The following is a 57671-nucleotide window of genomic DNA, read 5'->3' on the forward strand; positions in this document are numbered from 1 at the left end:
CTATCTGGAACGCCACCCGGAAGCGGTGCTTTCAGGCAAACAAGACTAGAGGATATCCGCCATGCCCGCGAACCGGCCCGTTTTTCTTCCCCTGCTGCCCGTTTTACTGCTGTCCCTGGCAGCCTGCAGTTCGTCCCCGTCGCAATTTTTTATGCTTGAGCCGCTCAGTGAAGCCGAAAGCATCGGACCGGCCATCGCCGCCCCAAAGCCCGCTGTCATTCTGGCATCTGTCCGCATTCCCTATTATGTGGACAGGCCCCAGATTGTAACCGCGGCCGGCAAAAATACTTATCGATTGAGCGAACTCAACCGTTGGGCCGAATCACTGGACCACAATATCCGCCGTGTGTTGACCCAGAACCTCACGCTGCTGGTGCCGGCGGAAGTAAGGAGTTCCGATACTTCAAACAGGTCGGAACGGGCGACTTTCCGGGTCTCGGTCACTATTCTCGAATTTCATGCGGACGCACAGGGACAGGCCGGCCTGACCGCGCAATGGCGCATCGCGCGCGGCGATGGAGTGACAATGAGCCGGCAGGTATCCTACACGGAACCGGCTTCGACTTCCGACTATCCCATTATCGTGGCGGCGCTCAACGAATGCCTCAACCGTTTGAGTCGCGATTTGGCCGCTGAATTACGGAGACTGGCGGGTTAGTTAAAATCCGCCGGCGGCATCATAGATTGGCAAGGTACGCACTGCTTACCCTACGCCCTCTTTGGCAATGCGCGGTAAGGGGGAGAAAAACGGTCCACGCCTAACATCGGATAATAATGATCAAGAGAGGCAAAGCAATAGCTTGCCCAGCCTCTGCGGTTTTAAAACCAGGCACCCGACGGCTCCGGGCAGGCCGCTGACCTCAAGGCCTGGAACAAACCGGATTGAATCCGCGTCTGAGTAAAGTGTTTGTGGCTATCGCTCCGAAGCCTGCATGAAATACAACGCTAAGGAACGGGAATGAAACAAGACCCGCGATCGAGGCAGGATTTCTGTTCATTTGCAAGACGCGCAAACAGGCGCATGGCAAGCTGTGCAACTGTTGCGCAAAGCTTCCGCCCCTTACCTACACCCTGTAGGCAACGCCGGGGATGGACGGAAAGACAAGTCAGTTGCGGGAGCCATAACATTCACGCTCCTGCAATTTAAGTCAAAGCGACGGATACGATATCGGCAACGGATGATGCAAAAAGCTTCCTATTCAGTATGAATGAGTTGCGGCACCCTGATGCTCGATCATGGCCAATACTCACTGACTATAAACATCTGGAACCCGGCAACTGACACGGCCATAAGGCGGTTTTATCCCGGTTTCAGACAACTCAGACAGGTTCGTTCACTATTAATGAAAAAAAGAGTGTTGATTATGTCGGCGGGTATAGGAACAGGCCACATCAAAGCGGCTGAAGCTTTGGAGAAATCCTTTGCCGCTGACGGCCGGGTTGCGGAGATTATCAACCTTGATGCACTGCAATACTCTAACAGGCTGTTCCAGGATATTCATTCCGGTATTTACACATCGCTGGTGAGATCCGCGCCGGATTTCCTCGGCTGGTGGTATAAAACCAGCGACGACCCCTGGCGCACAAACCGAATACGGCAGACGCTAGACCGGCTGAATACCAGGCCACTCGTGCGCTTTATCCGGGACTTCTCCCCTCACATCGCCGTCTGCACCCATTTCATGCCTGCCAACATTATTTCGCACCTGATGGCGACCCAACAGCTGCAGGCCCATCTCTCGACGGTGATAACGGATTTCGATCTTCATGCCAAATGGTTATCGGGCTCATCCCATCGCTATTTTGTCGCTATCGATGAAACCAGGGCCCACCTTGAAATGCTCGGGATACCCGGCGAGCGAATCACGGTATCGGGCATCCCCATAGACCCTGTGTTTCAGCATCCAATCAACCGCAAGGAAGAGCGGCTGCGAGCCGGGCTGAACCCTGAACAGCCGGTTCTGCTGCTGTCGGCAGGAGCTTTTGGCATAGGTCCCATGGAATTGGTGGTAGAACGCATGCTCGGCATGAACAGCAACGTGCAGACGGTGGTTGTCTGCGGGCGCAACGATGGACTGAAGCAGCGCATCCTGCGGATAGTCGGGCATCAAAGCACCCGATTCAAAGTGCTGGGCTATACCGACGAGATGCACAAACTGATGAAAATGGCGGATATTTTCATAGGCAAACCCGGCGGAATGACCACCGCCGAAGCCATCGCCTGCGGCTTGCCCATGTGTGTGGTTTCCCCCATCCCCGGGCAAGAAGAAAGAAATAGCGATCACCTATTGGAAGAAGGCATTGCCATTAAGTGCAATGACTTGACCACGCTGCCTTTCAAACTGGCGCGGCTACTGGAGGATTCAAACAGATTGAAGCGCATGAAAATCAATGCCCTGCGTCTTGCCCAGCCTGCCGCATCGAGCACCATCGTCGAGACCTTGCTTAAAGACTGCCAGCCGCTGTTATCGTTTACCCAAAGCCAGCGGACGGCGATTGCTCTGGCGGCGCAACCGGAAAACAGGGGCCGATCGTATAGCGCAGGACTGGCTTCTTCCCATCATTCCAAATTCCGCAATTGAATAGTCAAGGGGATGAGGATGTCCGCCAATCACGGCCGGTGCCGGCTTTCCCCCAAGGCGATGCCGCCGGCTATGAGATGAGCCGTCCGCAACGGTTCCGGGATATGGCTGTTGACCGCAAGCCGCCGCAACGTCCGGTCGGCATCGGCCAGGGTCAGGCCCTGCCGTTGCACAAAAACCCGTCGCACCGGCTCCACCGGCCCTGCCCGTTCGATCAGCCGCCATTTGCGCTGGCCGCCTGGCACATGATTCAGCAGGGTTTGTCTGATCGTCTGCATATCGGGGCGCCTGCGCATGACCACCAGCACCGGCAGGCCGAGCGTCTCGTGCAACAGCGGCAGATCGACCACGTTAAAACCGGCAAAGGCGATGCCCTGCAGCATCACCAGCTGCAAGTGACCGGCAAATCGCGAGCCGCTGATCAGCTTGATGAGGGTCCGCGTGGCGTTGACCCCATCGCGCCTGACCTTGCCGCTCAACACCGCTTCCAGCCGCAGACCGGCGTATACCGCACCCACCAGCAGCACATCGCCTTTATGTGCGCGCGGGAACGGAGCGTCGTCGAAGCCTATGACATGCGAGAGGGAGTTGGGCATATTAATGATTTGGCTCTTATAGGATTGCCGGGAGATCCAAACGTGATTGAAACCTTAAGTTTAAGGTTCGGAATTTCTGCATAGGATGGATGATACCCTACATCAGCTGCTGGCCAATAATTACCGGGACGAGATCCCAGCCGCTAGAATTTGCGACATTGCCCAGCCGCAGCCAGAACTTGACCCCATTGATGACCCCACGCCGCCAGGCTTGATGCTGCGCGGGAAACCCATCAAAATCAATCGAGTCTGACCCCTTTGATCAAATATCAATAGAGCCTAAGGCCCACTTTAGGAAATGACTTGTAAGCTTCTACTATACATTTCCTATGTGTTATTTTTCTAATTTCCCAAGGTTCAGTAGTTAAAGACCAAACACAGGCTGCTGAATTAGTTTTGAACCCTTGGGTTTCACATCCAGCTATTGAAGGAATGTCACAAATTCCATTGTATTCGCAGATACTTTGATTCCAATAATTTATCCATCCTAATTCTGGCACAATGCGCAAATCATGAACCCTATAAGCATGACCTGACAAATCTAAATTCGGTAATTTGCTAAGTTCGTTATATTTGCCGAGAAGTTCTCGAATTCGTTCGGCACTCTCTTTATCCGTAATAAAGTTGTTCTCTTCTTTAAAAAACCTATCTCTTTGAAGCACTTCACACAATTGATAATAATCGTCACCCATTGCAGAAATCCCCCAATAGGCATCAAATTTTTCGCAAATATCCGAAATCATTTTGAGCCAAATAAGATTAGAAATAGAAATGGCTCCCCTTTTAATTCCTAGAGTTATTCGACAATAATTAACGCCAGTAGTACCTAAAGGATATGAAATATTACTGCAGGTAAAATACAAATTTAAGTGTTTATCACCAAGAGAGATCCCTTTTTTATCTAAATTATTCTTAATATAAATTGACCTATCACTAACACTTAAGGTGTTTTCACCTATAGGATATGCAATTCCTCCTTGGGAAATTTCAGGAAATAACTCTTCCAATTTCCTATACACTTCTTCAATTTGTCCCGCACTCTTTAATGGCGGAGCAATAATACGCACTAAATCATGACGTACCCCGAATACTTGCGACATTTTTCACCTCTTGGGATATTTTCCTGTCCAGGGTTGCAAGCAAAGCGGAGTATCTACTTTAAACTGATCAACAAGAGCCGATAAGCTAGTATCAGCTCTTGCAGCCGTCGCTAAATCCGCATCACCAACAACAAAGTAATAACCAAATCTACAGTTTCTTGCAATGGGCGACTCATTTTCTGCTGTGGCTTTCCATTTCCCAAGAACTGACAAGATAGCAAAAAAATCTCTTTTGCTAGGCTCCCAATTATCAAGACTATCAGTTTTGGCTTCCCATAGTATACTTCCAGTAATCGCATCAAATTTCCTTGAACCTGTCCCATCTGATACGCAAATATCGCTACCAGGAAATTGATTTGGTGGAGATAAGTCTGCACAACTATCATTATGAAAATCATCTCCTCCAGCATGATAACCAATCGCTATTGGAGTGCAAAACTCTCCGGCAGTTGCAGGAAAGGTTAATGCCGTTAAACCCAAAGCTGCCATTAACTCAGGAATTACAGGTGCCGCGACTCCTCCTGATTCCACAAAGATGAAGACAAGGATAGCAAGTAACACTGCTGTTAATACAATGTCATGTACTGCATTAACCAGAGGCTCGGGCTGAGGTTCAGCACAAGGCGCCTCGCCCTCGCCTCCATCCAGCCCTCCCGAAATACGGTATGACCCTGCTCCTGTTTCCGGATCTGAAATAATATATCCCATACCTGAAGCTCCAACTGCCTTACTGGGCTGCTGCTTGGGAATAATGACTTCTAGCCCTGCATTCAGCGCTGCCCGCACATCAGCCAATACAGCGGAATCCAAGTTAATTAGCTGCGGTAATAATTGCGCGGAGTTTACGTTTGTTAAGTGATATATCGGAATCTTTTGTTGGTTGGCATCAATTAATACTTGTGCTGATGACAATCCCGTACTCTGCCAGTTTCGAATCACTTGTTCAAGAATTGAACCTTCCAAATAGGAATGCATGAGGCCGGTCTGTAACAGAAATTTTTTGCTGTCTTCATTACTAGGAGAACCTACAGTGTGTATGCTTCGTTTTATATCAATTATTCGTTTGCTGTAATAGCCTTTATGAGGAAGGCCAAAATTATAAACAACTGTTAAAGGGGAACTGAACAATCCAACAGAAGGCAGACGGGCTGCCTGTACGCCTAATACTGATGCAATTGCCTGAGTAAAATAGTCGGCTTCCGCCCAATAACTGAGCGCGATCTGGTAGAGATTTTCCGCTGCTGTGGCTTCTGTATTTATCAGTGTGCGTTCCTTAATTTGATCTAGGTTTAGCCCGGCCCCATTCACACCCACTACCATTTCATCGCCAGCGGCTTGACTATGATAGGACATACGAAAACTTTGTGTAGGTGACGTTACTATGATATCGAGCAATTGATCGCTACCCATTCCAACAGCACTCCCCGTGACTAATTCCTGTTTATCCAATTTAATCACTGGTTTTAACGCCAATAAATATAAAGGGAGGGAGCTTGCACCGCTTTCAATATATGTTTGCATGGCTGCTTCGTCTGACGGAGTGGCTGGAACATAAGTAATCCCTAGCCGCTTCTGACTAATTTGTGATAAAGGTAGTGAGTGACTCAGAAATGGCGAGTCAAGCGCTTTGTCGATGTTTGAATTAAATAATTCCAAAGTCAGCCGATATTGCAGGGCCTTGGGCAGCTTGTCGTAGCGGCTGCCGGTCACGACGATCTTGTTGGGCAGGCTGGACGGCAGCATTGGGTATTCCTGGATGATCGTCTGGCGCCCGCCGATGACGTCGCCGACCGTGGGATCGGTCAGGTTGTTCTGGATGTAGGCTTCCAGCTTTTGTTGCGCCTCGGTTTGGGCATTTTGCAGAATGCTGGCGTCAAAGCCCGTGACCCAACCTTCGCTTTCGTTAGTGGTGCCGCTATTCATGAAGCTTTGCGCCAGTTGCTCGGGATCGATGCCGCTGATGGCGACCGCATCCAGGCCTTTCTTGTAGTCGTATTGCTTGTAGCTGGGATCCATGAAGACCCAACTGTCGGCATCGAGATTTCTGGCGCCGCGCGAGGGCAGAAAATCAATCGCGGCTTCCACCCATATATGCTCCAGACGGATCTTGCTGATCTGGCCGCCGCTGATCAGGGCCGTGATCGGGATGCCGCCGGAGGAGGCATAATCGGCCGCGGCCATAATGTCGGTAAAGCCGCCGGCCCAGTTCTTGAAGTCGACGGCCGGCACGTCGATCGTGCCGTGCACATAGCGGGCCGGGATTTTCGAGGCGCGCAGCAGGGCGATGGTCAGGCTGGCGATGTCCATGGCGTTGCCTCGTTGCGCGGACAGGGTCAGCTCGGCGTTCTGGATCGCGCCCCAAGTCGGCTGCCATTCGATATGATTTCTGACCCAGTGGTAAATCTTGACCGGATCGTGATTGAGTTCGGCCGCTTTGTCCTTGATGGCCTGAGTCAGGACGATTTCGGTCGTTTCGGCCAGATAGGCCGGGTTGCCGGCTTCGGCCAGTTTGTCGAAGGTGAAGTCGCCCAGCGCGGCCAGCTGAATGGCCGGGGTTTCGGTCAGTCCGGCCTGGATAAAGTCGGCCTTGTTTTCTTTGGGTTTATGGTCGGGTTGCGGTTTCAGGCTGGCATTAGGCAGTTGATTGGGGTCGAACGGCTGCTGGCTGCGTTTGTTTCGTTGGGCTTTTAGCCGACCCTTCGCGTTTTTGGCATGGGTCAGCCGGCTGTAGTCGTCTCCGCTGGTTTCGATGCCATCCAGTTCATCGGTCAGGCTTTGCAGCTCCAACTGGTAGTGATCGACCATGGCTTGATGGCGATCCAGGATGACCGGATCCAGATGATGGTCCTGGATATGTTGCTCGACCTGCGTAAAGCCTTCCCTGACCGTGGCATCGAGCTGGATCAAGGTCTGCCGCAGTTGCTTGAGCTCAAAGCGTTCCGCGCTGGCATCTTGCTGATTTTGCAGTTTTTCTTCCGCTCTGGCCAGTTGTGTTTCTATCCGTTGCAGGGTCTTGGACAGCTGGGTTTCGGCGCTGGTATCCGGCGCGACCGTGGCCGTGCCGGCGGCCTGGGCGGCAGCCACGGTCGGCTGCAGAATCATCAGGCTGAACGCCATCAGCACAGTGGCAGCCGTGCCGCGCATGAACGAGTTGCGGGTGCGCATAAGGGTGATCAGTGAGGTTGACATTTTGAGTTCCTGTTCCTGTTCTTGTTTCCGTTGCGATGTAGACATCATAGTTGTTGCGCCAAGTTACGCAGCGCTTCGGCGATCCGCAGCCGTACCGCAGCGTCGGCGCCCGGACCGATAGCGATCAGCGCGTCGCTGGCCCGGAGCAAGGCGGCCAGAGCGCTGCCGGTGTCGCCATTGGCCTGGTCCTGGATCGCCCAGTGCAGATACTTGATCACTTGCTTGTAGATAGCCGGATCCAGGGCCTGTACATCGCTGAGTATTTCCTCCAGCATGAGCGCCGCCAGCGGATCAAGGGCCAGCGTCAGCGTCGTATAGTCTTTAAAGTCGGGGCTGATGCCGGTCTGGATCAAGGCGGTGATTTGCACGGGGTCTGCCGGCAGGCTGATCCAGCTGTCGAAGACCAGGGTCTGGTCGGGGAGCAGCTCAAATGGCCAGATCAAGGTGTGATTGCTCACGGTTGCCGTGCCTTTATCGACTATGCCGACGCCAGCCGGCAGGGTCAGGACGGCCTGGCCGGCGATCGAGATGCCCTGGTTGGTGAGCTGCAGGTGCAGTGGATAGACGCCTCCCGCGAGTGGCTGAAAGCTGTCCGGATGCACGTGCGCCAGGGCATCCAGCAGCAGGTCGGCATACAGCGGGTCGGCCCCGGGCAGGGCCGCTTCGGCGAGCAGATCGAAGCCAAAATAGTCGGCCCGGCCGTCGCCGTAGCGCCGCGTGGTCATGGCCACGGCCTCGGTGCCGCTGAACGTGCCCAGGATATCGGCACTGAGGCTGTCGGCCTTCAGGGCTCTGTCGGTCAGACTGAACCAGAGCTCGCCCGGCACATGGGCCTCGGAGGCCAGGACCGTGACGCCGCTTGTGCCGGGGTGCTTGCCCAGGAATTTGAGGCCCAGGACTTCGTCGAGGCGGCCTTGGCGCTGGTCATGGCCGCCGGCTTCGACCAAGCCTTCGCAGCGGTAGACAGCCTCGCGCAGTTCCTTTTGTACCGTTTCGTCGAGTTTGACGTGCTCCGACAGCAGCAGATAGGTCGCATAGCCGCCGCTGCGCAGTTCACGTGTGAAATCGTCGGCATTGGTCGTGATCGTGTACGACCAGCCGGCTTCGCTGAGCAGAGTTTCAAGCATGGTCCGCTGGCTGGCCAGGTCCGGTACGTGATTGGGGCCGAGCGGGTCGTTGGCGGCCGGCAGTTTCTGCACATCGGTGAGTCTGAGGTCGCCTTGGACAGTGCCGACCATCAGGGTGTCGTGACAGTCGGTGGCGATCAGATCGCTATCTAAGGTTACCATCCCATTTTCGGCCGAAACCGTCAGCCGGTAACCTTGGCCGAGCGCCGTGACAGCGCTGACCGAGGCGGCGATATGGTCCGGGGCTATATCGTCCAGAATCAGGTTTATGCCGCCACTGCCCAGGTTTTGGTCAATCAAACGCTCATCCAGCAGGCCGGTTTCCTGATCGATCAGGGCGCCATTTGGATCATATAACGTGGCAGTCACCGGTGTTCCAGTCGTCAATGGCGTTTCAAGCACCGCTTCCAGGCCTATCAGGCTGAAGCCGTCACAATGCTTGGGCGCTTCGTCGAGCAATACCAGGACCCGCCCACGGTCGCCGGTGCCCAGCTGACCTTCGATTTTGATCGGCGGCTCCAATACGGCGAACAGTGCGGCGCCTATTTGTTGCCTCTTGCCATCAATATCCGCACTCAATATACAGGCGTACTCGCCGATTGCCAGGCTATCGGTGCTGATGTCGCGTTGCTCATTGAAAGTCTGTCCTCCGATTAAGTCCTGAATACGCGAGAACTCCCGGATCACCTGGTTGGATTCGACCGAGACCACTTGACTGGTCAGCGTCAAGCCGGCGACGGCACCCGCCGCTAAGTTAGTCACCTGCTCCAGACATTGCAGCGAATCGCCCTGATAGACCTGCACCGGATTGGCTTGCACTTGGCCGGTAATGCCTTGCAGGATATGCCGTTCCACCGTGAATGCCGTCATCCGTGTGGCCAGCAGTTCCCGGCTGAAACCGTCTTGAATCAACCAGGTTACGCTGTATTGGCCTTGCAGCGCATCCACCAGCGCCAGTTCGAACTGCCGGTCTTGCAGAGCGCCAGCCACCAGTTCATTGATCTGGCCGCTTTGAGTCAAGATAACCTGTCCGGTTGGATCGCTCACGATCAATTCATAACGGGTCGGCGGCTGGATCGCATTGGCGCTGATATTTTCAATACGCCCGTCGATGCGTACTTGATCCCAGGCCTGATAGAGCGGTTTATCGGTCGTCACGCGGCCATCGATGACCGGACTGTCACCGTGGACAATCTCGAACGGTGCTGTTTGCTGGTCGAGCAGGCGATCCTGGGTATCGAACAAGCGGGCGAAAACTTCATAATTATCCGCCAAGGTCGTCCCGGTCATCCAGTTGCTGATCAACGCCATCTGCTCACCGGCTGGAATTGTAGTCACTGTCAAGGGCGCCAAATTAGCCAGCGCATCGGTCGAACCAACGGCTCGTATCATCAGTTCGATATACCCTTCTGCCGCTGTCGGTCCGGTGTTATCCACCCCTAGATCGATGACCACGGGTTCATTGGCCTGATAGGTCGTCTTATCCGTGGCCACTTGCAGCCTGAGTTCACTGCCCCCCCGTACGGCCGGGATGGCTAAATCGACCCGGACCAGCTCACTATTAAACGAGTTTTTGAACTGAATATAGGCTTCACTGGCCACGGGCCGTTCTTCGCCAAGTACCATGTCGAGCAGATCCAGATTAAACGCTAGCTCACGGCTGCTGGAGGTGACGCCCAATAATTGCCACAAATAATGCGACTGATTATTATCGCCCGGCGTTTGCGAAGTCGGCGCAATCGACGGCTGTAACAAATTAATGTTGGTGGGCGTTGCCAGATGTAAATCGACATCGATACCGCCTAATCTTTCCAAAGCGACCGGCAGATAGGCGACAACCAAACTGGTCGCCGCCAGGCGGGTGGAGAGAATGCCGTTATTGCTTTTCCAGGAATGATCGCCTTGCTGTTGCGACAATAGATATTGAATAGTCTTGCGCACCATCGGGTCGTCGGAGGACGGATTGGTGTAATCCAATGCCAAACCAACCAGCGCGGTGACCATCGCATCGCTGCTGGAGTTGGTATAGCGTCCCCAACCGCCATCCGTTCGCTGCCTGGCCCGCAACACCTGTTCGATATAAGCGACGGCGGAATCGACTTGTGCCGATAACGTGCTGTCCGTAATGACTTTGCGGGCTTCGGCCAGCCCCGTTAAGCGCATGGCCTGGACGATGTTGTCGCTGCTGTTGTCCTTATGGCGAGCCAGAAAATAGTTTGCCGAACGGGTGACTTCATTGGCGTAATTCGCCAACAGAGCGGCGTTGATCGGTGCCTCGACGATTTCGTAGAGCTGGTTGCCGTTGTAACTGGCTACATACGCTTGTTGATTCAATACCACGGCGCCGCGTAAGGTATTACCGCCCTTTAATCGTTCTATCACACCGTTTTGGCTGAGATAATTGATGCCTGAAGGAGTTGACTGTCCGGAATTGGAATATTCCAGCGAACTGTAATAAAAACCGCCTTGCTGATCGGCCGCAATCCATACCGGCCGGTATTGCAGACCGTCGGCAAATACCGAAGCGGCGCCGTTCGGCGCGACCTTAATGATATTCCAGCCACCGTAGTTGGCGATGATGGCGTTGCCTTCGGCGTCAAACGCCAGGCTATAAGGGTTGCTGAGCAAGCCGCCTTGGGCGACGACCTGGACCTGGCCGCTGTCGGGGTCGGCCAGCCGCAGCAGCCGATGGTTGCTGTAGTCGATGATATACAGCAATCCGTCCGGACCTATTTCGACATCGGTAAAAGTGCCGCCTCCGGACAATAAGGAATTGAACCCCCCATCCGGATTGCGCCGCGTCAATCTGCCGTTGTCGCCGACTATGAACTGAGTACCGTCTTCATCGATCGCCAGACCGTAACTGTTATGGCCCGAGCTGCCGATGACTTGAGTAACGCCGTTTGCCGGATCGATTTGCACGATCTGACCGTTGCGTTTTATGTTATAGATCAAACCATCAGGGCCGGCTTCGAGATCAAGCGGAAAGTTATTCGATCCCGATCCGCCTAAATTTCCTAAACTTTGCAGGCTGTAATCTGAAACAGTCGTTAAGTCTAGCCTTTTCGATGCTTCCAGCAGTTTCACAAAACCCTTTACCGTCAGGGCGGTATGGGCTTCATTTGAAGTCCACCAGCCTCCGGCATAATCCCGTGTCCACCAGGTTTGGTTACCGGATTGCGACCTTCGAGCGTATAAATGCTTGGCTGCCTGATACAGGGTTCTGAAGGATTCTTTCAAATCATCCCACTGGGTTAGCGACCATAAACCCAATGCCGTTTGCGTTTTGGTGTAATAAGGATGATTAGCGCGTAAGCCGCCATCTTCCTGCTGGCTGCTGGCTATCGTGTTGTACAACTTATTGGCCGAGGCTTTATCGCCCAAGCCTTTCTGATACGCCGCGGCGACACCGACCAGACTTTGCGTTTGGATATGGCAGCCCAGGCAGCGATTGGTCTTTTGCCATTGTAACGCTCCTTTTGCGGTGTATTCGCCGCCGGTTATAACGGCCTGCTTAACGGCAAAGTATAATGGATCGATCAATGTGCCTAGCGCAGTATCGACGCCTTCTAGCGTAATTTTGGCCTGAACGTTTTGAGTACCTTCGGGGACTACGGTTTTATCGACTGTAAAAGCACCGGAGGCTTTGTCGCCAACATAAAGTGTACCGGTTATTTCACCACTGACTTGACCGTCTGTCGCTCGAATTTTTAAAGGGAGATTGCCTTCGGCGGTCGGCATCCACTCGCCAAACGACAGGTAGCGATAGTCATTGACGGCCAGCGTGTCGAGCGTGGTCGTCGCCTGATGGAGAACGGTGCCGGTCCCCGGTTGTTCAATGGTGAGTGTCAAAGGCACATCGCTCAAGCCGGTGTTGCCGATGTTGCCGATGAACACATCGAGTTTGACCGGGGTTTGCGAACCCGCCTGAAGCAATGGCGGATTCAGATCCAAGGCGCCGCCAAAGGCGCTGATCGCGACTATTTCGCCGAACGCCTGATTTTCGGCCAGGATTTGGCCAAACGGCAATGACCGGTCGATCGTGCCCGGCTTGATCACGCGCAAAATTAACCGGTAAGCGCCGGGCGCCGCTTGAGCCGTGAGCCACGGCACGGTCAGCGTCTTGCTTTCATTCGCGGCAAAATGGAATTGGCTGACAGGCTCGGTGGTGCCCGGCGCATAAGGCGAGACGGTGGCGATCGGCATGCCTTCGGCATTGACGATCTCGCCCAGCACGGTCGCTTCCTGGTCCGTGTCCAGCAAATTGGCGATATCGGTGCTGAACAGCAGCGTCTCATTAGCACCCGCGGCCTGCGGCGGTGGTGTTAACGAGACGATTTGGAAACTTTCCACCGCGGCTGTTTGCGGTTCCAACACGATTTCCGTCTCATAATTGCCATACGCGGCCAAATTCAGCTGCCGCGTGGCGGCAAAATAGCCTTCTGCCGTCACGTTCAGGGAAAAGTTCAAGTCAGTGATGCCGGTGAACTCGAATTGGCCGGTGCTGCCGGTCGTGATTGTTCCGCCCTGCCCGGACTGCAAAGTCACTTTGGCCCCGGCAATGGGCAAGCCGCTGACATTGTCCGTGATAAGACCGCTCAAGGCACTGGTTGTGGCATTGCTGTCACTGTTGTCCGGCGGCAAGGAAAATTCTTGGAAAACTTCGCCAAAGCCTGTCACGTTGATGCCGAAGGTCTTTTGAGCAAACGATGGTGCGTTAATGACAAGCGTAAAACTTAATGTATCGATGCCCGCTATCGCGAAGGTACCGTCGGTGCCGGTCGACACTTTTTCGCCGGTTTCAAGCCATTCAACCGTGGCGTTGGCGATGGCCGTTCCGTTCAAACCATCGATCACGCGACCGGATAAGGCTAACGTGGATGGGACAACCGTGCCGCCGAAACGATACAGCCGCAATTTCCCCAAGTCGCCCGCCGCTCCCGGGCTGAAGACAAACGCTAAGGCCTGGCTTTGATAGCCATCGGCCGTCAATAACGCTTGATAACTGCCGCGCGGCAGGGCTTTAAAGACAAAGGCGCCGTCGCTGCCGGTCGCTGCCGTAGCGCCGCCGGCAATCTCGATGTGAGCGCCGCTCAATGGCTGGCCGCCTTCGGCGTCGACCAGCTTGCCGAAGACATCAGCCGGCGTATCGTCCAGATAGGAGCCGACCTTAACTAAGGATTGGTTCAGCGCCACGCTGGCGCCGCCAGCCACGGTCAAGACGCCCGTCACCGGATAATAGCCCGACTTGTCGATCTGGACGGCATAGTCGCCGGGCGACAACGCCGTCCATTCGAAATGGCCGCTGGCATCGCTGAGTCTAATGCTCGCGCCTTGCGGCCCGGTCAAGGTAACCGAGGCGCCTTCTATCGCTGCCTGGTCTAGGCTGGCCTCAATGCGGCCAGTTACTGAGCCTATTGCCGGATCAGAGGCCAAGGCCAAGGTCCCTGCCTCGGCAATCTGGTCGTACGCAACAGTCACGACACGGCTGAGATCGTAATAGCCGCTTTTATGCGCGACAATCGTTTGCGTGCCGACCGGCACGCCGGTCATCTTAAAGTAACCGGTGCTGTCGCTCAGAACGGCATAGCCGGCTACCGAGGCCAGCGAGAGTTCGACGTTAGCCATCGGCTCATGACCGTTTTCCTTAACGACATAGCCGACAAGGGTGCCGGCTTGCGTTCCGGAAGCGCCCGAATTAGCGGCGTTATAGAGCGCCAAAGCCCTTAGCGCCAGCGCCGTGCTGAACACGTCATCGGACCAACTGCCGTTCGACGCTTGTCTGTTCGCTAATGCTTCAGCGCCCGCCCGCAGCAACGAGGCATCGGCACCATCGGACAACAGCGCTATCAGAACGCTGGCACTGGCATAATCTTCGCCCCAAAGTCCAATGCCATCACGCTTTGCCAGCAAGAAATTGTGGGCGGCATTCAATCGAGACGGAACCTCTGAGAACATCGCTTTGTAAGGGCTCAGCGCGATCACAGCCATGGCCGTCACATAGGCGCCGGACTCGTTTGCGCTTATCGCCCAGCCGCCATCGGCTTGCTGGGCGTTCAGTAAATACTGGAGACCGCTCATCGCAGCCGGCGTATTGTCATAGCCGGCCGCATGTAACGCCTGCAAGGCGAAGGCCGTATCCAACGCAGTGGACTGAAAGCCGGCCCAGGCGCCGAAGCCGCCATCGGCCTGGGCCAAGGTCTTTAATTCATCGACTAAAGTCGAAACGCCACTGCCGGCTTCGGCGGCGGCGATGATTTTTCGGGATAAGGTTTCGGTGCCTGACAGCGTCTCGGCAGTGATGAAAGCCTGCGCAGCGGCCGCATTGATCTGCGGAGCTTGATTATAGCGTTTAGCCGCACGCAATACCTCGGACGTTGCCTGATAAGGCGTGGCGATATCGCTGGTTTGCGCATAACTGCCGTCGAGGTTGCTTTTGCTGGCGAGCCATTCGAACGCGACGGCGGATGCGGCCATCGACGGGAGAGAAGAAAACAGCAGGCACAGCCCGATGACGAAAATGCCGCACAGTGAGTGGTTTCTTTGGTGTTGAGGTAATGTCACCGTCATTCTTCCTTGCTCCCTAAAGGATGGCCGGCTTAACTTGTAAGCCCAGGCGCACAAACAAAAAGCTATCCCTAAAACTCAGCTGCTTTTAACTACGCGTACGTCAAACCGGTCTTGTTTGCTCAATTCAAAAGTTCGGATTGCATCGTTTTTATCAATTGATGAAATCGAGCATGAGTTTAGTCTGGTTTCACCCACTGTCAACTAATTCTTAGCGTTATTGGCAATAATCGATTTCAATCTGCCAGGCATAGACACCAAAGCCACCCAGCATCAGCAAACAGTGAACCGGGCGGTATCGTTCAACCTGGTCAAAAACCACGCATTGGATTTATTGCGGCGGTTGGACTCGAACCCGACCTGCTGCTGGGGCGGCTGACAGCGTTGTTACTGACCAATCCTTGCCTGGAACGGCGCGACCGCAACCCAACCCCGTAAAATGACATCGGCAAGGGTGCTGAACTTTCATAAAGGACAGAAAAAACATTCCCGCGCGGTAACTGTTTGGAGATTAATGACAAACCTAATCTAGCGCTTAAAGCCTCAAACTCTTCATCGGTTATCCGATATTGATAAAGAGGCCTTTTATAAAGCAATGGAAACATCCCTGCGGGATGAAGCCAATGATTGGGAAGAGGTCTGCATCCCCTTCCCAATCCGCGCCCAAGAAAGCAACTTCGCTTCGCTTGTTGCGAGCGCTCCTTTCGGCCTGAAGGCCGAAGTCTAAAACCAGCAAGAAATATTGATTAAAGCGCAAAGTAATAATGCCTGATTTTCTCCGCCATTAACTTGCGCCGTTCAGTTAAGAATCTCTGATAATCACACTCCCCTGCTTCAATAAGACTCTCAGGTATGGCATTAGCGGCGAGATCGGCCCGCAATTCAGCCATTGACTGAATGCCGCCTAATACCGGTTTTCCGGACTGGCATTGCGCAATAACCGTTGCCATATAGTCACCGGGTGGTTTGTCGGCAATGGCGATATTGATTTCCGACTGGGTGTAAACATAATTGGCAACCTGATTGTATTGCCCGCGCGCCAGGTTAAATTTCTTCTTGAGATAGTTTTTAGGAAAAATATGGTGAATGTCGCCTTTATGTTCCAACAAGCTTCTTACGGTAATCTGCTTGGATAGAAAGCCTTTGTCATTATTGACGGCTTGAGCCGCCAAAAAGGCATTAAATGCCGGATGAGCGCTATTTGACGTGGACAGCAATTGCACCAGGCCGATATTCCAGAAAGCATCCGATAATTCCGCCTCTTCAATGGATGCCAGATAGCTGCCAAAATCCTGCGTATCGATTTGCTTGATGTCATAATCGAAGCGCGTTTCCGGCGACCCCGAATAACGCCCTGTTAAAGCGGTCAGCACGAACCAGCGTCTGACGTAGTACTCGATCGTATTTTGATCGTAGTTTTCAGCACGCAATTTCAAATACAGAATATAAGCAAAATTCAGTGGCGCTTGTGCACGAATCAGCTTATTGACGACATAACCCGCCGATTTGATAATCATCAGGAAACGTTTAAAGTGCGTTTCATTCATAAACTGCATGACGCCCTGTTTCAGCCTGGTATAGGAAGCTTCCTCAATATCGGCCTCATAAGTGCGGGTTTCAAAATTGCGCCCGGACAGCAGGCCGACCAAATCCGCCAGCTTTCCCCTGGAAAACTGCGAAGTAAACGCAACCCGCAGCATATCCGTGTATGAAGGATCATATAAATCGTCATTCTCGTTGCGTAGCCAGCGCATGGCCTGAAAATATTCGGTTTTGGCAAATTCCAGATCATTGCCTTCAATATGACTGTAAAACTCCGGCGCCACTGCCAGATGGCAGAAATAATCAATGGCCTTGCGTAAATAATTGCCGCCATAGCTTTCATTGGCGGCAATTTTCGACATCGCGAAATCGGCCTGGCTTAAGGTCACGCCTTCCCGGTTAATGCGGATAAAAATCTCGGTTACGGTTTCGATGTCCAGATCCGCATCCAACTCGATCATGCCAATCTGCTTCTTAGTAATGCCCATCAACCGGCTCAGCACGCATTCCAGCTGGTCTTCATCCATCCCAGGATTCGCATCGGTATAATGGCGGATCAATTTCAGCAAACTGATCTCGCCCTGCATGACTGGCACGATATCCGGTATCCATGCCCTGTCTTTTTCGATAATTGGCGTGGTTACTTCAAAGCGTTCATCCCGGGGATTAAACGCAATACGGATGCGTACTTGCTTGTATTCCTTATTGACTACCGTCCGCCCGATCAGAGCCGCACTCAGCGCCGTGACGCGCTGTTGTCCGTCGATCAATACTTTCTTGCCTTGCGAAAATGAACCATCCTTCAGTTTTACATTGGGATTTTTCCAGACGATGATGTAGCCGACCGGATAACCCTTGTAAAGACTGTCGAGCAGGTCGCGCACTTGCGCGGCCTCCCAGACAAACGGGCGCTGTATTTCCGGAATGGCTATTTCGCCGGATTTAACCCAGTTCAGCAGCGATTCAATCAGATGTTGGTTGACGGAATATTTTTGGATGCTCACGAAGCATTTTTCCTTTTCGTTAAAAAAAATCAAAGATAAACCGGACAAAGCCTGTCCATTTTGGAAAGCGCATCGATACAGGCATCCTGTCTCAGCGTCGCAAAGCGGTCTGCGTGATGCGTTGTAACCGGCAGACGGGGATGGCGATATAACGATGCGCCGTGAATCCGGCTTAACACCAGAACCTGATGAGCAAGAACCGATAAGGCCGTCTCTCCGTAGCGTTTCCTTAACCGCAACGGCCTGACGCTGACCTTATTGCCCCAGGATTTACCCAGTTCTTCACCGCTGTAAGTGGACAGGATCACTTCCCGATCCGAGAGGAACACCGCATCGCCCACGCCTGGGTTGCTGAACACTTTCTTCCCATCTGCTGACCGCTCCCGGCGATAAAGCACCGGCGCACCGGATTTCAATACCTCCAGCACATCAAGCTTCACGCCGTGCTTTTGCTCGAACTGTTCAATCACGTTAATCGATTCGTAAAACCTGCCATCCCTGTGCAAGGTGATGCGTCTTGGCAATAGGCCATCGGTTGAGCGCAGATAGGTTTTCAGACTTTTCTCCAGCAGATTGCTTAGTGCATCATCCTGCATCTTCTCACCCTGCTGCTTATCGGCCAATTGCCAACCCAGCTGGGCGCCGGAGTTCAGAAACAGGAATGCAAAACCGGGTGCACGGACGTTCACGCCCCCCATATCCAGGCCAATAAAAAGTTCAGTCTCGCCCGGCATATCGTTGACTGCGCACAATTGCCCGCCGCCTTTGCTGAACAGGCCGGCGGCGACATTATTGAAATAGAAAGAATCGTATACCTTCGGTTTGTGGTCGAGTCGCATAAACTGGGTCACCAGACCGTAATTGAACGCCGTATCGCGTATTGCGGCTTTGTCGGATTTTTCCGTTAAACCGATCAGCAAAATAGCATTATCCGGACATTTTTTATGTAGCCTTGCATCCAGTTCGTCAGCGTTTCCAATAGAAGGCGGAAAGCTTGTAAACGGCGGCAATTCCGCTTTAGTCAACTGTCTCAGAGCATTATAGGCGTTACGCAGCAATTGCCGATTGGATTCAGTATTGTTCCGTTCGCCGACGACCAACGGAATAACCCTAGCTCGGGTCATGTCTGCAAACGCTTTGTATTTTAAAACATCCTGCTCATGGCCTGATCTGGCGCCATCAGCAAACTGCAGCATCAGATTATGGTTAAAACGCTTTCTGCTCAGATTTTGGTAATCCACCTGTACCAGTTTGCGGTTAAAACCAGGCAGATAAAGCCTTTTAACCATTTCGGCACTGGTTTTTATCCGGTCATCCAACGACCATTTCAAATCTTTGGCCAGCCTGTTCAAAAAAGGCGAATCAATCTTGCTCAGGGTATCAAAATCAAACATAGGCTCCACCAGGCTGGCGACATGGTCCGCTTCTTTCTGGCCGTATCTGACTTTAATCAGCGAGGATGTTGCAGCCTCTGCCAGCTGCCCGGCTGAGAGCAAACCTTTTTCCTGATGGTAAGCAACCAGCGACTTACCCAAGTGGGGTAACAAGCTGCTGCCATTGATCGAATCATCAACCTTCACAAATTCGGCAACCAAAGGCGCTTTGCCCGGTTCGTAATAACGGTGGCGCACTTTTTCAATGGATATCAGCCAGTCTGGCCTATGATCAATAACCCATTGCAGGGAAATATCGGCTTTAGCCGTAAGGCTGTGTTTGAGATGCAAGCCAATCAAAACCGTACCGTCGGACAGGACTTCCGGAATGAGCCGCACCGTACAAAATGCGTCCAGATAAGTGCTGTGCGCTTTGATTCGGCTAGAGTGGGACGGCTCAAAGATTTCAGCATGGCCGCCGGGAGATTTTCTGCAATCCAGTTTGCCTTCGCTGGCCTGTTTCAGGTTCCAGGCGGCTTTATTAATGTCCTGATTGACCAATCTTTGCAAGGCTTCCTGGTGCTGCTCATTGCCGCAATCGAGTTCCAGCTGTCCGTCCGCTTTCAAGCTCGCCTGCAACAGGGGAGAATCGATTGAGAGCTGTGATAATGATTTTAAGGAGAGAATGCTGCTAGCGCCCAGATTGGTCAGCAATCCAAAATTGTTAACCTTCCATAATTCATAAGCTGCTTTCCGGGCCAGCTTTTCACCTGCCTCAGTTTCATCAAACTTGTGATAAACAATCCGATACTGATAAACCATACAGTGATCGAGTCTGGAATCCAACTGCAGAGCGCTCAAAGCTAAATTGTCCATTAATCGGTCCTTTTGTCCTGAATTTAACTAAACTTCATCAATAAACAGCCGGCGAAATACCTTTTGTATTTTCAACCGGTTATAAAACCAATGTTTCAAGCCTCTTTTTCCAGTTCACGCTCGATCTGTTCGATGCTGGGCAGCTGATTTTCCAGATCGGCGGGCAGCGCCTGGGCCAGCTGGTATTCCGCGACGCCGATCGGCTTGTTGTTGTCGCGCAGGGCGTATTCCGCGACCAGCTTGTTGCGGGTCTTGCATCACAGCAAACCGATGCTTGGGGCGTCCTGTTCGCTTTTGATCCGGGCGTCTACCGCACTTAAATAAAAACTCAATTGTCCTGCATGCTCCGGCTTGAAATCACCGGTTTTGAGCTCCACGACGACATAGCAGCGCAATTTCAGATGGTAGAACAATAAATCCAGATAAAAATCATCGCCGCCCACGTTCAGCTCGACCTGCCGCCCGACATAGGCAAAGCCGGCGCCCAGTTCCAGCAGGAACTGAGTGATGTGCTGCGTCAGTGCCTGTTCTATGTCGCGCTCGCGCGCTTCTGCGCCTATGCTCAAAAAATCGAAGATATACGGGTCTTTCAGCGTTGCCTGAGCCAGTTCGGATTGCGCATCGGGCAGGTTCCGGCTGAAATTGCTGACCGCCTGGCCCTCGCGCTGCATCAGGCCGCTTTCAATCTGATGCACCAGCACATTGCGCGACCAGCCATGCGTTATCGTTTTACGGGCATACCACAGGCGCTGCTCCGGCGTTTTCAGCTTGGCCAGCAACACCAGATTATGGCCCCAGGGAATTTGTGCAACAGGCTGTTGCACAATTGAGGGTGATGCCGCGGTTATCGGCCAGGCTTCGGCGAAAGCGCGCATGTACTTGATATTACGCGCCGAAAATCCTTTCAAATCCGGGAAAGCTTGCTGCAAGTCCTCAGCCAGCCGTTCGATCACCTTGCTGCCCCAGCCCTGCTCGGCCTGGCGCTGCAAAATGTCGGCACCGAGCTGCCAGTACAGCCGGATCAGCTCCTGGTTGACGGCCAAAGCGGCGCGCTGCTGGGCCGAGACGATTTGCCTCTTCAGCCCTACCAGCCATTGGGGGTAATTATCGGGAAGTTCGGTTTTATTCATGGTGGCTGTTTTTGTTGTTCGGTACTTACAACCTTTCAGGACAACAATTTAAAAAGACCGTGCTGGCAGGCTTTCTTATCGAACGAATACGTAAACGGACAACCTCTTTGTTTGTTTAGCTGAGCGATAAAGCAATCCGAAAAATCGGCATTGCCGTTTTCATAATCATGAAATGCCGCCCATGCTTCAGAATGCGATGAAATAGTGATTTCCCGACTGACCAGCAATTGTCTTAAAATGTTTATAATCACTGTTTTTTCGTAACCATAAGCGCGCTTTAGCGCCCATACGATTTCGCATAGCGTAATTTCGTTGATAAATACCGGATTTTCGCTGGAACATTGACTTTCGATCAAATCCGTTGCCAATTTGGCTTGTTGTTCGTCATCCTGAACGATATAACGGATGATGACATTGGTATCCAGCCCGATCAACGTTTTGCCCCTTCATCTTGAATGGCTTTATCCATATCTTCCAAGCTGACTGCATGCGCGGGTTTAGGAGCGATGCCTTTTAATCGTTTAATTGATTGATCATGCGCAGCTTCAAATTCCTCTTCTTCGACCACGACGATCACTTTGGCTTTTTTAATATGCGGTGGAATACCCAGCCATTTCAATTTACCGTTGTCATAGAATGCTTCGTAACTTTTTAACATTTTTCTTGCCTCGAATTTAATGGTTACAAACTGTCGAATTACAATAATCTCTTGAGCCGGCAATTCATGTTTGATTAACCACAGAGGGCACAGAGAAACACAGAGAATTCATTTCTCTCAACCTCTGTGAACTCTGTGCTCTCTGTGGTTTTATTCCTTATTCAGATGCTCGACTAAAGTTCAAATATTAATGATCATTTTTACCTGTAGCTCAGCTATCGCATGTTACGTGTTGCGCTTCATTGAGCGCCACCTTACTAATGATCAATTCGGCACATCAGTTTTGCAGACTTCGCGCAGCCATCGCGATGTTTTTGGGTCAAATTGGACTTGATGTACAAGGATCTCTTGTCCGGGACGTTTAAGCAAACAGAAGTCCGCAGTGTACCCATGCACCTCATACGGATATCTTTCCATCGGCGCATAGATTGCTACCCCATACACCTGTCCGGGTACTAATGGTTCTGCTGGCACCTTGGTTGTATACACATCGGTCGTTTGACCATAAGGAATGCACTGATCTGGAGTGAACGGAGAGGATTTTTTCAACTCGACAAACCAGATTTTACTGCCCTGCTCCCCTATAACCTCTATAGCTTTAAGATTTGCTTCGCCGGCTCGGGTTTTTTCAGTGTTTTCAATGGAAAAGCATGGGAGATTGCCGCTTTGTTGAACAATAGCCGGCCCAATTTCCTTTCTTATCGGAGTACAACCGCTGATTTGCGTAAGAGGTAGCGCGACGGCTATTGATAAACAAAAGAATATTTTCATATGTCAGGGTAGATTTTTATTGCTTGCTGGATTGATCAGGAAGTCTTTCAATGTTCTTTCATAATCATCAATTGAGTAGGTTACAGTTGAATCGGTACTGAGTTGATTTTTGACAGCACTTGGATTATTAAGAAACTTTAACGCAAAGTAATCTGCCAAAATATCACCTTGAGCTTCCATATTGTAATCGCAGAGCTTTCTCTGGGCATCAAGCGTATATTTATAGTCCAATCCTGGACGGAACGCGCCCCTAAACATAACCCAATAACCCAGTTGATGCTGCCATACATGAGTCATCTCATGCATAAACCAGCATTTTTTCAAATCATTAGAAGTTGAGAAGTCCTCTAGAAATTTTAAAGGAGGAAAATACATCTCCCCATTAGGTGTCACAGCAGTCCTGGCATTCTGCAGTCCAAAAGGGAAATAGCCTTCCTTATGGACCCTAACCTTGGCGTAGTTGATCTAATTCTTAAAGATTTTTTTCGCCATTTTAATCTCTCCGGACGTTAATCCTCTGGATTCATTTTCCGGGGTAACGTGCAAACTATTGGCGATACCAATCGGTCCAGGTGACGGCGATTGGAGCCGGATGCGAGTGCCTTCGTCTATCACTGACCTATTGACTGGTTGGGCTGTGATACCAATCGGCCCAGGTAACGGTGATCGGTGCCGGATGAGAGTACCCTCATCTATCACTGGCCTATTGGTTGGACCACCCAGGGGGCCGCTATTGCCTGTCATATTGTCTCCTTATAATTTCGAGAAAATTAAATGTGTCTATCCTTTGGCTTATGTTGGTTTCCCGTTTCCAAGTGTTCCTGGATCGAATGCGGATCAACGCGTAGGGCGCTTTCGAGCAGCAAACCACCATTTCAAGCAGGCCGGTAACATTGCGGAATATGACGGTTTCAAGGCGCCGTTTGTTGGTGGATTGCCAAGGCAAATCCACCCTACGGTTCTATATTTCTAAGGTTCATCCGCCATACGGCCATGGATGCGCAGATAATTGAGGTTAGTGATCAGCGGTTTGCTGGCGACTTCCTGAAAGGCCGCATCGTTGATCAGGTCGATCAACTGCGGACGGTGCAGTTTCGGCAGGCGTTCCAGTTGATGAATGGTTTTGACGACCTGCTCAGCCAGCGTGCGCAGTTTCACCAGGCTGCTGCCGGGATCGACGTACAGATGGTATTCGGCCAGGCCGCCCAGATCAGCCAGTTCGGGCCGGTGCGGCCTGATGAATTCGAAGTTCAGTGATTGCATGATGAGTCTGTCCATGAGCTGTAATTAGCGAGAAGCGTGCCAATTACAGTCTGATATTGTATTTTTTTATCCAGTTGTTGAGCGTCTGGTAATTGCTGAACTTGAGCAGTTCCGCGGCCCTGGTTTTGTTGTTGCCGGTCAGCTTGAGCGCCCGGTGCAGATAGTGCTCGGCAACTTCGGAGATAACGGCCTGTAAATCAAAGCCTCTTTCGATGGGCTGATGCAGGATGGTTTCCGCCGCTGCGTCGGTCTGCCGTCTTTTCAGCAGCGCGTCCTCAATGTCCTGTTGGCCGATGAACTCCGCCTCGGACCAGAGCACGGCCCGGGTCAGGGTATTGGCCAGTTCGCGTATATTACCAGGCCAGTCGTGATTGAGCAGAACGTTTCTTGCGGAAACAGAAAGTTTCTTATTGACCCAGGCCGGCTCCGCGACGCTCTCCTTGTTGATCCTGTCCAGCAAGGAATCGATCAGTAGATTCAGATCCCCGGCCCGGTCTTTCAGAGCGGGCAATTTGATGATGGCGACGGCCAGTCGGTAAAACAGGTCTTCCCGGAAGCGCCCCGCCGCCACGTCATCGATCAGTACGCGGTGAGTTGCCGCGATGATGCGCACGTTGAGTTTTACCGGTCTGCTGGCGCCGACCCTGACCACCTCGCCTTCCTGCAATACCCGCAGCAGCTTGACCTGCATGGCCAGCGGCAATTCGCCGATTTCATCGAGAAACAGCGTGCCGTTGTCGGCGGTTTCAAAATGGCCGTGTCTGCTGCCGGCCGCGCCGGTGAAAGCGCCTTTCTCGTGGCCGAAAAATTCGGACTCGACCAGTTCCGGCGAGATGGCGCCGCAATTGACGGCGATGAAAGGCTTGTCCCGCCTGGGGCTGGTGTTGTGAATGGCGCGCGCCAGCAGTTCCTTGCCGGTGCCGCTGTCGCCTTCGATCAGGACCGGCACGGATCGGGGCGCTACACGGTGGGCTTTGGCGACGACCCGCTTCATCACGTCGCTTTGATGGACGATCGCCGAGAACGCCGGCGCCTCATCCGGCAAACCGGCGCTCAGCCGGGCGATATCGGCATCGGCACGCTTGTAAAGATCGGGGATATACTCGGCCGAGAGCTCAAAGGGTACCGTGGCGGTTTTGACGCCGTTCTCTTTCGAGGATTCGATCAGTTCCGCGGCAAAGCGGGTTTTTGCCAGAATGATCCAGACGGCCGCCATTGCCGGCGTGCCGGGACTCAGATGAAATGTCAGTTTCGCATCCTGATACGCCGGAATGTTTTCAATGCAGTGCGATACCGCCTGGTAGATCTCGCCAAAATGCGTGGGGCTCGACAGTACAACGGGGTGGTACTGAATCGCGCTGCCGGTATGTTGCCCGAGCCAATCGATAAAGCCACGGGCTTCATTGTCGGGATAGCTGCTGAAAAGATAAATCTGATCGAAGGATCGCTGTAAGACAGCCTGCGCAATAGGCCCAATGCCCGCCGCCTCGATATTTTCGGCGGCATTGAGGTCGGTTTTCCCTATCCAGCTTAGCAATATGCGTTGAGATTCAGCCACCCCGTCCCTTGTATAAATATTTTTATGTTTTTATAAAGAATAGACTGTTTTTCAGGAAAGCAGGAAAAAATCTTACTTATTATTTAAACTTATAATTTTTAATATTATTATCAACAAGCTCCATATACCATTTAAACCCCATTTCCTTAACCCCTATGCACGCGGAATTTTGCCAACTGGCACACAATTAGCTATATACGCTAATGAAAAGGCAATATTTGGAAGAGCCTGGTGACCTATCCAGCAAAATGCAAAGGTCATTTGCCAGGAAGAAACTTTTGGTAATTTTTACTCGGAATATCAAATGCAAAATTCAAGGTACTGTGGGACGGACGCTAATTTCGATATCGACACAAAAATTGAGCGTATTTTAATCATTGACGATAGTTCAGTCAGCATCGATCTATTGCGGGCCTCATTGGAACCTGAGTTTAAGATCTTCACTGCGCTTAATGGACAATCAGGGTATGAGATTGCCAAATTTGAGCAACCGGATCTGATATTGCTTGATATCAATATCCCGGAATTCAACGGTTATCAAACCTGCAACCTTTTAAAAAGCGATCCTGATACGCAAGCCATCCCGATTATATTCATGACGGCCTTGATGACCGAGGAAAGCGAAGCCAGGTCTCTGATGCTGGGCGGCGCCGATACGATCAGCAAGAACACCAATGTCGAAATCATTAAGCTGAGAATAAAGAATCAGATTGAGCTTAAACGTTGCAAGGATCTGCTTGAACGTCTGTCAACAACGGATGAATTAACGGGCCTGGCCAACCGGCGCCGGCTTAATGAGTTTCTGTATCAGGAATGGCGGAACATGATGCGCGCGAAGAATTTTCTCAGCGTCGTATTAATCGATATCGATTATTTCAAGGACTATAACGACCATTATGGTCACATCCTTGGCGACTGCTGCTTAAAGCAAGTTGCCCAAGTGTTCCAGGAAACACTGTCCCGTCCGGTGGATTTTGTTGCGCGATACGGCGGCGAGGAATTCATTTGCGTGCTCCCCATGACTGCCCCGGCGGGGGCTGAAATCGTCGGTGAAAGATTGCGCAATGCGGTCATGCGGCAAAGGATACCGCATCAACGGTCCAGTATTGCCGATGTTGTGACGGTGAGTCTTGGCACCGCGACGGCAATTCCTGACCCTGGCATCGATGCCGGCGGATTGATCGATTGTGCCGACAAGGCGCTATATCAATCAAAAAACAACGGTAGAAACCGGGTGACTTGCATCAGGATTTGAATGGTGGCGATGGGTGGGATCGAACCACCGACCTTGGGGTTATGAATCCCACGCTCTAACCGGCTGAGCTACATCGCCTTCGGACAGGTCTTTAGTTGCATAAGTCGATGACATCCCAAGGATGTTACGACAATAAAATTATCACCGAGGATAATGGTGGCGATGGGTGGGATCGAACCACCGACCTTGGGGTTATGAATCCCACGCTCTAACCGGCTGAGCTACATCGCCTTCGGACAGGTCTTTACAAAGAGCGGGCATTTTAAATACCCGCTCAGGTTTTGTCAAACGTTGAATCTGAAATGGATCACATCGCCATCCTTAACGATGTAGTCCTTGCCTTCAAGACGCCATTTTCCGGCATCCTTGGCGCCCTGTTCGCCTTTATGGGCGATGAAGTCCTCGTAGGCAATCACTTCGGCGCGAATAAAGCCTCTTTCGAAATCCGAATGGATGACGCCGGCGGCCTGAGGCGCGGTCGCGCCCGTCGGAATGGTCCAGGCCCGGACTTCCTTTACGCCGGCGGTAAAATAGGTGGACAGATTCAGCAATGCGTAGCCGGCCCTGACGACACGGTTCAACCCCGGCTCTTCCAGACCCAGATCATCGAGGAATTCTTTCTTTTCGTCATCATCCAGCTGGGCGATTTCCGCCTCTATCGCGGCGCAAATTGGTACGACCACAGCTCCTTCCTTATCGGCAAACTCCCTGACCCTGTCCAGCAGGGGATTGTCCTCGAAGCCGTCATCCTGGACATTGGCGATGTACATGGTGGGCTTGATCGTCAGCAAGCACAAGTCTTTTATCAGCGCTTTTTCATCATCGCTTAATCCCATGGCCCGCACGGGCTCACCGGTGTCCAGATGCGTCGCGACTTTTTCCAGCACCTGTTTTTTCGCCTGTTCTTCCTTGTTGCCTGATTTGGCGGCTTTCGATACGCGCTGTAACGCCCGTTCTATCGTGGCCATATCAGCCAGCGCCAATTCCGTGTTAATGACTTCTATGTCTGAAACGGGATCGATCTTGCCGGCCACGTGGACGACGTTTTCATCATGAAAACAGCGTACAACATGAGCTATCGCGTCGGTTTCACGTATATTGCCCAGGAACTGGTTGCCCAAGCCCTCGCCTTTCGATGCGCCCGCAACCAAGCCCGCGATATCCACAAATTCGATGGTCGTAGGCAGCGTGCGCTCGGGTTTTACAATTTCCGCCAGCTTTTCCATTCTATTGTCGGGTACGGGAACAACGCCCACGTTAGGATCGATCGTACAGAATGGATAATTTTCGGCGGCGATCTTCGCCCGGGTTAATGCGTTAAACAGGGTTGATTTTCCAACATTGGGCAAACCAACGATTCCGCAATACAATGCCATAGGGTTCTCTTAAATAGAATTTGATACAAGAAGGAGTACAGCGAGAGGTTCAAGCTGAAACAAACGGACAATTATACAATTTATCGCTTTAATCCAAAAAACTATTTATTGCCCTGTCCTGCTTCGGTAAACAGCACTATTCTGTTTCTACCGGCCGCTTTCGCGGCATAAAGGGCTTTGTCCGCGTAATGGATTAACAGGTCGATATTCAGGTCGTCTTGGTTCAGGTGCTCTTCGGTCAGGCAATAGAGCCCGATGCTGGCGGTTATCCGCACTGGCTGCTGCTTGCACAGACAACGCAGCGATTCGATTTTTTTCCTGATCCGCTCGGCGAACAATTGACCTTTGCTGTCATTCATATTGGTAAATACCATGACAAATTCCTCACCACCGAAACGCGCCAGAATATCCGACTCACGAATTTCCTCCTTGATGGCCCGCGAAACATCTTTCAGAACAGTATCGCCAAACCCATGGCCGTAAACATCATTAATTTCCTTGAAATGATCGAGATCCAAAACCATCAGGCAAAGCGCCTGACGCTGGCTCCTTGAGCGGGCCAGCGCCGTTTCGATTTGCGCGTAAAAATAGCGGCGGTTGTATAGCCCGGTCAATTCATCGCGCATGGACATGTTTTCATGGTGTTCCTTTAGCAACCTGACATCTTCCAGAGCCCTTTCCAGATGCCGGGTCCGGACAGCAATCTGTTCCTCCATGCGTTGCAGTAACCGATAGTTGGCAATCAGTTCACCCATCATGTTCTTATAAATATGCAGAAGCCGGATATGCCATTCAGAGAAATAATTGACTTCGGGATGGGAGATGTTCAGGACCCCTACCAATTCACCGGCGGCAAAAATAGGCCCGCTGATGACGGATCCCGGCGACACGTCTTCGGCCTGCTGAAAAAATCGCTTATCTTCCTTGCAATTCATGCATTGTTGCAATTCGCCGGTTTTCGCCGCCTGGCCGATGATACCCTGGCCCATTTTGAATTTTAACGGCGCTCGTGCCGTTCTTTCCGCGCCGGAATATTCCTTGCTGCTGATGCCGGTCAGGTTCACCAGGCATTGTTCTTCATCGAGAATGAAAAACGAGCAACGCTCCATGTCCTGGTTACAGATCAGGATGGATAACGCTTTGAAAATGAGTTCTTTTTCGCTAGCGGCCTGACTGTTTAATTCTGAAAGCCCCCTGATGGCGGATAACGAGTTCAATAAATCAATAATCACATCCGATACACTGAATTGCCCCTGGGCTTGTCTCATTTATTATTTTCCTGCGATTGCTAGCGCTGCTGTATAAATATTGTTTTTTGCCGCGAGAAGATCATCAATAACCGATTGCGCCCGGGCCGCGGAAACCCCGAACGCTTCGAGCCGCTTGACGAATAAAGGCAATTCGTCCTGTTGGCCGGCCAGCATTTTCTTGGCTGTCGCGAAACATACCGCCAATAAGTCGATCATTCGCCTTTCACTCCCGGTGTAGTCGGTGTTTTTAAACTCCCTTAAAGTAACCGAATAGATGCGCGGCAGATGCCAATGGGCCAGCAGCACGCTTCCTAGCTCATACTGATGCTCCCCCATGGCGGCCAGCATTTCCCGGGAGACCGAACTGCCGTTCGTATTGGCACTCAGTAAAACCTGGTTTAACGCTTCAGGCCACATATAAACCGCGGTAATCAGCCCGATATTAAGCAATAAGCCGGCGGTATAGGCCGTGGAGGGCGCCAGATCCTCATCGGAACTCAGCTGACTGAATTGCTGAGCCAATATTGCGGTCAACAAGGCATCCATCCAGAAACGCTCACTGTCAAACTGATTGCATTTCTGGGTGTTCAATTCCAGATTCAAAACCACACCAACCGTAAGGCATTTAACCAGATTAAACCCGAGGACGCGTATAATTGCAAATTTGAGATCATTGACCTTGCCCGCATGGCCGAAATAAGCTGAATTGGCCAACCCTATCAGCCGGCCGACAAGCACCGGCGAAGTCGAAAGCACGGTTGCAAGCTCATCAATACTGATATCGGGATCGTTGACCGCCTGCAGGATTTTAATGCCGTCAACCGAAAGTGTGGGAAGATTTTTTATTCTTGAAACCTTCAGATTAATTTCATCCGCAACTGTCATATTTTCACCTTGTTATGACGGTGGTTCTCAACTTCACGATAAGACGCCGATAATCATCTTCTAATAAAGCATCACTTAAAACAATAATAGTCTTTTTGCCTTGATCCTGCCTTGTGACATGCAGAAATATCGCGTACAGGGTAATCACCGTTGAATTTAAAATCCGGACCGGTTCGAAGTCCTGGCCCTCCGAGATTTCCCAGCCCGCTGCCTCAGTGAATTTGATTGTCGGCCGCGTGTCAGTCAAACGCTTGACGGCAACCCACAGATGCAGGCAAATACCGGTCAACAAACTGACCTTGATGACTGGCGGCAAGGCATTGGCCAGACAGGCGCCCATCGCAAGCACGTGCATGGATATCAGCACTCGTTTTAAACGCCCGGAATGCTTAAGCGTCAGTAGCAGAGAGGGCTCGTATTTTTTTGACAAGCGTGGCCATTCCTTTTGCCTCAGGCAATTGTTCGTCCACCAGAAACGTTAACAGCTCCGCATCGCTGTAGTTCAGCAATGCCTGAAACAGCGTTTGTTCATCCTGTCCCGCCGTTAAATAGACGCGGTCCAGATAGCGCCCGAGCATGATATCCAGCTCTAGTGTTCCGCGCCGGCAGAGCCATTTCAGTTTTTCCCGATGAATCATCAGCCTTGTTGACGGATTAACAGCATTTTTTTAATTTCAGCGATCGCTTTGGCAGGATTCAGGTTTTTAGGACAGGTATCGGTACAATTCATAATGGTATGACAGCGATACAGCTTAAAGGGATCTTCCAGATCATCCAGTCGTTCCCCCGCGTTTTCATCGCGACTATCCGCCAGCCAGCGGTAGGCCTGCAGTAAAACCGCCGGCCCGAGAAAGCGGTCGCTGTTCCACCAGTAACTCGGGCAACTGGTTGAGCAGCAGGCACACAGAATGCATTCATAATAGCCATCGAGTTTTTGGCGGTCCTCTTTGCTCTGCAACCGCTCCCTGTCGGCCGGCGCGGGCGTTTGCGTTTCGATCCATGGTTTGATCGAGGCATATTGAGCAAAAAAATGACTCATATCGCCGACCAGATCCTTTATCACCTCCAGATGGGGCAGCGGGAAAATTTTTATCGTGCCCGGATAATCTTCAATGGCATTAATGCAGGCCAGCGTATTCTTGCCGTTGATGTTCATCGCGCACGAGCCGCAGATGCCTTCCCGGCACGAACGCCTGAAGGTCAAGGTGCTGTCGATGTCGTTTTTGATCTTGATAATCGCATCGAGCACCATGGGGCCGCAATCATCGAGATCGATTTCATAGGTATCGATCCTGGGGTTTTCCCCCGATTCGGGATCCCATCGGTAAACCTGAAATTGTTTGATGTGCCTGGCGTGCTCGGGCGCTGAAAAAAAGTTGCCTTTCTTAAGCACTGAATTTTTAGGCAAGGCAAATTCGACCATTAGTAAACCCTCTTTTTAGGTGGAATGGCTTCAACTTCATCCGTCAAGGTATACAGATGCACGGGCCGGTAATCGATTTTAATCCGGCCTTTATCCAGCCAGAGCAGCGAATGCTTCAACCAGTTTTGGTCATCGCGCTCGGGATAATCTTCCCGGGCGTGCCCGCCTCGGCTTTCCGTTCTGTTCGCCGCGCCGATTATCGTCACCATCGCCAGACTTAGCAGATTGTCCAGTTCCAGTGTTTCCACCAGATCCGTATTCCAGATCAAGGATTGATCCTTGACCATGATATCGCCAAACGAATCGCTGACTTGCTTTAGTTTTTCAATGCCTTCATTAAGCACGGGACCGGTTCTGAAAACCGAGGCATGCGCCTGCATGGTTTTCTGCATATTTAAACGCACATCGGCCGTTTTTAACGTGCCTTTGCCGTGCCGGATTCGGTCGAAGCGCGCGATCGCCTGATCGCAGGCGCCCTGTTTCAAGGGGACGTGCGGCGTTCCCGGCTCGATCAATTCGGCGCAGCGGATGGCTGCCGAGCGACCGAAAACGATCAGATCGAGCAATGAATTCGAACCCAGCCTGTTAGCACCGTGCACCGACACGCAGGCCGCCTCGCCGACCGCCATCAATCCCGGCACCACGGCTTCGGCATCATCGCCGTTCTTGGTGATCACCTCGGCCTTGTAATTAGTCGGAATGCCGCCCATGTTGTAATGTACGGTCGGCAAAATCGGAATCGGTTCTTTGGTGACGTCGACACCGGCAAAAATCCGGGCCGTTTCGGATATGCCGGGCAGGCGTTCCTTGATAATGGCCGGATCCAGATGTTCGAGATGCAGATAAGCATGGTCTCGGTCCTTGCCTACGCCCCGTCCTTCCCTGATTTCCAGGGTAATGGCACGGCTGACGACATCGCGGGAAGCCAGATCCTTGGCATTGGGCGCATAACGCTCCATAAACCGCTCGCCTTCCGAATTGGTCAGATAGCCGCCCTCGCCTCTAACGCCTTCGGTGATCAGACAGCCCGCGCCGTAAATGCCGGTCGGGTGAAACTGCACGAACTCCATGTCCTGCAGCGGCAGACCGGCCCGCAGCACCATCGCGCTGCCGTCGCCGGTCACGGTATGGGCAGAGGTGCAGGAGAAGAAGCAGCGCCCATAGCCGCCCGTGGCCAGTACGGTCATATGCGCCCGGAACAGATGCAGGTTGCCGTCTTCCAGGTTCCAGGCCAGCACGCCTTTGCAGACGCCGTCTTCCATGATCAGATCGAGAGCGATATATTCGACAAAAAACTCGGCCTGATGCTTGAGCGATTGCTGATACAGGGTATGCAGGATGGCGTGTCCGGTCAGATCGGCGGCGGCGCAGGTGCGCTGGGCAGTGCCTTCGCCGAAATGCGTGGTCATGCCGCCGAAGGCGCGCTGGTAGATTCTGCCGTCCGGCGTTCTTGAAAACGGCACGCCGTAATGCTCCAGCTCCAGGATGGCCGGAATGGCCTCGCGGCACATGTATTCGATGGCATCCTGATCGCCAAGCCAGTCGGAGCCTTTGACGGTATCGTACATATGCCAGCGCCAGTCGTCTTCGCCCATATTGCCCAGGGCCGCGCTGATGCCGCCCTGCGCGGCGACGGTGTGGCTGCGGGTCGGGAAAACCTTGCTGATGCAGGCCGTCTTCAAGCCCTTCTCAGCCATGCCCAGCGTGGCGCGCAAACCGGCACCCCCGGCGCCGACGACCAGGGTGTCGTAGCGATGCTCAATCATTTTATAATTATTCGACATGCTTTATACCATTCCCCTTATTGCAAAGATTGCCAAGACAGCGGCCAGCGCCAGAAGAAAAAATGCCAGTTTGACGACCCATACGGAAACAATCTTCAGCCATTCGGTATGCACGTAATCTTCTATGACTACTTGCAATCCCAGGCCGGCATGATAAAAAACGGCGATAATCCAGGCGACCATGAGCACGCCGTTTAAAGGCTCGGACAGCCACTCCACCGTCTGTGCATGAGGTGATCTCAGTAACTGGCCGATAAACGCCAGCCACCATAGCGACAAAGGAATAAGAGCGACAGCCGTGACTCTCTGCATCCACCAATGAACGGTTCCCGTTTTTGCGGACCCGAGGCCGCGGGCCTTGGCAATCGGTGTGCGGTACTCCATAACACCTCCAGGTTAAATTAAGAAAAAACTGATAACAGTCAGTATGATCGCCGCGATCAACTCGATATAGATATTCCTGTCCATGTGCTCCCGCTCGAACCCGCTGCCCGCATCCCAGATCAGATGGCGGACGCCGTGGCATAAATGAAAGAACAAGGCAAAAATGAAAAGCCATAGCACTAAAGTGCCCAGGGCATGTTGAAGGATATTCTGCATCACGGCATAGGCCTCAGCCCCTGAAGCGAGGGCCAGCAGACTGCCGGCAAACAGCAGTAGCCCTATCGACAATATGACCCCGGTAATGCGGTGAGCGATGGAGGCAACTGCATTTAAAGGCAACTTGTAAACTTGCAGATGAGGTGAAAGAGGTCTGTTACTTTTCTGTTGGTCCATAACACGTCACAATTAAGCCATAGTGAGGGTTGATAATACCTTGTCATCGCTCGCTAAGCCAATACAAAATAATACCTACTTTCAATCGTGGCAGTCTGTTGAATCGGCTGATTTATTGTCTTTGTCTAAACCGCGTTATAATCGGCGCCCGCCCTCAAACCCTTAATTGATCGTATTTATGAACCCGAACTGGAAAACCTTTTTAAGCACCGAACAGGCGGCATTCAACAATGATGGCGACATTGTTTTTCCCTCTATATCGTCCGACAGCGAGAAACAAATTTTTGCTGTCTCCGACCTGGCGGTGCTGACCGTTACCGGAAAGGATGCGGCCAAATTCCTGCAGGGACAGATCACCTGCAATATCAGCGATATCAGCGAAACCCAAAGCAGTCTAGGCGCCTTTTGCAATCCGAAAGGCCGGATCATTACGACTTTTTTGCTGGTTAAAAAAGCCGACACGTTCCTGTTGATTTTACCGGTGGCTTTACTGGAACCGGTTAAAAAACGGTTGCAGATGTATATTTTGCGATCCGACGTACAGTTGACCGACAGCTCGAATGAATTATGTCTGATCGGCCTCGGCTATCCTGCCGGACAGACAAGCGGACCCGCCTTGCCGGAACCGTTATTCGCCACCGTCCAGCAAGATGCGGTCTTTATCAATCTTTCAACCAAACAAAACCGCTGCCTGGTGATTTCGGCACCGGAAACGGCCCAGGCGCTTTGGCGGACTTCGGTCGGCACTCAAGGTTTTCAGCCTCAGGATTCGGCTCAATGGCGTTATCTCGACATCCTGTCAGGCTTGCCATGGCTGACTCCCGAAACCTCGGAAGAATTCATTCCGCAAATGCTCAATCTTGATAAATTGGGCGGCATCAGTTTTAACAAGGGCTGCTATACCGGCCAGGAAATCGTGGCCCGAACGCATTATCTGGGTAAAACCAAGCGGGAAATGTTTCTGGCCGAATGCGCCTCATCAGCCGCGCCCGAAGCCAATACCGCCATCATCGATAACAGTACCGGTACGGAGCAAAGCATCGGCACGGTTCTCATGGCGCAATCTTGGCAAAATGTTTGTAAAATGCTCATCGTGCTGCAGGTGTCTGACACGAATGATTATCGCCTTGCGTTAAAAAACCGCGATCAGGACAAAGTTACATTATTAACGCTATAATTCATCCCTTTAATAAAGGTTCACCACGCATGCAATTTTCTACTGTTCAAGGTTTCCTCGATTATGTTCAGGAGGAACTTGATGCCAACCGTCTGGTTTTGCCTACATTGCCCGAGATTGCTTTAAAAGTCAGAGATGCGGTTTCCCAAGGAGACGCATCAGCTCGGGAGCTGGCCGATATGATAGTCACCGACGCGGCACTTTCCGCACGCCTGATCCGCGTCGCCAACAGCCCTCTCTATCGCGGCGCCGTTGAAATCAACAATATCCAGATGGCTGTCGCCCGGCTGGGTAATTTAACCATACGGACATTGGTGACCAGCCTGGTCATGCAGCAGATGTTTTGCCCGACGACCCAGGTTCTGGAACATCATTTCCGCAAGACCTGGGAGGAAAGTGTCAACGTCTCGTCCATCAGTCGGGCGCTGACGATATTCGCGCCGCATCTCAATGCCGATGAGGCGATGCTGGCGGGCTTGATACATCAAATCGGCAAACTGCCTATCCTGATGCTGGTCGAGAACATCCCCCAATTTAGGGAAAGCCCGACACTGCTGGAAAAACTGCTGGAAAAGGCCCATCCTGCCGTCGGCAAAATGATCATGGAAAGCTGGAATTTTCCGCACGATTTAAAACCTGTAGCCTCGGAGTATGTCAACTTTCAATACGATTCAGGCCCTAAAGCGGATTATGTCGATATCGTGCAGGTCGCTTTCCTACAGAGCATCACGGGAACCGATCATCCGGCATGCCGGATTGATTACTCTACGGTTCCCGCTTTCGGCAAGCTCGGTCTTGCAACCGATGCTGAAATGCTGGAAATTGAAAGCATTTCAGATGAAATTGAATTAGCAAAGAGCATGCTTTCATAAACAGCTGTACCCTGATAGAACCATGATGAATACACAAGCCGCCTTACGTTTCCGCCGCCTGGGCACCTTAACCATTTTCGCCGTCTACTTTGTCATTCTCGTGGGCGGCATCGTAAGAGCCTCCGGCGCGGGCATGGGGTGCCCCGACTGGCCGACCTGCTTCGGGCAATGGGTGCCGCCTACCGACGAATCCCAGCTGCCGGCCAATTACCATGAAATCTATGCCGAACGCGGCTATGAAAACACGCAATTCAACCCGGTAAAAACCTGGACCGAATACACCAACCGGCTGGTCGGTGTGACGATTGGATTCCTGATCTTCCTGACCGCCTGGTCATCGCGCATTTACCTGAAAACCGACAAGACCGTCTTTTATTTATCGTTAAGCGCTTTTTTCCTGGTCGGCTTCCAGGGCTGGCTGGGTTCGACCGTGGTCGCCAGCAATCTGAAGCCCATCATGATCACGCTGCATATGCTGCTGGCTTTGTTTATAGTGGCCTTGCTTATTTATACGATTGCCCGGTCGCAACGCGATTTTATCGGCCGGATTGACACGCACGGACTGCCCGACAAATTCAAGACAGTCTTGATCGCGGCCATGGCCATGACTTTGATACAAGTCGCCATGGGCACCCAGGTGCGCGAAACGGTGGACTTCATCATGCATGAACACGCCTATATCGACCGCCAATACTGGCGCGAGGACTTTCCGATCATTTTCTATGTTCATCGGTCATTTTCATCGATCATTTTATTTACCAACCTCTGGCTGGTCTGGAAAATTTACCGGTCAGTCGACAGAAACAGCATCCTGATGCGCACCGGTTTCGCGCTGATCGGACTGATTGCGACCGCCATCATCGCCGGCATCACCCTGGACAGACTGGGCATGCCGCCGGTGGCTCAACCCATTCATTTACTTATGGCCAACCTGATTTTCGGCGTCCAGTTCTTCCTGTATATCTGCCTGAGTTATGCGTCCAACAAACCGGTGGTTTTACAACCTAATGTGTAGAAGTTATGCAGGGGCGAATTCATTCGCCCCTGGCGACTAAAGTCGCCCCCACAGTTTTTACTTGTCAAACTTCAGGAAAGTCATTTTTCGACTTATCCTTAATGAATAATAAAGCTTGAACATTCGCCAAGGATGAAGCCATGCCCTGCCCCGCTGGCATGGACAAAACCGGACAAGCTGTTGCCAATCCACCCTGAGTGGCCTGGTTCACGCCCACCCGGCCATCAATTCCAATACCATGGCCCCCAAGTGGTGAATGTCGGTTTTTGAGAGAGGCGAAAAGGAGCTGTCGGCCCAAATCGCTCTTCTATCCCATTTGCCTGACCAACTGCTTATTGCTGGATAACTGAACAGGCCATCATAAAGATAAAAGGAAACCGTATATCATCCGACACAGGAAGATATACGGTTAAGGTTTTGACGTACCTATTGAGTTTTATTGCCCAGGTTGAGTTAATCAGGGATGATATACAAAAAACTATTTAAATTACTTGTTCGGTTTCGCGGATGGGTCCTTTCATAGATGGCTGGGAAATTGAAGATGTTGAGGCCGTGATAGCGCATGGCATTCCGGAAGAGTTGCTGTACGTCCCTATCGTGGTATCTCTGGCCCCTCCTGATTGTGAGTGGGCGCAAGAGGTCTGCATTGGCCTCTCGAATCATCCGCATTTCAATGTACGCGGTAACGCCATTCTCGGTTTTGGACATCTCGCTCGTACATGCCGTAGGCTCGACTTGGAGCGAGTCCTTCCAATCGTATCGGCAGCGTTGAAGCACGAGCATGAGTATGTCCGAGGGCAAGCCGAGGATGCGGCGGCCGATATCAACCATTACCTGAAAACAATGGTGCCAAGCCCATGAAACCGAACAATCGCGTCAACAAGCACGGGCGCCGGAAAACCACCCTAAGCCCCGCGTTCTGCCGCCGGTTACGCAAATCGTTAAGCACTTTGGAGACCTCATGAAACATCTATTGCTCCCCTTGTTGATCCTGATGGTTGTAACCGGGTGTGCCGAGAATGAAGAATCAACAGCGATGGCACTGGCCCCATCCATTACGCAGGCACCAGCGGGAAAAGCATCCTCGTTTTTGGCTTATGAACACTCACTGTCGGTAGACACGGAGGAACAGAAGGTTGCCGAGGCCTTCGAAGCGGCGCAGGCCGCCTGTCGTGGAGCTGCCGACGAGCTTTGCACCATTTTGGAGTCTCGCGTCAGCTCAGGACGGGCAGCGTCGGCTTCACTGAAATTCCGCGCCAAGCCAAACGGAATCAGGAAGATTGTTGCTACGCTAAGCAAACAGGCCGAAGTTACGAATCAATCGACCACCGCTGAAGACCTGGAAGCTCCAATTGCGGATGCCGAAAAGAAACTGGCTATGCTCAAGGACTACCGATCAATGCTTGAAGCGCTTCGTGGCCGCGCCGGCAATGATATCGATGCTCTCATCAAGGTCAATCGAGAGCTGGCGCAAGTCCAGAGCGAACTTGAGGCCAGTGGGGGTACGCATGCCCATCTTGTTCAGCGTGTGGAGACAGAAATCCTCAATGTGTATATCCACTCGGTTGAACATCGAGGCTTCTGGAGGCCGATCGGTTTCGCAATTTCAGACTTTGGCCGCAATTTGTCAAAAGGGATTTCTATTGCAATTACTAGCCTTGCCTTTTTGATTCCCTGGGTCATCGTGCTTGCCCTTGTTGTCTGGGGCGGCCGTAAGCTGTGGAGTCGCCGGAAAAGGGCAGAAACAAGTGCCTAAATCATATAATCAGGGAATGAACGGTTTAAAGCGCAAATCTAGAAACTGACCGGCCAACCAAAAAAGCGGACTGCCTTGTCGATTGGTGGAAAGAGAGGATTTAAATTTACTCTGACCCCAACTATTATTGATTAAGAATAAACAACTGGAGTTATACGACAAATGCATTATTGGGTTATTGGACGCCTGATGTCATATATTACGTTATGCATAAGATGGAGAAACCTTTGAAATTTAGTCGGTTCGGCTCCGACAATGGACACATAGTAGTCTATTTTCATGGCGCGCCTGGAGCGCCGGAAGAATGTAGCATTTTCGATCTGGAAGGAAAAAATCACGGCCTGACGTTTATTTGTTTAGACCGGTTTTCGGCCGATCCGTCCATCAATGGGGAAGCGTATTTCAAACTTCTGGCTGCGGAAATTTCAAGAATAGCCTCCGGAAAACAAGTGGATGTTGTTGGATTTTCAATCGGTGCATTTATTGCGCTACAGACCTTCCGTTACATGACCAATGGGGTCGGAAGTTTGCATTTGGTTTCTGCGGCTGCGCCGCTAGAGGCTGGCGATCATCTTGAAACCATGGCTGGCAAGCAAGTTTTTAAGTTGGCAAAAGTGGTACCTGCCTTGTTCGTTTTGTTGTCTTACTGGCAAGGATTGCTCGCATGGCTTTCTCCCAATGCCTTATTTCACTTGTTGTTCACCAGCGCCGCTGGCGAAGATAAGGTATTGGCTGCCGACCGTGAATTTCGCGCTGGCATCACTAAAGTATTGAAGGCCTGCTTTATTGGCCACGTCCAAGGCTACGCAAGAGATATTGGGCATTATGTGCGGCCATGGAAAACGACGCTCACTGAGATATCCGTCAATACTTATATTTGGCACGGTGCCGAGGACAACTGGTCTCCACCGCTGATGGCTGAGTACTTGAAGTCAGCGATTCCTGGTTGCACCTCGACCAAAATATTCAATGGACTGTCACACTATTCATGCCTGTACCAAGCGGCACCTGGAATATGCAATCTTATTAGGCAAGGCATAACATTGCGATCGAGTGAGACACTCCTATCGTCGCGCCCTTCACCTCTACGTTAGCCATTACGGAGAACTCACATGCTATGCATTCCTGACGCACCCCAATCAATACAGAAAGGGGTACCCTTGAAAAATGTATTGGGTTTGGAGGCCGTCGACTGCTTAGCGAACAATATCGCATATGTTTATTCAGAATTCTGCGCGGATGAATTTCGAAAATGCGCATTGGACAACCTGGATTCCATGGAGTTTATGGAGAGAGGCACGCATATTGCCCGAGCGCTTCGAAACCATTTGCCGGAAAAGTACGAAAAGGCTGTTGAAGTCATTCTCGCTTCGCTCACCCCGCCGAATGCTGCAACAGAAGGGCTTGGTCTCGCGGTATTGTTTTATCAGCCTCATAGCTGTTTTATTTCTACATATGGCCTGGATAAGGAATACAACGGAGGCGACGACCCTTTCGATATCTCGATGAAGGCGCAGTATGAACTCACAAAACGTTATACGTCCGAGTTTTCCATTCGGCCATTTCTAATGATGTATCAGGAGCGTACGCTGTCACGGTTGGAAGAATGGATTTCCGATCCAGATCCTCATGTTCGGCGCCTCTGTTCCGAAGGGTCTCGCCCCCGGCTTCCATGGGCTCCACGAATTCCTGCTTTTGTGGAAGATCCCTCTCCAATACTCCCAATATTAGAATCGCTAAAAAACGATCAAAGCATCTATGTGCGTCGCAGCGTTGCAAATAGTCTAGGGGATATCGCGAAAGACCATCCCGACTTAGTCCTTGAACTATGTGAGAGCTGGCTCAGCATTGCCTCCAAGGAAGTTAAATGGGTTATCCGCCATGCGTTAAGGCACCCTGCGAAAAGAGGAGACAAGGTTGCTCTGCAACTCAGAGCTAAGGCGAAATAGGGGCAAATGATGGTTATGGCTAACAATCGCATTCACTCGGACAGCAAAAAGCGGCGCTGCCCGTTCCTCGTCGCTGTGCTTTTTGCTGCCGGCGATGCGAAGCGTTGGGCCTAGAAGGAAACGGTATGAGCAAATACGAGCCGAAGGTAAAAAGTGCACTTTGGCAAACCGTTTTTTTCTTGCATATCGCCATCTCTTCACTTCTACTGGTATTCATATGTACCTTCAAGCTAGAAGTGTACGCTCTGAAGATGAGTTTATTGTGGAGTGGCGCTGCTATGGCAATCGCTGCGCTCGTTGCGCAAAACAGGTATAGCCATTTCAATGCGCTACTCACACCAAATACATTTGTCTCTTCCGAATTTGTTACCGTTCTGCTCAAGTATCAACAAGTCGGTAGTTGGGTACTTCTACTGTTGGCAGTTCTTGGGGTTTTTATTGGTGTCTAATGCCTCTGATTGGTCAAACTCGGGCGGTTCAATATCTGACCGGATTCGTATCGGAATTGATGGCTGTTTTCAAATCGGGAAACCTGATTGGTTTTCGACCGGAATCAGTGGTGGGTTTCATCAAAATCCACAATGAGTAGCACAAAAGCTTTAGATTTCTCTGGCCCCATGTTTTATACAGCCGAGTTTCCTGAGCAATCTGAAAACAGCTTAGGAATGGGTATAAAATAACTTCCTCAAGGAGTCGGAGGATTTTCCGGTGTAAGCGCGGATTTATTTATGCCCTATGGGTACTTGTGCCCTAGAGGGTATCCGCGCAGTGCGAATGAATTCGCACCTACAATTTTCTGATTTATTCCATGCTCATTACTTAGTATTCAAACTTTATTACCTCTACACACCTGATCATTCGCATTGCTCCATTTGCCTGACGGCAATGGCCGGGTAAGTTTGCCGCATGACATTCAAGCGCTCCAACACCTTGCCGTTGCCTTTAATCCGGGCATATTTCCGAGGCTTAGTGATGTATCGGGGCCTGACTTCGACCTGAATGCCCTTGGCAAGCAACTGGCTCCTGAGTATCGAGGCCCGGCTTTCATTTTTGAATATGCCTAACGAAATCAGCCCCTTGTCATCACCCTTGCGAAACAGCCAGAGATCCTGGACACCTTTTTCCCTGAGCATTTTCACGTTGGCCTCAGCCTCCTGCATGGTTTCCGGCGCCGGGTAATAAACCAGGTAATCATTGATCACCTCGCCATCCCGGGTTAACGGTTCAATCGCCTCCCTGGCCACGTTTAGCTCGTTTTTCCAAAGCTGATAGGCATTACCATTGACGAAAGGACCGACTTCATAACAACTCATCGGCTCTATTGCCTTGTCGCTGTTCCGGAGTTTCTCGGCCGCCGCAATCGTTAACTGAGCGGGTTTAGCTTCAGGCGCGGGCTGGCTTGCAGTCACCTTTCCAAGCGGAGCAGGGGCATTGGCGGCTGGTTCCGTTTTGTTCTGCCCGGCCGGAAGCGCGGGGCCAATGTCAGCCAACGGGGTCGGCTCGATCCGCGGCTTTTCCGTGGCGGGCGAATCAGGCTCCGCCGCCGGCAACCGATCGTCATGCTGCTCCAAACCTTCAGGCAATACGGGCTCGGCCTCGGCGGTTATCGTCGGCGCCACCGCCGCCGCAGGCTCCGGTTTTGGTTTGGCTGCCTGGGGCCGAGGCGGCTCTTTCAGCTCGCTGACCAATAGAATCCGTTCCTGATCCGGTGAAATTTGCTGCTCGGCGCTGACAATCGCCGAGGCGAAAGCGCCTTGTTTGTATTCCCACATGAACAGGCCGACATTGGCCAACGCCACTAAAAACAAAAAAATCTTCACACACTACCCTTCAAAACGATGGACAGCCCACGCAACACGATATCGGTATCGATGATGGGCTTGAAAACAAGCTGTTCGGCGATGAGTTCGGCATCGCCGCCCGTCAAAATCACTCGAGCATTTTCCGGCAACCCGGCCACCACATGCTCTATCAATCCGACCGCGGCCGACAACGTGCCGCTATGGATTGCGGCTTCGGTCCCTGTTGCCAATCCGAATGCATGGTTAGCTTCACTGAATTGAAGTTGTTCGGTGCCCTGGGAGAGCGATTTTTTCATCAGCAGCAATCCGGGGCTGATCAGGCCGCCCTGATGTCTGCCGCTGGCATCGAGCACATCCACGGTTATTGCCGTGCCGCAATCGATCACGCAGGCAGGCCCCGTATAATCGTGCCGGGCCGCCACCAGCGATAACCAGCGGTCAACACCGAGCTTCTCCGGTTGTGCATAGGCATTCCGCACGCCGAATGCCTGCGCCTGGGATTTGACGGACCGGACGTCCACGCCCGGCCAAAGTTCAAGCGCCGCCGACCGGACCTGCTCGAACAGATGCCCGGCACTGACACAGGCGACGGCGATATGTCGCGGCGGAACAAGATGCTGCCAGAGCTCGACCAGCGCATGCTGCGTCACCTGATCGTGAACGAGCGGCTGTCCGGCAATGAGCCGCTGGTCTTCGGCCGTGCCCCACTTCAGCCGGGTATTGCCTATATCGATCAATAAATTCATTACGACGAACCGCTAAAACTGACTTCCCCGGAAGCGAACGTCTGAAGGCTGCCGTCAGACCGCTTGATCAACAGCGTGCCGTCATCGTTGATGCCTTCAACAATACCGTCGAATGGCTGCGTGCCGATAAACAGTGTCGCCGCTTTGCCTTTCAGGCTGTCATAAGCGCGCCACTCATCGACGTAGGCTTGAATGCCGACGCCTTCGAAATCCGCGATAACCGGCAACAGATGCTCCAGCAGCAAACCGGCCAGCCTGTTCCTGGATAACCGGTGGCGGCCGGTCACCTTGCTCAGATCGGTCCATGCCTGATCAATATTTTCTGTTTCGGCTTCCGGCAAGAACAAATTCAGCCCCAGGCCGATCACCGCCGAACACGGGCCATCGGTTTCGCCTGAAACCTCAACCAGAATGCCGCCCAGTTTTTTACCCTGGCTGTAGATGTCATTAGGCCATTTCAGACCGATATCCTCGACATCATGCTGTTTTAAAGCCCGCATGACCGCGACGCCGATAGCCAGGCTCAAGCCGGAGATAGCGGCCGGCCCCTGCTGAAAGCGCCACAGGATCGACAGGTAAATATTGCTGCCGTAGGGCGACACCCACTGCCGCCCGCGCCTGCCCTTGCCCGCGCTCTGATGTTCCGCGAAGCAAACCGCGCCCGAGCGCGCGTCTTGCCGGGCGCGTTCCACCAGATAACTGTTCGTGGAATGGATCCGGTCATGGATCTCGAGCGATGAGATCAAGGCGCGGACCCGCTCGCTCAGGACTGCCTCGATTTCGGCATGAGCCAGCAGCTCAAGCGGTTTATCCAGCCGATAGCCCCTGCCCCGGACCGCTGAGTGTTGCAGGCCCAGTTCGGCCAGATGGTTCAATTGCTTCCATATCGCTGCCCGGCTGAGCCGCATGGTGTCGGCCAGTTCGGTTCCGGAATGAAATTGGCCGTCTGCCAAAATAGCCAGGAGCTTTTTTTGTGTTTCGGAAATGACCACGTCGCTAGCCCCCGAACGACCGTTGATTTATGTTAAAAGCCAAAATGTTCGATACCTCTTTGTCATGACTGATGACCCGCTTCTTTTTTATCACGGATCTGCTGCAATTGCCTTTTGACCACATGCTTGATCAACAATTCTCGGTCCTGCTCTTCCATGCCGATATAATCAACGCCGATTCTATAGGGATACCGGCCGTCAGCGGCAGGCTGTTCATTGCAGTAAATCACCTTGCCGTAGGTCACGATCATGGCCATGCAGGAGACCAGCCACATTTTGATTTCCAGAAACTCACCGGGCTTAAGCGCTTCTTCACTTTCAAAAGCCAGGCCGGCCGCGCTGAGGTTTACGTTACGCGCGTTTTTTTCTCTAAAGGCGCTATCCTGCGTGATGATGGCCTGCGCCAGCAGGCCAATTTTACGATCGATCAATTTCAAATAATTGACGACGTCAGGCTGGCTCTTTTCCAGCCGGCGCAAAAGCACGGTCGATTCCTGCGACAGCATTTCCAGGGCAGCGGACAGCGAGTAATGCGTCAAGACATTATTTTCGGCCGGCCCCGCTCCCGCCGCCTCGTGTTGATCGATTTTCCTGTAGAACAGATCAACTTCATCATCAATGCGAAAAAATCGCCGTTTCTCTTTAGAACCCGTCATGTCCCCTACCTTGATAGCCTTTAATTTATTTTGTCCGTGTCGACTAACGAATCGGCGCCAGCCAGCTTTTTTCGTTCCAAGTCCAAAGTGGGGTCCGTCTCAACGATGACAACTTCCACGCGTCTGTTTCTGGCCCGGTTTTCTTCGGATGTATTGGGCACCAACGGTTGAGTATCCGCATAACCTTGTACAACCACACGCTCTTTGTCGATACCGTTGTTATGGAGCATGTGCAGCGCTACCGTCACCGCGCGCGATGACGCCAATTCCCAATTGGAGCGGTAGCTGCTGTTGGTAATCGGCACATCATCGGTATGCCCGGAAATCTGTACCAGGCCGTTTGCTTTCGCGGCGGCGGCGGTGATTTTATCCATGACGGCGGCAAATCCGCCCTGAAGCTCGGCGCTGCCGGAGGGAAACGAGCCCTTTTCCTGAATCCGCATGACGATTTTTAAGCCGTTGGCTTCTACCGATACCAGACCTTGGCGAATCTCCTCTTTCAACAGTTCCCTGATTCTTTCCGCTTCATCTTCAATTTCAGCCAGCTTGGCTGCCATAACCTGTTTTTTAAGCGCTTCAATATCAGTATCCCGGGTTAGCGTTTGCTCGGGCATTGCCTGTCTGGCTTCGTCCAGCATGGCGGGGTCCGCCAGTGACGGCGAAAAGTTCTGCTCAATAACGCTGGTGCCCATAGGCGTATCGGTCTGGAAGACTTCGTTCTGCACGCCAAACGCGCTTTTCATGGAACCGGCTATCTGCTTGAATTTCCTGATATCCTGGGTAGCCGATGAAAGCAGCAATACAAAAAAGCACAGCAGCAACGTGCAAAGATCGGCAAATGTCGCCAACCAGGCCGGTGCGCCAGGCCGACACTTGGAACGACGTTGATCAGCCATGTTGCATTACTCTCCGTCCTTTTTGCGGTCTTTATCGGAAATATACGACATCAATAACGCTTCCAGTATTTTTGGATTCATGCCTTCCTGGATGCTGTTAATGGTTTCAAGAATCAGCTCCATGTTGGTTCTTTCATATAACAGCACGGTCGACAGTTTATCGACGATAGGCAATGCGAAACAGTTGGCGATCATGGCGCCGTACAGCGTCGTTAACAGCGCCACCGCCATGGCGGGCCCGATGCTGGACGGATCGGACATATTGGCCAACATCTGCACCAAACCGATCAAGGTACCGATCATGCCCATGGCCGGCGCCAGATCGGCAACCCCTTTCCACATGTATTGGCCGACTTCATTGCGGGCAATCATTTGATTGATTTCCTGAGCGAGCATCTTCCTGACGAAAACAGGATCGTGGCCGTCGACACATAAATTGATCCCCTTTTTCAAAAAAGCATTGGAAATCTCTTCATCTTCCAACGCCAGCAAGCCGTTTTTTCTTGCTATATTGGAAAGGCGCACCGCATCTTCAATTAAATCCAGAGGGTTTTCTTTTTTATTAAAGAAAGCTTTCGCCACCACATGAAACGAGCGAAAAAAATCCGTAATGGGAATCCGCATCAATGAGGTGCCAAAGGTTCCGCCGATCACAATCAGTATAGACGGCAGATCGACAAATAACATGATATCGCTGCTGGTGGATATGGCGGCAACGATAATGCCCACGCCGAGCAGAAAGCCGATCAGGGAAGCGACATCCATCAGTTGCCCCGATACGTGGTCGAATCCATACAGCAGCGAAACCCGTTTCTTTTCAAAAAGTCTCTTTCATCCAGTCTCTCTTTAACGAGAACAAATCCATCGATACACATAAATTCAATTGATCAAAAAACAATAATGATAAAAACCGGTTCCGGCAGCATGTTGCGTGACGAAATTCAACAGCGGAAGCCCATCCATAAAAGTCCGGCGAATTATACTGCATATGGCACGATTAATAACCGGTGTTGCGGAACGGCAGGCTGTTTACCCTTGTCGCTCCGCTTGCGGCAAGCGCTTTCCCCGACTGCCCGCTTAAACCATTCTCTCCGGCTTCACCTCTATAAGCCTAGCTGAATTTTAATGACTTACTGATGTTACGCACAGACTGAAGGTTATGTCATCCGCTGCATCAAACATGATGTGTTGTTCGCTCTGGCCGCCGGGTTGCCAAAGCCGCCCGTTCAGGATCCGGTATTGAAGAATGGCTTGGTTTTAAATCAGGACTTACGCAAGCCTGTGGGGGCGACTTCAGTCGCCCATTCAGATAAAAGGCGACTGAAGTCGCCCCCACAGGTTTTAAACCCGCTTGTTTCGGCGGATGAACAGGCAAACTGCGTAAGTCCTATAAATGAGACAGCCGTGATGGGAGCGTTGCCCGCATCGCGATTCAATACCGCCCGGCAAGTCGCGATGTGGGCATCGCTCCCACGGGGACAGTGTTAACCTGAGGGAATGGCGGAGGTTATTTTTAACCGAATCCGCCCCTGCCGGCGCCTGAATCAATTGTCTGCGTAACATCAGTGACTTATATTCAGCATTAAATTTTTACTTAACGCCGGTTTCATGTATATTTCAAACGACCATTTGAAATCGTTATTAGAAATCTATCTTTTCTCTCATGCCCGATCCTGTAAAACAGCCGTTAAAAACGCGCCAGCGCCTGCTGGTCGCGGCCAGCCGCATCTTTGCCGAGAAAGGTTATCAGGACGCCACGATTGCGGAAATATGCGAGCAGGCCCAAACCAATATCGCTTCGGTCAATTATCACTTCCACGACAAGGAAAACCTCTATCTTGAAGCCTGGCGCCATGCCTTTCAGGAGGACCTGAAAGCCCATCCGTCCGACGACGGCCTCGCTGCCGACACGCCGGCTGAGGTCCGCCTGGCCGGCCGCATCAAATCATTGATCGCGCGCATCGCCGATCCCGATTCGCATTTTTTTGCCATCGTGCACAGGGAAATGGCGCAACAGACCAGCCTGCTGCAGCAAATCATGGCTCAGGAAATCAATCCGGAACGCCAGGCGTTAAATGAGCTGATTGGTGAATTATTAGGGTCTGATGCGACCGCCAGACAGATCCAGTTTTGCCATGCCAGTATCGTCGGGCAATGCTTTCATCTGTTAACGGTCAAGCATATCAGGTTCAACGAGGAAAACCGCCGCTATGTCATGGATTTGAAAGATGCAGACGCATTTGCCGACCATGTCGTGCGTTTTTCGCTGGCAGGCATTGCCGCTCTTCGCGACGCCAACAAGCGCAGGCCACAGGCATGACTGCCGTTATCACCGGCCTGCAAGAACCGGCGTTTAAAACTTCCTTATTGTTTGCACAATTGCTGCATATTGTTTGAGCTATTTACCGCTATAGTCGGAGCCCAAAACAACAAGGCCGCGTTTGACAAGCACAAACCTTAATCAATGATAAAACACTCCATCCAAAAAGAAAAAATGCCAGGCGGACGAAAACCGGCCGCTTCCGTCAGCCCTGCAAGACTGCTGGCATCCTTGTTGGTCATGACAACCCTTTCCTGCTCTGTCGCAGTCAAAGACGTGCCTGCGCCGGTCAGTCTGCCGGACACGTTTTCAGCCAGCGGACAAACGCCCTTGCCCGAAAAGTGGTGGCTGGCTTTTAATGATGCCGCCCTGAACCGGCTCATCGATCAGGCGCTGAGCGAAAACTTCACGCTGTCGGCCGTCTTCAACCGCCTTGAACAGTTCAGAGCGATCGCAAAAATAAACGGCGCGGAACTCATTCCGCAGCTAAACGGCGAATTCAGCGCCTCGGAAAGGTCTAATTCACGCCTGTCCACCAATAACTATCTCTTCGGCCTGGCGGCCAGCTATGAACTGGATCTGTGGGGCCGCATCCGCGCCAATATTCATGCCGCGGAGCTCGATGCCAACGCCGCCCGGGAAGATGTAGACAGCATCGCGATTTCGCTGACCGCCGAAATTGCCAGCACCTGGTACCGCCTGATCGAACAGCGCAATCAACTCCGACTGCTGGAGCGCCAAATACAAATCAACCGCGACAATGCCGATCTCGTCATCACGCGGTTTCGCAGCGGCCAGGCGACAGCCGCCGATGTCTTCCAGCAAAACCAGCTGCTGGAATCCGTGATCGGCGACAGACATACCGTCGTCGCCAACATCAAGGTCCTGGAAAATGCCCTGGCGGTACTGATCGGTAAAGCGCCCGGCACGGTCGAGATTCCTCCCCAGGACAGTTTTCCCGCGCTGCCGCCTATCCCCGACACCGGCTTAAGCGCCGCGTTGATGCAGCGGCGGCCGGATGTACGCCGGGCCTATTTCCTCGTGCAAGCGGCCGACCAACGCATTGCCTCGGCCATTGCCGACCGTTTCCCCAAACTCAGCCTGTCCGCGAGCGTGAACACCTCCGCGCCGGACCTGCAATCGCTGTTTAACAACTGGATGGCGACCATCGCCGGCAATCTGGTCATGCCGTTAATCGACGGCGGACGCCGTATCGCCGAAGTTGAACGTAACCGGGCCGTCTCGGCCGAAGCCCTGGATGATTACGCAACCGCCCTGCTCCAGTCGGTTCAGGAAGTGGAGGATGCGCTTATTCAGGAACAGCAGCAACACCGGCTGATCGAACGTCTTGACAATCAGGTCGAGCTCTCACGCAAGGCCACCGAACAAATCCGTTTACGTTACAGTTACGGCGCCATGGATTTCCTGCGCGTATTATCGGCCCTGCTGAGCCAGCAAGGCCTGGAACGCAGCCGCTTGAGCGCGCAGCAGCAGCTGATCGATTTTCGCATCAGCCTTTACCGGGCACTGGCCGGCGGCTTTCCTATCGGCGATACCATGGCAAAAGCCGATGACTACAAGGATAATAAGCAGCATGAATAAACATCTGATAAAACTACTGCCCGCACTGCTGATTATGGCGGTGGCCGGCGGCTTGTCTTTTTACTGGCTGACCCATCAGGCCCGTGCCAGCCGCATACCGCCTCAACCGGTTACGCCACTGGTCGAGATCATGCAGGGAACGGTTATCGATCATCAAACTGCCGTCTATGCAATGGGCAATGTCATCCCTTCGCAAAGCGTCAATTTGACGCCAAGAATCAGCGGCATGGTAATCAGGGTCAGCCCCCATTTTATTGAAGGCGGCATGCTCAAGGAAGGCGAGGAGCTGGTCGAGCTGGATCCGACCGATTACCGGCTGGCCATCAAACAACGGGAGAGCGAGCTGGCCAAGGCGCAATTCGATCTGAAAATGGAACTGGGACAGCAGGCCATTTCCAAACGCGAATTCCAGCTGCTGGGCGGCGAACTGGCGCCCCAGGAGCAGGAACTGGTATTGCGCAAGCCGCATCTGAATGCCGCCAAAGCCAAGCTGGCCGCAGCCGAAGCGGCGTTAAAACAGGCGCACCTGGATCTGGAACGCACGCGTCCCGTCGCGCCGTTCAATGCCATCATCACCACCCGCAACGCCAACGTAGGCGCCTGGATGTCGGCTTTTTCAACCGGTACGCCGCTGGCGAAACTGGTTGGTACGGATACCTTCTGGATCAACGCCTCGATACCGGTCGATAAGCTGGGCTGGATTCAAATTCCGGGCATCAATAGCGAGCAAGGCTCACCGGTCAAGGTATCGTATGAAAAAGGCTGGGGCAAAGACGTTTACCGGACTGGCGTCGTCAAGCGCCTGCAGGCTGAAATCGAGCAGGAGGGGCGCATGGCAAAGGTGATCATCGAAGTCGATGACCCGCTGAGCCAGAAGCCCGCCAATAAACTGGCGCCGCCATTAATGCTGGGCACTTATGCGCGCGTCGAGATCGAGGGCAAAACGCTGCACGATGTCATCCGCCTGCCCGAAACCGTCTTGCATGACGGCCGACAAATTTGGTTGATGACCGATCAGCAGACCCTGGACATACGCATGGTCAATCCGGTCTGGATCGAGCAAGGCTATATTTATCTCGATAAAGCGCAACTTCCGGACAATGCCCGCATCATCACCAGCGATTTGGCCACTCCGGTACAGGGCATGCGTATCCGCGCCGAAGAACCGGACAGTTCAGACAGGCAATAATCCTTATGCAATCAAAAAAAATCGAATACACCGGATCGATCAGCTGGATGGCCGGCCACCCGGTAGCGGCCAATCTGCTCATGCTGGCATTTATCCTGGGCGGCCTGATGTTCTTAACCAAAATCAAGCAGGAGGTCTATCCCGAATTTGAAATCGATGCCGTCAGCATCAGCATCGCCTACCCGGGCGCCAGCCCTGAAGAAGTTGAAAAAGGCATGCTGCTCGCCATCGAAGACGCCGTCAGCGGCCTGGACGGCATCGATGAGGTCCGGTCCGTCGCCAGCGAAGGCAATGGCACCGTCACGGTCGAGGCCATGGCGGATGCCGATTTGCAACGCCTGACCCAGGAAATTCAAAAAGAAGTCGAACGCATCACCACCTTTCCGGTCGATGCCGAAGAGCCCAAGATCACCGTGATGACACGCAAGCGCCAGGTTTTGACGCTGGTCATTCATGGCCATGCCCAGGAGCGTGTCCTGCATGAAGTCGCCGAACAATTCCGCGACCGATTGCTGCAGGATCCCGGCATTACCCAGGTGGAACTGGAAGGCGTCAGGCCGCTGGAAATCAGTATCGATGTGCCTCAGGAAAACCGGCGCCGTTACGGTCTGTCTTTAGCCGAGATCGCCCAGCGCATCCAGAACGCCAGCGTTGAGTTGCCGGGCGGCAGCGTCAAGACCAGCACCGGGGAGATCCTGATCCGCATGAAAGAGCGCAAGGATTACGGACAGCAGTTTGCACACATCCCCATCATTACAGCCGCCAACGGCAGCCAGGTGCTGCTCGGCGATATCGCCACCATCACCGACGGCTATGAGGATACCGATTACACCGCCGATTATAATGACGAACCGGCGGTCATGGTGCAGGTTTACAGTGTCGGCGAGCAAACTCCGATCCAGGTCTCGGAAGCCGTCAAGCGCCATATTGACTGGGCCAATGTGCAGCTGCCGGACGGCCTGAGTGCCGACATCCGTTACGATGCCTCCGAGCAATACGCCCAACGGGTCGACCTGTTGATGCGCAACAGCGCCATGGGCCTGGCATTGGTCTTTATCGTCCTGGCCCTGTTCCTGGAGCTGCGCCTGGCGTTCTGGGTCATGATGGGCATCCCTACCGCGTTTCTCGGTTCGTTTCTGATCTTGCCGGCGCTGGGCGTGTCGCTGAACATGATCTCGCTGTTCGCCTTTATCATCGCCTTGGGTATTGTCGTCGACGATGCCATCGTGATCGGTGAAAATATCTATCACTACCGCCAGCAAGGCATGCCGCCCTTGTTGGCTGCCATACAGGGCGCGCGCGATCTGGCCGCGCCGGTCACGTTCAGCATTCTGACCAATATCGCCACTTTTATGCCGTTGTTTTTTATCCCTGGCATGATGGGCAAGATATTTTTCATGATTCCGATGGTCGTGATCGTCGTTTTTCTGCTGTCGCTGTTTGAATGCCTGTTTGTGCTGCCCAATCACGTCGGCCATTTAAAGGATGTCGAAAAATCAGGCGTGATGTATTGGATTCACTGTCAGCAGCAGCGATTCAGCCGCGCCTTCAAGCACTGGGTGCAGGAAAGCTACGGACCGTTTCTGGATTTGCTGCTGAGGCACCGTTATTTAACCCTGATTGCCGCGTTTTCATTATTGGTCGCGACACTGTCTTATGCCCTCAGCGGCCGCATGGGCATGTCCATGTTTCCCAAAACCGAGGCGGATTTCGCCCGGGTCACGGTCATGATGCCGTATGGCACGCCGATTGAAAAAACCCAGGCGGTGGCGCAAAAAATCGTCGACGCCGCACGCGCGACGACTGCTGATATCAAAGACGGCGATAAACTGATACGCGGTATTTTTAAAGAAGTGGGCAAGGACGGCGAAAGCCACAAGGCCCTCATCAGAGCCTATCTGGCCGCGCCGGAAATACGGGAAAAGATAATCAGTACCGAGCAGTTCAACCTGCAATGGCGCGAGCGGGTCGGCGACATCGTCGGGGTCGACTCGTTATTGTTCGAATCGGATGCCGGCGGGCCCGGTTCCGGCTCCAGCCTGACCATAGAATTGAATCATCAGGACATCACACTGCTCCAGAAAGCCAGCAACCAGTTAGCCGATGCGCTACGCGCCTACCCGATCGTGAAAGATGTCGATAATGGCTTCAGTCCGGGCAAGCAGCAGCTGGATTTCACCATTTTGCCGGAAGGCAAAAGTCTGGGTCTGACCGCCCAAAGCGTGGCAAGGCAGGTGCGCAACGCCTTCTATGGCGCCGAAGTGCTGCGCCAGCAACGCGGGCGTAATGAACTCAAGGTCATGGTCAGGCCGCCCAAGGAAGAACGCATTTCCGAGCGGAATATCGAGAACCTGCTGATCTGGACCAGCACGGGCAAGGAAATTCCCCTGCGCGAAGTCGTGCATATCGAGAGAGGCCATGCCTATATGGAGATTAACCGGCACCATGGCCGCCGGAATGTGCAGGTCAAAGCCAATGTCACCCCCAGAAGCAAGGCCGGCGAGATTTTAAACGATCTGAAAGCAACCGAACTCCCCCGGCTTCTGGAACAATATCCGGGTTTGCAATACAGCTTTGAAGGACAGCAGGCGGATATGGCCGAAAGCATGGGCAGCCTGAAGTTAAGTTTCGTCTTCGCGATACTGGCCATCTATGCCTTGCTGGCGATACCGCTGCAAAGCTATGTCCTGCCGCTTATCGTCATCGTCAGCATACCTTTCGGCGTTATCGGCGCCATTTTCGGCCACTTGTTGATGGATTATGACTTGAGCATTATCAGTGTATTGGGCATCGTGGCCCTGTCGGGCGTCGTCGTCAACGATTCGCTGGTCTTGATCGACCATGCTATTTACCTGCAAAAAGGCAGCAGCAAAACAGCGGCCGAAATCATCAAGGCGGCGGCCATTCAACGGTTCCGGGCCATTATCCTGACCACGCTGACCACTTTTTGCGGCATCATGCCAATGATATTTGAAACCTCGAGACAGGCACGCATGCTGATCCCGATGGCCATTTCCATGGGCTTCGGCATCCTGTTCGCCACGTTGATCACGCTGATCCTGATTCCGTCCTTGTATCTGGTGGTTGACGATATACGCAAACTGGTTCGCCCGAAAGAGCTCGAGATGGTGAAAGAGTAAAGGCCGCGGGGCGGCCGCCTAAGATATCGACAAGTAAATCGCCCCGTCCACCACCCGAACCGGAACCGGTTTTAATCGCTGTCTGACGCAAGGCCCGAAAACACACAAGCCGTCCTCGAGTCTGAACAAGGCGCCATGGATGGCGCAGCTGATATGCGTCCGCTCCGGATTCAGAAATTCATGCGGCTGCCAGTTCAACTCCACCTCCCAATGCGGACAGGCGTTTTGATAGGCCCTGACCGTGCCGGCCGTTTTTACCAGCAGCGCTTCAATCAGGGTGCCCGAGGCGTCGGTATAATTAAATTGCCGGCATAAGCCAGGTTCAAGATCGGCGAGTGTGCAGATTTTATGTAAAGCCGGCATGTTTCCTAACTGTCAGAGGAATGAAAATGAACGCAATTTTATATTATATACACGATCCTTTGTGCAGCTGGTGTTACGCTTTCAGAACCAGCCTGGCCGGCCTGAAGCGGGCCTTGCCGCCGGAAACAGATTTGCAAACACTGCTGGGCGGACTGGCCGCCGACTCGACAACGCCCATGCCGCCTGCCTTGCAACAAAGCATACAACAAACCTGGCAGCGCATCGAACAAACGGTGCCGGGCGTCAAATTCAATTTCGACTTCTGGCGCGACAACACGCCAATCCGCTCGACCTATCCGGCCTGCCGGTCATTATTGGCGGCGAGAAAACAAGGCGTGGAATTTGAGGATAAACTGCTGGCCTGTATTCAGGATGCCTATTATCAATATGCTCAAAATCCGGCGCTCGATACCACATTACTGGCATGCGCGGCTCAGGCGGGCCTGGATCGGACACAATTTGAGCGCGACTACCGTAGCCGTGAAATTGACATACAGTTGCAACAGGAGATGAAAACGGCAAGAAGCCTTGGCGTTTGCTCTTATCCGTCGCTGGTCCTGGTGAGAAACGGCAGGATTTCGCCTGTCGCCGTCGATTATCTCGACTACAGAACCATGATTGACGACATTGAACAACTGCTAATAGACCGTTAGGTCCACCGTTTCCGGCGGCAGGCAGGCTTCCTGGCTGCAGGCCTGAAGCTGCAGGCTCAACTTAAGCGGCTCGCGGGTTTCGCTGTCATGACGCGACAGTTCGGCTCGTATCCGTACCTGTCCCTGATAAAGCGCCAGGGTATCTTTGTCGAATGCCAGCGTCTTTAGGACCGGATCGGGATAAGTCACGGTATCGACAGTCCATGCCGAATCGTTTAACAGCTTGACTTCCGTAGCGATCAGCGCTTGCCGCGCGGGTTGATGGGCATTGATATGCCAGCCGTCCCTGATATTCAGATCGATTGCCACCGTGCTTTTGCCCTGTTGTTCGACCGGCCTCGCTTCAATTTTAACAGCCCCGCGCGCGGCGTATTGGCGCGGCCCGATCTCGCCATTCCGCATCTCATCGAGTTGCGCCAACAGATAAGCATACGCCGAAGGCTGTCGATTGATATTGTCGGCAAACGCCTGCACAATTTTTGCCGCATCGTCGGCATAGGCCGTCTCTCCCGTACGTCTGGCCAGTCTCGACAGCACACGCACGGCAACCGCATTGCCGGAAGGCAGCGCCCCATCGTAACTGTCCTTGGGATGCCTGAATAACAGCCGCTCGCGTCCCATGACCAAGGCCCCGGAAGCACTGTCCAAAAACTTGTCCAGCATTTCGTCGGCCAGCGCCTGGGCCTGCAACAGAAACATCGGCTCGCCGGTCACGTCATAAAGCGCCAGTAACGCTTCGCTAAAATGCACATAGTCGTCCTGGCGGGCGGGAATCGATGCTTTGTTATCGAGACTGACCCGCCATAGCACGCCGTCCCTGGGCCGTTGTTTCTTCCAGAGCGTGCCGGCCGCATGCCTGGCGGCATCGATATAGCGCGGCTCGGACAGTCTGTCTCCGGCCTCGGCCAGCGCGGTAATCAGCATGGCGTTCCAGGCGACGATGATTTTATTGTCGGTCAGCGGCGGTATGCGTTGCGCGCGGTGTTGCCTGAGTTTTTCCAGCAGCGGATCGAGCCGGCGGAACAAGTGTTCTAGACTGACGCCCTCTTCCCTGGCGACTTCCTCCCACGGACACTGTAAATGCGGAATGTTCTTGCCTTCAAAATTGCCCTGCGGCGTCAGGCCGAAGGTGTGAATGACGAACCAGGCATCGTCAGGCGGCAGCAGAGCCTTGATTTCATCCGGCGTCCAGATAAAAAACGCGCCTTCATGGCCCTCGCTGTCGGCATCGGTCGCGGAATAAAACACGCCTTCGGCGGTTGTCATTTCGCGCAATACATAATCGAGCGTCTGTTTGACTATGCGGACATGCAGCGGGTGGCCGGTTAAATCATGGGCTCTGACATAGACCCTGGCGAGATAAGCCTGGTTGTAGAGCATTTTTTCAAAATGCGGCACCAGCCAATGACTGTCGGTGGCATACCGGTGAAAGCCGCCGCCGACCTGGTCATAAATCCCGCCCTGCGCCATCGCCGACAGCGTGTGATTCAAGGCGGCAATCAGCGCCGGTTCCGGCCTGCGTTCATAGGCATGCAGCAACAGCAACAGGACCGGCTCATTCGGAAATTTCGGCGCCGGGCCAAAGCCGCCATCCTGTGCATCGTAACGTTCCATCAACTGATCGACCGCCGCCTGCATGGCCGAGGATTCCAATGTGCTGAGCTGGTGCTCCGCGGCCGTGACACGGTCCACCGCCTCGGCTAATTGTTCGGCCTGGTCAATCAGCGTCTGTTGCTGGCTGTTCCAGACTTTCATGATTTGCAGCAACAGGTCGGCAAACGTTTCCGCCGGATAATAAGTGCCGCCGAAAAAAGGTTTGCCTTGCTGGGTTAAGAAGGTCGACATCGGCCAGCCGCCGTGACCTGTCATCAAGGTGACGGCCGTCATGTAGATCTGATCGATATCGGGGTACTGCTCCCTGTCCACCTTAATGGAAATGAAATTGTCATTCAGGATTTTGGCAACATAAAGGCTTTCAAAGCTTTCCTCTTCCATGACATGGCACCAGTGACAGGTGGCGTAGCCGATCGAAAGAAAAACCGGCCTGTTTTCCAGCCGGGCCTTGGCAAAGGCCTCATCGCCCCAGGGAAACCAGTCCACCGGATTATGGGCATGTTGCAACAGATAGGGAGAGTCTTCGAAAATCAGCCGGTTGATATAAACCGGCTTGCCGTTTTCCAGATGATGCGTGCGAGGTTGGTAATTCGGGCCTTTAGCTTCCAGGGCGGCGGCTAGTCTGGCTTGTAGTTCGGCGTTGGATGGCATGATAAAGTCCCGTTGGTTGCTTGATATGAAACAATAAAAAAACGTGTCTGTAACACGTTTGTGTTAAATACCGAATTGGACTTTATTTTTTTGAAATTACTCCGCGCTTTAAGCTCAAAAAAGACATTATTCCCGATAACGGGTATCGGACCTCTCAGACCGGTAATTTAACCTCAATTAATAACTAATCAC

General features: G+C 52.6%; 46 protein-coding genes, 2 tRNA genes and 1 pseudogene (1 of these 49 only partly in view). 17 read left to right on the top strand and 32 right to left on the bottom strand.

The features are described 5' to 3' along the window. From EK22_RS10390 to EK22_RS10400, 3 genes are all read left to right on the top strand, one after another. Positions 1-49, top strand: the final stretch of a protein-coding gene (locus EK22_RS10390) for an MlaD family protein (protein WP_036250696.1). 944 nt of this gene lie to the left of the window's left edge; the window shows 49 of its 993 coding nt (coding positions 945-993); its start codon lies beyond the left edge, outside the window; it ends in the stop codon at positions 47-49. A gap of 12 nt (positions 50-61) precedes the next feature. Further along, entirely contained in the window at positions 62-658 is a 597-nt protein-coding gene (locus tag EK22_RS10395; RefSeq protein ID WP_036250699.1) for a PqiC family protein, read from the top strand. Between the two features lie 706 nt (positions 659-1364). Further along, positions 1365-2582 (top strand): MGDG synthase family glycosyltransferase, encoded by a 1218-nt coding sequence (locus tag EK22_RS10400; protein WP_235209285.1) that lies wholly within the window; start codon positions 1365-1367, stop codon positions 2580-2582. 29 nt (positions 2583-2611) lie between these two features. On the opposite strand, the gene EK22_RS10405 is transcribed toward EK22_RS10400, so the two are convergent. The 4 genes from EK22_RS10405 to EK22_RS10420 form a co-directional block, all read right to left on the bottom strand. Then, entirely contained in the window at positions 2612-3178 is a 567-nt protein-coding gene (locus EK22_RS10405; RefSeq protein ID WP_036250705.1) for an endonuclease dU, read from the bottom strand. A gap of 269 nt (positions 3179-3447) precedes the next feature. Then, positions 3448-4278 (bottom strand): DUF5953 family protein, encoded by an 831-nt coding sequence (locus tag EK22_RS10410; RefSeq protein ID WP_020161507.1) that lies wholly within the window; start codon positions 4276-4278, stop codon positions 3448-3450. A 3-nt stretch (positions 4279-4281) separates the two neighbouring features. Then, positions 4282-7467, bottom strand: a complete 3186-nt coding sequence (locus tag EK22_RS10415) for a DUF6310 domain-containing protein (protein ID WP_161786423.1) — start codon at positions 7465-7467, stop codon at positions 4282-4284. Between the two features lie 44 nt (positions 7468-7511). Beyond that, complete coding sequence (locus EK22_RS10420) at positions 7512-15164, bottom strand: carboxypeptidase regulatory-like domain-containing protein (RefSeq protein ID WP_036250707.1); 7653 nt, start codon at positions 15162-15164, stop codon at positions 7512-7514. 592 nt (positions 15165-15756) lie between these two features. On the opposite strand from EK22_RS10420, the gene EK22_RS25445 reads away from it, so the two are divergent. Beyond that, complete coding sequence (locus EK22_RS25445; protein ID WP_255360583.1) at positions 15757-15888, top strand: hypothetical protein; 132 nt, start codon at positions 15757-15759, stop codon at positions 15886-15888. 19 nt (positions 15889-15907) lie between these two features. On the opposite strand, the gene EK22_RS10430 is transcribed toward EK22_RS25445, so the two are convergent. The 9 genes and pseudogenes from EK22_RS10430 to EK22_RS10470 form a co-directional block, all read right to left on the bottom strand. Then, the gene (locus EK22_RS10430) at positions 15908-17707 is read right to left on the bottom strand and encodes a GmrSD restriction endonuclease domain-containing protein (RefSeq protein WP_036250829.1); all 1800 of its coding nucleotides are present in this window, start codon (positions 17705-17707) and stop codon (positions 15908-15910) included. A gap of 29 nt (positions 17708-17736) precedes the next feature. Then, entirely contained in the window at positions 17737-19956 is a 2220-nt protein-coding gene (locus EK22_RS10435) for a Piwi domain-containing protein (protein ID WP_036250713.1), read from the bottom strand. A gap of 95 nt (positions 19957-20051) precedes the next feature. After that, positions 20052-21086: pseudogene (locus EK22_RS10440) on the bottom strand (YhcG family protein). Between the two features lie 35 nt (positions 21087-21121). Then, a complete protein-coding gene (locus tag EK22_RS10445) occupies positions 21122-21520 on the bottom strand; it encodes a PIN domain-containing protein (protein WP_036250716.1) in 399 nt (132 codons plus the stop codon). Next, positions 21517-21744 carry a hypothetical protein gene (locus EK22_RS10450; RefSeq protein ID WP_036250719.1) on the bottom strand — a complete coding sequence of 76 codons (228 nt, stop codon included), beginning with the start codon at positions 21742-21744 and terminating at the stop codon, positions 21517-21519. Before EK22_RS10450 ends, EK22_RS10445 begins: the two co-directional genes overlap by 4 nt. 264 nt (positions 21745-22008) lie before the next feature. Continuing rightward, positions 22009-22515, bottom strand: a complete 507-nt coding sequence (locus EK22_RS10455; RefSeq protein ID WP_036250722.1) for a hypothetical protein — start codon at positions 22513-22515, stop codon at positions 22009-22011. Between the two features lie 3 nt (positions 22516-22518). Beyond that, a complete protein-coding gene (locus EK22_RS10460) occupies positions 22519-22908 on the bottom strand; it encodes a hypothetical protein (protein ID WP_200882593.1) in 390 nt (129 codons plus the stop codon). A gap of 576 nt (positions 22909-23484) precedes the next feature. Continuing rightward, positions 23485-23778 carry a hypothetical protein gene (locus tag EK22_RS10465; RefSeq protein ID WP_235209286.1) on the bottom strand — a complete coding sequence of 98 codons (294 nt, stop codon included), beginning with the start codon at positions 23776-23778 and terminating at the stop codon, positions 23485-23487. A gap of 43 nt (positions 23779-23821) precedes the next feature. Continuing rightward, positions 23822-25336 carry a sigma-54 interaction domain-containing protein gene (locus tag EK22_RS10470; RefSeq protein WP_235209287.1) on the bottom strand — a complete coding sequence of 505 codons (1515 nt, stop codon included), beginning with the start codon at positions 25334-25336 and terminating at the stop codon, positions 23822-23824. A 304-nt stretch (positions 25337-25640) separates the two neighbouring features. Here EK22_RS10470 and EK22_RS10475 point away from each other — a divergent pair, with 304 nt between their 5' ends. Next, positions 25641-26591, top strand: coding sequence for a GGDEF domain-containing response regulator (locus EK22_RS10475; protein WP_051961849.1), 951 nt, complete (start codon positions 25641-25643; stop codon positions 26589-26591). Position 26592: 1 nt separating this feature from the next. Here EK22_RS10475 and EK22_RS10480 read toward each other — a convergent pair. The 11 genes from EK22_RS10480 to sdhC form a co-directional block, all read right to left on the bottom strand. After that, a tRNA-Met gene (locus EK22_RS10480) sits at positions 26593-26669 on the bottom strand. Positions 26670-26745: 76 nt separating this feature from the next. Beyond that, positions 26746-26822: transfer RNA gene (locus EK22_RS10485), tRNA-Met, on the bottom strand. A 53-nt stretch (positions 26823-26875) separates the two neighbouring features. Continuing rightward, the gene (gene ychF, locus EK22_RS10490; protein ID WP_027147565.1) at positions 26876-27967 is read right to left on the bottom strand and encodes a redox-regulated ATPase YchF; all 1092 of its coding nucleotides are present in this window, start codon (positions 27965-27967) and stop codon (positions 26876-26878) included. Between the two features lie 101 nt (positions 27968-28068). Further along, entirely contained in the window at positions 28069-29235 is a 1167-nt protein-coding gene (locus tag EK22_RS10495) for a sensor domain-containing diguanylate cyclase (protein ID WP_036250728.1), read from the bottom strand. 3 nt (positions 29236-29238) lie between these two features. After that, entirely contained in the window at positions 29239-30102 is an 864-nt protein-coding gene (locus EK22_RS23160; protein ID WP_051961850.1) for an HDOD domain-containing protein, read from the bottom strand. A gap of 4 nt (positions 30103-30106) precedes the next feature. Next, positions 30107-30532: a protein YgfX gene (locus tag EK22_RS10505; protein ID WP_036250730.1), complete on the bottom strand. Its 426-nt coding sequence runs from the start codon at positions 30530-30532 to the stop codon at positions 30107-30109. Continuing rightward, complete coding sequence (locus EK22_RS10510; RefSeq protein ID WP_036250732.1) at positions 30492-30740, bottom strand: FAD assembly factor SdhE; 249 nt, start codon at positions 30738-30740, stop codon at positions 30492-30494. The genes EK22_RS10505 and EK22_RS10510 overlap by 41 nt, the downstream gene beginning before the upstream one ends. Beyond that, entirely contained in the window at positions 30740-31525 is a 786-nt protein-coding gene (locus tag EK22_RS10515) for a succinate dehydrogenase iron-sulfur subunit (RefSeq protein WP_036250735.1), read from the bottom strand. The genes EK22_RS10510 and EK22_RS10515 overlap by 1 nt, the downstream gene beginning before the upstream one ends. Beyond that, positions 31525-33309 (bottom strand): succinate dehydrogenase flavoprotein subunit, encoded by a 1785-nt coding sequence (gene sdhA, locus EK22_RS10520; RefSeq protein WP_020161533.1) that lies wholly within the window; start codon positions 33307-33309, stop codon positions 31525-31527. Before sdhA ends, EK22_RS10515 begins: the two co-directional genes overlap by 1 nt. 3 nt (positions 33310-33312) lie before the next feature. Further along, a complete protein-coding gene (gene sdhD, locus EK22_RS10525; protein WP_036250737.1) occupies positions 33313-33693 on the bottom strand; it encodes a succinate dehydrogenase, hydrophobic membrane anchor protein in 381 nt (126 codons plus the stop codon). Between the two features lie 12 nt (positions 33694-33705). After that, complete coding sequence (gene sdhC / locus EK22_RS10530) at positions 33706-34086, bottom strand: succinate dehydrogenase, cytochrome b556 subunit (protein ID WP_036250741.1); 381 nt, start codon at positions 34084-34086, stop codon at positions 33706-33708. A gap of 178 nt (positions 34087-34264) precedes the next feature. Between sdhC and EK22_RS10535 the strand changes: the two genes are divergently transcribed. The 7 genes from EK22_RS10535 (at position 34265) to EK22_RS10570 (ending at position 41304) form a co-directional block, all read left to right on the top strand. Next, positions 34265-35263, top strand: a complete 999-nt coding sequence (locus EK22_RS10535) for a CAF17-like 4Fe-4S cluster assembly/insertion protein YgfZ (protein WP_036250839.1) — start codon at positions 34265-34267, stop codon at positions 35261-35263. A gap of 29 nt (positions 35264-35292) precedes the next feature. After that, the gene (locus tag EK22_RS10540; protein ID WP_020161537.1) at positions 35293-36135 is read left to right on the top strand and encodes an HDOD domain-containing protein; all 843 of its coding nucleotides are present in this window, start codon (positions 35293-35295) and stop codon (positions 36133-36135) included. Between the two features lie 22 nt (positions 36136-36157). Further along, positions 36158-37150 carry a COX15/CtaA family protein gene (locus EK22_RS10545; RefSeq protein WP_020161538.1) on the top strand — a complete coding sequence of 331 codons (993 nt, stop codon included), beginning with the start codon at positions 36158-36160 and terminating at the stop codon, positions 37148-37150. 961 nt (positions 37151-38111) lie between these two features. Next, on the top strand, positions 38112-38906 hold the full coding sequence (locus tag EK22_RS10555; protein WP_020161540.1) for a DUF4349 domain-containing protein: 795 nt from the start codon (positions 38112-38114) through the stop codon (positions 38904-38906). 227 nt (positions 38907-39133) lie between these two features. Then, positions 39134-40000 (top strand): alpha/beta fold hydrolase, encoded by an 867-nt coding sequence (locus EK22_RS10560; RefSeq protein WP_235209288.1) that lies wholly within the window; start codon positions 39134-39136, stop codon positions 39998-40000. 66 nt (positions 40001-40066) lie between these two features. Next, positions 40067-40855, top strand: a complete 789-nt coding sequence (locus EK22_RS10565) for a DNA alkylation repair protein (RefSeq protein ID WP_235209289.1) — start codon at positions 40067-40069, stop codon at positions 40853-40855. Between the two features lie 125 nt (positions 40856-40980). Further along, positions 40981-41304 carry a hypothetical protein gene (locus tag EK22_RS10570; protein ID WP_036250746.1) on the top strand — a complete coding sequence of 108 codons (324 nt, stop codon included), beginning with the start codon at positions 40981-40983 and terminating at the stop codon, positions 41302-41304. A gap of 405 nt (positions 41305-41709) precedes the next feature. Here EK22_RS10570 and EK22_RS23165 read toward each other — a convergent pair whose 3' ends face one another. The 6 genes from EK22_RS23165 to EK22_RS10600 form a co-directional block, all read right to left on the bottom strand. After that, a complete protein-coding gene (locus tag EK22_RS23165; RefSeq protein ID WP_051961851.1) occupies positions 41710-42675 on the bottom strand; it encodes a hypothetical protein in 966 nt (321 codons plus the stop codon). After that, on the bottom strand, positions 42672-43403 hold the full coding sequence (locus EK22_RS10580; protein WP_036250749.1) for a type III pantothenate kinase: 732 nt from the start codon (positions 43401-43403) through the stop codon (positions 42672-42674). Before EK22_RS10580 ends, EK22_RS23165 begins: the two co-directional genes overlap by 4 nt. Beyond that, positions 43403-44395 (bottom strand): bifunctional biotin--[acetyl-CoA-carboxylase] ligase/biotin operon repressor BirA, encoded by a 993-nt coding sequence (gene birA, locus EK22_RS10585; protein ID WP_036250751.1) that lies wholly within the window; start codon positions 44393-44395, stop codon positions 43403-43405. The genes EK22_RS10580 and birA overlap by 1 nt, the downstream gene beginning before the upstream one ends. Before the next feature lie 62 nt (positions 44396-44457). Then, the gene (locus EK22_RS10590; protein ID WP_020161547.1) at positions 44458-45051 is read right to left on the bottom strand and encodes a PilZ domain-containing protein; all 594 of its coding nucleotides are present in this window, start codon (positions 45049-45051) and stop codon (positions 44458-44460) included. A 20-nt stretch (positions 45052-45071) separates the two neighbouring features. Continuing rightward, positions 45072-45947 carry a MotB family protein gene (locus tag EK22_RS10595; RefSeq protein WP_051114381.1) on the bottom strand — a complete coding sequence of 292 codons (876 nt, stop codon included), beginning with the start codon at positions 45945-45947 and terminating at the stop codon, positions 45072-45074. A 6-nt stretch (positions 45948-45953) separates the two neighbouring features. Then, entirely contained in the window at positions 45954-46712 is a 759-nt protein-coding gene (locus tag EK22_RS10600) for a MotA/TolQ/ExbB proton channel family protein (RefSeq protein ID WP_036250753.1), read from the bottom strand. Positions 46713-47610: 898 nt separating this feature from the next. Here EK22_RS10600 and EK22_RS10605 point away from each other — a divergent pair. The 4 genes from EK22_RS10605 (at position 47611) to EK22_RS10620 (ending at position 54198) form a co-directional block, all read left to right on the top strand. After that, positions 47611-48267 carry a CerR family C-terminal domain-containing protein gene (locus tag EK22_RS10605; RefSeq protein WP_036250755.1) on the top strand — a complete coding sequence of 219 codons (657 nt, stop codon included), beginning with the start codon at positions 47611-47613 and terminating at the stop codon, positions 48265-48267. A 240-nt stretch (positions 48268-48507) separates the two neighbouring features. Continuing rightward, on the top strand, positions 48508-49869 hold the full coding sequence (locus EK22_RS10610) for an efflux transporter outer membrane subunit (RefSeq protein ID WP_036250849.1): 1362 nt from the start codon (positions 48508-48510) through the stop codon (positions 49867-49869). After that, a complete protein-coding gene (locus tag EK22_RS10615) occupies positions 49862-51058 on the top strand; it encodes an efflux RND transporter periplasmic adaptor subunit (RefSeq protein ID WP_036250757.1) in 1197 nt (398 codons plus the stop codon). Before EK22_RS10610 ends, EK22_RS10615 begins: the two co-directional genes overlap by 8 nt. A gap of 5 nt (positions 51059-51063) precedes the next feature. Next, entirely contained in the window at positions 51064-54198 is a 3135-nt protein-coding gene (locus EK22_RS10620) for an efflux RND transporter permease subunit (protein WP_036250759.1), read from the top strand. An 18-nt stretch (positions 54199-54216) separates the two neighbouring features. Here EK22_RS10620 and EK22_RS10625 read toward each other — a convergent pair whose 3' ends face one another. Continuing rightward, positions 54217-54561: a Rieske (2Fe-2S) protein gene (locus EK22_RS10625; RefSeq protein WP_036250762.1), complete on the bottom strand. Its 345-nt coding sequence runs from the start codon at positions 54559-54561 to the stop codon at positions 54217-54219. 26 nt (positions 54562-54587) lie between these two features. Here EK22_RS10625 and EK22_RS10630 point away from each other — a divergent pair, with 26 nt between their 5' ends. After that, positions 54588-55214, top strand: a complete 627-nt coding sequence (locus tag EK22_RS10630; protein WP_200882594.1) for a DsbA family protein — start codon at positions 54588-54590, stop codon at positions 55212-55214. Here the strand turns inward: EK22_RS10630 and EK22_RS10635 are convergent. Beyond that, complete coding sequence (locus EK22_RS10635) at positions 55200-57479, bottom strand: thioredoxin domain-containing protein (protein WP_051961852.1); 2280 nt, start codon at positions 57477-57479, stop codon at positions 55200-55202. The two genes, EK22_RS10630 and EK22_RS10635, sit on opposite strands and share 15 nt — an antisense overlap. Between the last annotated feature and the right edge of the window lie 192 nt (positions 57480-57671).

Source organism: Methylobacter sp. BBA5.1 (assembly GCF_000746145.1).
Classification (GTDB): domain Bacteria; phylum Pseudomonadota; class Gammaproteobacteria; order Methylococcales; family Methylomonadaceae; genus Methylobacter; species Methylobacter marinus.

Coding starts and splice junctions, on each gene's coding strand:
- EK22_RS10615 (WP_036250757.1), top strand. CDS start 49,862: ATGAATAAACATCTGATAAAACTACTGCCCGCACTGCTGATTATGGCG.
- EK22_RS10620 (WP_036250759.1), top strand. CDS start 51,064: ATGCAATCAAAAAAAATCGAATACACCGGATCGATCAGCTGGATGGCC.
- EK22_RS10510 (WP_036250732.1), bottom strand. CDS start 30,740: ATGATTCATCGGGAAAAACTGAAATGGCTCTGCCGGCGCGGAACACTA.
- EK22_RS10455 (WP_036250722.1), bottom strand. CDS start 22,515: ATGAAAATATTCTTTTGTTTATCAATAGCCGTCGCGCTACCTCTTACG.
- EK22_RS10590 (WP_020161547.1), bottom strand. CDS start 45,051: ATGACGGGTTCTAAAGAGAAACGGCGATTTTTTCGCATTGATGATGAA.
- EK22_RS10410 (WP_020161507.1), bottom strand. CDS start 4,278: ATGTCGCAAGTATTCGGGGTACGTCATGATTTAGTGCGTATTATTGCT.
- EK22_RS10465 (WP_235209286.1), bottom strand. CDS start 23,778: ATGCAATCACTGAACTTCGAATTCATCAGGCCGCACCGGCCCGAACTG.
- EK22_RS10545 (WP_020161538.1), top strand. CDS start 36,158: ATGATGAATACACAAGCCGCCTTACGTTTCCGCCGCCTGGGCACCTTA.
- EK22_RS10495 (WP_036250728.1), bottom strand. CDS start 29,235: ATGAGACAAGCCCAGGGGCAATTCAGTGTATCGGATGTGATTATTGAT.
- sdhD (WP_036250737.1), bottom strand. CDS start 33,693: ATGGAGTACCGCACACCGATTGCCAAGGCCCGCGGCCTCGGGTCCGCA.
- EK22_RS10515 (WP_036250735.1), bottom strand. CDS start 31,525: ATGGTCGAATTTGCCTTGCCTAAAAATTCAGTGCTTAAGAAAGGCAAC.
- EK22_RS10420 (WP_036250707.1), bottom strand. CDS start 15,164: ATGACGGTGACATTACCTCAACACCAAAGAAACCACTCACTGTGCGGC.
- EK22_RS10630 (WP_200882594.1), top strand. CDS start 54,588: ATGAACGCAATTTTATATTATATACACGATCCTTTGTGCAGCTGGTGT.
- EK22_RS10435 (WP_036250713.1), bottom strand. CDS start 19,956: ATGGACAATTTAGCTTTGAGCGCTCTGCAGTTGGATTCCAGACTCGAT.
- EK22_RS10400 (WP_235209285.1), top strand. CDS start 1,365: ATGTCGGCGGGTATAGGAACAGGCCACATCAAAGCGGCTGAAGCTTTG.
- EK22_RS10570 (WP_036250746.1), top strand. CDS start 40,981: ATGAGCAAATACGAGCCGAAGGTAAAAAGTGCACTTTGGCAAACCGTT.
- EK22_RS10450 (WP_036250719.1), bottom strand. CDS start 21,744: ATGTTAAAAAGTTACGAAGCATTCTATGACAACGGTAAATTGAAATGG.
- EK22_RS10540 (WP_020161537.1), top strand. CDS start 35,293: ATGCAATTTTCTACTGTTCAAGGTTTCCTCGATTATGTTCAGGAGGAA.
- EK22_RS10635 (WP_051961852.1), bottom strand. CDS start 57,479: ATGCCATCCAACGCCGAACTACAAGCCAGACTAGCCGCCGCCCTGGAA.
- EK22_RS10475 (WP_051961849.1), top strand. CDS start 25,641: ATGCAAAATTCAAGGTACTGTGGGACGGACGCTAATTTCGATATCGAC.
- EK22_RS10600 (WP_036250753.1), bottom strand. CDS start 46,712: ATGGATGTCGCTTCCCTGATCGGCTTTCTGCTCGGCGTGGGCATTATC.
- EK22_RS10580 (WP_036250749.1), bottom strand. CDS start 43,403: ATGAATTTATTGATCGATATAGGCAATACCCGGCTGAAGTGGGGCACG.
- EK22_RS10595 (WP_051114381.1), bottom strand. CDS start 45,947: ATGGCTGATCAACGTCGTTCCAAGTGTCGGCCTGGCGCACCGGCCTGG.
- EK22_RS10555 (WP_020161540.1), top strand. CDS start 38,112: ATGAAACATCTATTGCTCCCCTTGTTGATCCTGATGGTTGTAACCGGG.
- EK22_RS10610 (WP_036250849.1), top strand. CDS start 48,508: ATGACAACCCTTTCCTGCTCTGTCGCAGTCAAAGACGTGCCTGCGCCG.
- EK22_RS23160 (WP_051961850.1), bottom strand. CDS start 30,102: ATGACAGTTGCGGATGAAATTAATCTGAAGGTTTCAAGAATAAAAAAT.
- sdhA (WP_020161533.1), bottom strand. CDS start 33,309: ATGTCGAATAATTATAAAATGATTGAGCATCGCTACGACACCCTGGTC.
- EK22_RS10405 (WP_036250705.1), bottom strand. CDS start 3,178: ATGCCCAACTCCCTCTCGCATGTCATAGGCTTCGACGACGCTCCGTTC.
- EK22_RS10535 (WP_036250839.1), top strand. CDS start 34,265: ATGAACCCGAACTGGAAAACCTTTTTAAGCACCGAACAGGCGGCATTC.
- EK22_RS10625 (WP_036250762.1), bottom strand. CDS start 54,561: ATGCCGGCTTTACATAAAATCTGCACACTCGCCGATCTTGAACCTGGC.
- sdhC (WP_036250741.1), bottom strand. CDS start 34,086: ATGGACCAACAGAAAAGTAACAGACCTCTTTCACCTCATCTGCAAGTT.
- EK22_RS10415 (WP_161786423.1), bottom strand. CDS start 7,467: ATGTCAACCTCACTGATCACCCTTATGCGCACCCGCAACTCGTTCATG.
- EK22_RS25445 (WP_255360583.1), top strand. CDS start 15,757: ATGGAAACATCCCTGCGGGATGAAGCCAATGATTGGGAAGAGGTCTGC.
- EK22_RS10605 (WP_036250755.1), top strand. CDS start 47,611: ATGCCCGATCCTGTAAAACAGCCGTTAAAAACGCGCCAGCGCCTGCTG.
- ychF (WP_027147565.1), bottom strand. CDS start 27,967: ATGGCATTGTATTGCGGAATCGTTGGTTTGCCCAATGTTGGAAAATCA.
- EK22_RS10395 (WP_036250699.1), top strand. CDS start 62: ATGCCCGCGAACCGGCCCGTTTTTCTTCCCCTGCTGCCCGTTTTACTG.